The sequence below is a fragment of the Trinickia soli genome (assembly GCF_002879855.1).
Taxonomy (GTDB): domain Bacteria; phylum Pseudomonadota; class Gammaproteobacteria; order Burkholderiales; family Burkholderiaceae; genus Trinickia; species Trinickia soli.
On record NZ_PNYB01000015.1, the window covers coordinates 57,672 to 115,342 of the forward strand.

48 protein-coding genes (2 of these 48 cut by a window edge) are annotated in these 57,671 nt (G+C 65.0%); 15 read left to right on the plus strand and 33 right to left on the minus strand.

The genetic code is table 11. The annotated features are described in order from the left end of the window. Nucleotides 1-3,408, plus strand: partial view of a hypothetical protein gene (locus C0Z19_RS17880; RefSeq protein ID WP_102611168.1) — the 3' portion only. Its footprint begins 162 nt before the window's first position; the window shows 3,408 of its 3,570 coding nt (coding positions 163-3,570); the start codon falls outside the window, past its left edge; its stop codon occupies nt 3,406-3,408. Between the two features lie 92 nt (nt 3,409-3,500). Here the strand turns inward: C0Z19_RS17880 and C0Z19_RS17885 are convergent, their stop codons facing one another. The 8 genes from C0Z19_RS17885 to C0Z19_RS17920 form a co-directional block, all read right to left on the minus strand. After that, nucleotides 3,501-4,130 carry a DUF5671 domain-containing protein gene (locus C0Z19_RS17885; RefSeq protein ID WP_102611169.1) on the minus strand — a complete coding sequence of 210 codons (630 nt, stop codon included), beginning with the start codon at nt 4,128-4,130 and terminating at the stop codon, nt 3,501-3,503. A gap of 261 nt (nt 4,131-4,391) precedes the next feature. Next, nucleotides 4,392-5,114, minus strand: coding sequence for an ABC transporter ATP-binding protein (locus C0Z19_RS17890; RefSeq protein WP_102611170.1), 723 nt, complete (start codon nt 5,112-5,114; stop codon nt 4,392-4,394). Continuing rightward, a complete protein-coding gene (locus C0Z19_RS17895; protein ID WP_102611171.1) occupies nt 5,111-5,926 on the minus strand; it encodes an ABC transporter ATP-binding protein in 816 nt (271 codons plus the stop codon). Before C0Z19_RS17895 ends, C0Z19_RS17890 begins: the two co-directional genes overlap by 4 nt. After that, a complete protein-coding gene (locus C0Z19_RS17900; RefSeq protein WP_332882217.1) occupies nt 5,923-7,200 on the minus strand; it encodes a branched-chain amino acid ABC transporter permease in 1,278 nt (425 codons plus the stop codon). The genes C0Z19_RS17895 and C0Z19_RS17900 overlap by 4 nt, the downstream gene beginning before the upstream one ends. Next, nucleotides 7,193-8,131: a branched-chain amino acid ABC transporter permease gene (locus C0Z19_RS17905; protein WP_102611172.1), complete on the minus strand. Its 939-nt coding sequence runs from the start codon at nt 8,129-8,131 to the stop codon at nt 7,193-7,195. The genes C0Z19_RS17900 and C0Z19_RS17905 overlap by 8 nt, the downstream gene beginning before the upstream one ends. Nucleotide 8,132: 1 nt before the next feature. Further along, the gene (locus tag C0Z19_RS17910) at nt 8,133-8,588 is read right to left on the minus strand and encodes an acyl-CoA thioesterase (RefSeq protein WP_102611173.1); all 456 of its coding nucleotides are present in this window, start codon (nt 8,586-8,588) and stop codon (nt 8,133-8,135) included. A gap of 103 nt (nt 8,589-8,691) precedes the next feature. Next, nucleotides 8,692-9,222: an NUDIX domain-containing protein gene (locus tag C0Z19_RS17915; RefSeq protein WP_102611174.1), complete on the minus strand. Its 531-nt coding sequence runs from the start codon at nt 9,220-9,222 to the stop codon at nt 8,692-8,694. 83 nt (nt 9,223-9,305) lie between these two features. Beyond that, the gene (locus C0Z19_RS17920; RefSeq protein WP_102611175.1) at nt 9,306-10,571 is read right to left on the minus strand and encodes a YbfB/YjiJ family MFS transporter; all 1,266 of its coding nucleotides are present in this window, start codon (nt 10,569-10,571) and stop codon (nt 9,306-9,308) included. Between the two features lie 255 nt (nt 10,572-10,826). Between C0Z19_RS17920 and C0Z19_RS17925 the strand changes: the two genes are divergently transcribed. Continuing rightward, nucleotides 10,827-11,777 carry a LysR family transcriptional regulator gene (locus C0Z19_RS17925; protein ID WP_102611176.1) on the plus strand — a complete coding sequence of 317 codons (951 nt, stop codon included), beginning with the start codon at nt 10,827-10,829 and terminating at the stop codon, nt 11,775-11,777. Nucleotides 11,778-11,790: 13 nt separating this feature from the next. Here C0Z19_RS17925 and C0Z19_RS17930 read toward each other — a convergent pair whose 3' ends face one another. From C0Z19_RS17930 to C0Z19_RS17955, 6 genes are all read right to left on the minus strand, one after another. Next, on the minus strand, nt 11,791-12,156 hold the full coding sequence (locus C0Z19_RS17930) for a response regulator (protein ID WP_102611177.1): 366 nt from the start codon (nt 12,154-12,156) through the stop codon (nt 11,791-11,793). A gap of 117 nt (nt 12,157-12,273) precedes the next feature. Beyond that, a complete protein-coding gene (locus C0Z19_RS17935; protein ID WP_102611178.1) occupies nt 12,274-12,864 on the minus strand; it encodes a hypothetical protein in 591 nt (196 codons plus the stop codon). Continuing rightward, nucleotides 12,861-13,583, minus strand: a complete 723-nt coding sequence (locus C0Z19_RS17940; RefSeq protein ID WP_102611179.1) for a methyl-accepting chemotaxis protein — start codon at nt 13,581-13,583, stop codon at nt 12,861-12,863. Before C0Z19_RS17940 ends, C0Z19_RS17935 begins: the two co-directional genes overlap by 4 nt. Before the next feature lie 113 nt (nt 13,584-13,696). Further along, entirely contained in the window at nt 13,697-16,102 is a 2,406-nt protein-coding gene (locus C0Z19_RS17945) for an ATP-binding protein (protein WP_102611180.1), read from the minus strand. A 204-nt stretch (nt 16,103-16,306) separates the two neighbouring features. Further along, nucleotides 16,307-18,931 (minus strand): alanine--tRNA ligase, encoded by a 2,625-nt coding sequence (gene alaS / locus C0Z19_RS17950; protein ID WP_102611181.1) that lies wholly within the window; start codon nt 18,929-18,931, stop codon nt 16,307-16,309. Nucleotides 18,932-19,115: 184 nt separating this feature from the next. Continuing rightward, nucleotides 19,116-19,370, minus strand: a complete 255-nt coding sequence (locus tag C0Z19_RS17955) for a GlsB/YeaQ/YmgE family stress response membrane protein (RefSeq protein WP_102611182.1) — start codon at nt 19,368-19,370, stop codon at nt 19,116-19,118. A gap of 396 nt (nt 19,371-19,766) precedes the next feature. On the opposite strand from C0Z19_RS17955, the gene C0Z19_RS17960 reads away from it, so the two are divergent. Next, nucleotides 19,767-20,987, plus strand: a complete 1,221-nt coding sequence (locus C0Z19_RS17960; RefSeq protein ID WP_102611183.1) for a CaiB/BaiF CoA transferase family protein — start codon at nt 19,767-19,769, stop codon at nt 20,985-20,987. A gap of 140 nt (nt 20,988-21,127) precedes the next feature. On the opposite strand, the gene C0Z19_RS17970 is transcribed toward C0Z19_RS17960, so the two are convergent. Both C0Z19_RS17970 and C0Z19_RS17975 read right to left on the minus strand, forming a co-directional pair. Then, a complete protein-coding gene (locus C0Z19_RS17970; protein ID WP_102611184.1) occupies nt 21,128-21,691 on the minus strand; it encodes an RBBP9/YdeN family alpha/beta hydrolase in 564 nt (187 codons plus the stop codon). A gap of 194 nt (nt 21,692-21,885) precedes the next feature. Continuing rightward, the gene (locus C0Z19_RS17975; protein ID WP_102611185.1) at nt 21,886-22,089 is read right to left on the minus strand and encodes a YMGG-like glycine zipper-containing protein; all 204 of its coding nucleotides are present in this window, start codon (nt 22,087-22,089) and stop codon (nt 21,886-21,888) included. A gap of 242 nt (nt 22,090-22,331) precedes the next feature. On the opposite strand from C0Z19_RS17975, the gene C0Z19_RS17980 reads away from it, so the two are divergent. After that, the gene (locus C0Z19_RS17980; RefSeq protein WP_102611239.1) at nt 22,332-24,041 is read left to right on the plus strand and encodes a glutamine--tRNA ligase/YqeY domain fusion protein; all 1,710 of its coding nucleotides are present in this window, start codon (nt 22,332-22,334) and stop codon (nt 24,039-24,041) included. Nucleotides 24,042-24,052: 11 nt separating this feature from the next. Here C0Z19_RS17980 and C0Z19_RS17985 read toward each other — a convergent pair whose 3' ends face one another. The 8 genes from C0Z19_RS17985 to C0Z19_RS18025 all read right to left on the minus strand — a co-directional run bounded on the left by C0Z19_RS17985 (nt 24,053) and on the right by C0Z19_RS18025 (nt 32,039). After that, nucleotides 24,053-24,502 carry an NUDIX hydrolase gene (locus tag C0Z19_RS17985; protein ID WP_102611186.1) on the minus strand — a complete coding sequence of 150 codons (450 nt, stop codon included), beginning with the start codon at nt 24,500-24,502 and terminating at the stop codon, nt 24,053-24,055. A 148-nt stretch (nt 24,503-24,650) separates the two neighbouring features. Continuing rightward, nucleotides 24,651-27,914, minus strand: coding sequence for an ATP-binding protein (locus tag C0Z19_RS17990; RefSeq protein WP_102611187.1), 3,264 nt, complete (start codon nt 27,912-27,914; stop codon nt 24,651-24,653). Further along, complete coding sequence (locus C0Z19_RS17995; protein ID WP_158243005.1) at nt 27,911-28,567, minus strand: response regulator; 657 nt, start codon at nt 28,565-28,567, stop codon at nt 27,911-27,913. The genes C0Z19_RS17990 and C0Z19_RS17995 overlap by 4 nt, the downstream gene beginning before the upstream one ends. Before the next feature lie 282 nt (nt 28,568-28,849). Continuing rightward, the gene (locus C0Z19_RS28270) at nt 28,850-29,497 is read right to left on the minus strand and encodes a FliH/SctL family protein (RefSeq protein WP_158243006.1); all 648 of its coding nucleotides are present in this window, start codon (nt 29,495-29,497) and stop codon (nt 28,850-28,852) included. A 684-nt stretch (nt 29,498-30,181) separates the two neighbouring features. Beyond that, nucleotides 30,182-31,018, minus strand: coding sequence for an EscJ/YscJ/HrcJ family type III secretion inner membrane ring protein (locus C0Z19_RS18010; protein WP_102611191.1), 837 nt, complete (start codon nt 31,016-31,018; stop codon nt 30,182-30,184). 10 nt (nt 31,019-31,028) lie between these two features. Next, nucleotides 31,029-31,430: a hypothetical protein gene (locus C0Z19_RS18015; protein ID WP_102611192.1), complete on the minus strand. Its 402-nt coding sequence runs from the start codon at nt 31,428-31,430 to the stop codon at nt 31,029-31,031. A gap of 20 nt (nt 31,431-31,450) precedes the next feature. Beyond that, nucleotides 31,451-31,651: a hypothetical protein gene (locus C0Z19_RS18020; RefSeq protein ID WP_146012094.1), complete on the minus strand. Its 201-nt coding sequence runs from the start codon at nt 31,649-31,651 to the stop codon at nt 31,451-31,453. A gap of 61 nt (nt 31,652-31,712) precedes the next feature. Then, nucleotides 31,713-32,039: a type III secretion system major pilin HrpA gene (locus tag C0Z19_RS18025; protein ID WP_146012095.1), complete on the minus strand. Its 327-nt coding sequence runs from the start codon at nt 32,037-32,039 to the stop codon at nt 31,713-31,715. Nucleotides 32,040-32,265: 226 nt separating this feature from the next. On the opposite strand from C0Z19_RS18025, the gene C0Z19_RS18030 reads away from it, so the two are divergent. The 11 genes from C0Z19_RS18030 to C0Z19_RS18080 all read left to right on the plus strand — a co-directional run bounded on the left by C0Z19_RS18030 (nt 32,266) and on the right by C0Z19_RS18080 (nt 41,733). Beyond that, a complete protein-coding gene (locus C0Z19_RS18030) occupies nt 32,266-32,856 on the plus strand; it encodes an RNA polymerase sigma factor (RefSeq protein ID WP_158243007.1) in 591 nt (196 codons plus the stop codon). 52 nt (nt 32,857-32,908) lie between these two features. After that, on the plus strand, nt 32,909-33,115 hold the full coding sequence (locus C0Z19_RS18035) for a hypothetical protein (protein WP_102611196.1): 207 nt from the start codon (nt 32,909-32,911) through the stop codon (nt 33,113-33,115). Continuing rightward, on the plus strand, nt 33,112-34,632 hold the full coding sequence (locus C0Z19_RS18040) for a secretin N-terminal domain-containing protein (RefSeq protein ID WP_102611197.1): 1,521 nt from the start codon (nt 33,112-33,114) through the stop codon (nt 34,630-34,632). The genes C0Z19_RS18035 and C0Z19_RS18040 overlap by 4 nt, the downstream gene beginning before the upstream one ends. A 24-nt stretch (nt 34,633-34,656) precedes the next feature. Continuing rightward, a complete protein-coding gene (locus C0Z19_RS18045; protein ID WP_102611198.1) occupies nt 34,657-35,421 on the plus strand; it encodes an FHA domain-containing protein in 765 nt (254 codons plus the stop codon). Continuing rightward, complete coding sequence (locus C0Z19_RS18050; RefSeq protein WP_233196180.1) at nt 35,415-36,815, plus strand: FliI/YscN family ATPase; 1,401 nt, start codon at nt 35,415-35,417, stop codon at nt 36,813-36,815. The genes C0Z19_RS18045 and C0Z19_RS18050 overlap by 7 nt, the downstream gene beginning before the upstream one ends. Before the next feature lie 474 nt (nt 36,816-37,289). Further along, nucleotides 37,290-37,685, plus strand: a complete 396-nt coding sequence (locus tag C0Z19_RS28025) for a hypothetical protein (protein WP_146012096.1) — start codon at nt 37,290-37,292, stop codon at nt 37,683-37,685. Between the two features lie 203 nt (nt 37,686-37,888). Further along, the gene (gene sctQ / locus C0Z19_RS18060; protein ID WP_158243008.1) at nt 37,889-38,803 is read left to right on the plus strand and encodes a type III secretion system cytoplasmic ring protein SctQ; all 915 of its coding nucleotides are present in this window, start codon (nt 37,889-37,891) and stop codon (nt 38,801-38,803) included. Then, nucleotides 38,800-39,453: a type III secretion system export apparatus subunit SctR gene (gene sctR, locus C0Z19_RS18065; RefSeq protein WP_102611201.1), complete on the plus strand. Its 654-nt coding sequence runs from the start codon at nt 38,800-38,802 to the stop codon at nt 39,451-39,453. The genes sctQ and sctR overlap by 4 nt, the downstream gene beginning before the upstream one ends. A 4-nt stretch (nt 39,454-39,457) precedes the next feature. Beyond that, nucleotides 39,458-39,721 carry an EscS/YscS/HrcS family type III secretion system export apparatus protein gene (locus C0Z19_RS18070; RefSeq protein WP_102611202.1) on the plus strand — a complete coding sequence of 88 codons (264 nt, stop codon included), beginning with the start codon at nt 39,458-39,460 and terminating at the stop codon, nt 39,719-39,721. A 13-nt stretch (nt 39,722-39,734) separates the two neighbouring features. Further along, complete coding sequence (gene sctT / locus C0Z19_RS18075) at nt 39,735-40,586, plus strand: type III secretion system export apparatus subunit SctT (protein WP_158243009.1); 852 nt, start codon at nt 39,735-39,737, stop codon at nt 40,584-40,586. A 25-nt stretch (nt 40,587-40,611) separates the two neighbouring features. Continuing rightward, nucleotides 40,612-41,733, plus strand: coding sequence for an EscU/YscU/HrcU family type III secretion system export apparatus switch protein (locus C0Z19_RS18080; RefSeq protein ID WP_158243010.1), 1,122 nt, complete (start codon nt 40,612-40,614; stop codon nt 41,731-41,733). Between the two features lie 44 nt (nt 41,734-41,777). Here C0Z19_RS18080 and C0Z19_RS18085 read toward each other — a convergent pair whose 3' ends face one another. The 9 genes from C0Z19_RS18085 to tssF all read right to left on the minus strand — a co-directional run. Then, on the minus strand, nt 41,778-43,934 hold the full coding sequence (locus tag C0Z19_RS18085; protein WP_102611205.1) for a flagellar biosynthesis protein FlhA: 2,157 nt from the start codon (nt 43,932-43,934) through the stop codon (nt 41,778-41,780). Nucleotides 43,935-44,030: 96 nt separating this feature from the next. After that, nucleotides 44,031-47,315 carry a type VI secretion system membrane subunit TssM gene (gene tssM, locus C0Z19_RS18090; RefSeq protein WP_102611206.1) on the minus strand — a complete coding sequence of 1,095 codons (3,285 nt, stop codon included), beginning with the start codon at nt 47,313-47,315 and terminating at the stop codon, nt 44,031-44,033. 46 nt (nt 47,316-47,361) lie between these two features. Continuing rightward, the gene (gene icmH, locus C0Z19_RS18095) at nt 47,362-48,585 is read right to left on the minus strand and encodes a type IVB secretion system protein IcmH/DotU (RefSeq protein ID WP_102611207.1); all 1,224 of its coding nucleotides are present in this window, start codon (nt 48,583-48,585) and stop codon (nt 47,362-47,364) included. Next, on the minus strand, nt 48,567-49,955 hold the full coding sequence (gene tssK, locus C0Z19_RS18100; RefSeq protein ID WP_102611208.1) for a type VI secretion system baseplate subunit TssK: 1,389 nt from the start codon (nt 49,953-49,955) through the stop codon (nt 48,567-48,569). The genes icmH and tssK overlap by 19 nt, the downstream gene beginning before the upstream one ends. A 93-nt stretch (nt 49,956-50,048) precedes the next feature. Further along, nucleotides 50,049-52,043 carry a type VI secretion system Vgr family protein gene (locus C0Z19_RS18105; protein WP_102611241.1) on the minus strand — a complete coding sequence of 665 codons (1,995 nt, stop codon included), beginning with the start codon at nt 52,041-52,043 and terminating at the stop codon, nt 50,049-50,051. Between the two features lie 23 nt (nt 52,044-52,066). After that, nucleotides 52,067-52,456, minus strand: a complete 390-nt coding sequence (locus C0Z19_RS18110; RefSeq protein WP_102611242.1) for a DUF4280 domain-containing protein — start codon at nt 52,454-52,456, stop codon at nt 52,067-52,069. A gap of 14 nt (nt 52,457-52,470) precedes the next feature. Next, complete coding sequence (tssH, locus tag C0Z19_RS18115) at nt 52,471-55,149, minus strand: type VI secretion system ATPase TssH (RefSeq protein WP_102611209.1); 2,679 nt, start codon at nt 55,147-55,149, stop codon at nt 52,471-52,473. After that, nucleotides 55,094-56,179, minus strand: a complete 1,086-nt coding sequence (gene tssG, locus C0Z19_RS18120; protein WP_102611210.1) for a type VI secretion system baseplate subunit TssG — start codon at nt 56,177-56,179, stop codon at nt 55,094-55,096. Before tssG ends, tssH begins: the two co-directional genes overlap by 56 nt. After that, nucleotides 56,164-57,671 carry the 3' portion of a type VI secretion system baseplate subunit TssF gene (gene tssF, locus C0Z19_RS18125; protein WP_102611211.1) on the minus strand. It continues 394 nt past the right edge of the window, so only the last 1,508 of its 1,902 coding nucleotides appear in the window; its start codon lies beyond the right edge, outside the window; it ends in the stop codon at nt 56,164-56,166. The genes tssG and tssF overlap by 16 nt, the downstream gene beginning before the upstream one ends.

Here is a 57,671-nt window from a genome sequence, read left to right on the forward strand (position 1 = left end):
AACCAGCCTGCGCCGACGCAAGGAACTGCGCCTGCGCCATTCACGCCAAAGGGCATCCAGCAATTCGCCCTTCAGCAAGGCAACTCGTTCTGGGCCCTGCTCGCCAAGCAGAGCCAGTCAGTCGTCGACAAGAACGCGTTGTCGGACGATGCTCAGCTGAAACAGAACCTGGCCGCAACCCCATGGCTCGATCAGCAGGCATTCGGCAACCGTCCAGCCAACAAGCCATGCACGTTGGACCATATGCCGATCGGCGGCACGGTGACGCTGCTCGATTCGCACCGTCTCACCGACCTGGAACAGCAACGATCGGCCCTGGCCGACGCCGAACACACGTTAAGCACGCCCGCCGGTCGAAAGCTCACACTCGATGACCGCGATGACATTCGCCAGGGCGTGGTAAATCCGATCGTCGACGAGATCGTGTACGCCTCCGGCAACGGCGTGACCAGCAGCAGTCAACTCGATCAGATCGTCGCGCCGATCGCCGCCCGCGCGCCAGACGATCCCCTCTTTCAATCGGCAGTAGCGCGCGCAAAAGCGCTCGTGCTCGATAACGTGCCGCACGCCGCAGCTAACGCCGTGGAGGCCGCCACCGCCAACTCGCCCGTCGTCACTGCGGCGGACGTCGACAAGGTCCTCGCGCCGCTCGCTGCCGGCTCGCCGAACGACAAGACGTTTCAGGCCGCTCTCGCCACCGCGAAGCAACAAGTCCTCGCAGACATGAAAGCGCAAGGCCGCACCCCCGAGCAGTTGGGCCAATTGGTGCAGGACGCCGCCTCGGGCAACACTGATCAGCTGCAAGGGGACTTGCAAGCGCAGCTGTATTGCGTGGGCGAGCAAGCGTACAAAGACACGCAGGGCAATCTGACGGAAGCCATGGCGGCCATCGCCAATCGCTCCGGCGTTTACGCGAGCTACCTCGATCCGAAATTCAAGGATCAGTTGCAAAAAGCGGTGGCCACCGCCACTCAGCAAGTCACGGTGGAGCAGCCGGCGCAAAGCGTCGTCAACGCGTACAACGAGGGGCTGAAAAAGGGAAGCCCGGTGCAAGCCGCCGCGGCAGCCGCGCATCAACTGCAGCAGCTGATGGATCTGTCGCAGGGAGGCGACAATTCCGTCAAAATCACGCCCGCTCAAGCGCAAGCGATCATGGACAAGCTCAATCAAATGTCCGTCGACCCGTCAAGCTCCAAAACGGTGATCAAATCCATCACCGACGGCCTCGCACAAGGGGTGGGCAATGCCTGGGCTCATGGCCATAAAGATTCCGCCGCGGCGCAGAAAGGTCTGACCGATCTGGCGGCGGCCTTGCAGACCGTGCATGACAGCGACGGCCCGCCTTCAGACACGGCTAACGGTCAGAGACACGGCAAGGAAATCGTCGACCAGGTCTCGAAGGATCTGTACCAATCGATCGAGTCCAACTCCGACGCCAACAGCGAGATGACGGGCGAACCCGATGGATGGGTGCTGGACAGCGTAAAAAAGGGCGACGTCGCGATGTGGGCTTCGATCACCGCGCAGTTCGCCGCCCCCAAACAAAACGCGAGCGATTCGATCTTCCTGGCGCTCTCGACCGGGCTGCAGGACTATCACGACAAAACGCTGGTTCCGCTCGGCAAAGCCTTCGCGGCCGACTATGGCGTGCTCGACATGGGCAACAAGGGCTACGGCAATCTCAAGACGGCGTCAGAACTCGATTCGATAAAGGGCAAGATTCGCAGCCTGCCGGGCGACAAAACGGTTGCGGACGACAACAAGCTCGTGGACGCCCGGCATTACGTGGGCGAGGTGCAGTGGACGCTGCAGGATTACGCCACGCAGGTGGCCGGGCCCGGCAAGGGCTCGGGGCAGGACAATCCCGCGCTGCTCGAATTCAATCAGTTGATGGGAAAGGTCGGTGATCTGCAAAAGGGCACGGATTTGCACGCGGCGCACGACGCTGCCGCGAATGTCCAGGACACGCAGAGTTATTGGCAAACGCGCGTCGGCCTGAGCGTGGCGAATCAAGCGCTCAAGTTCGTCGGCAACAAAGTACCGTCGATGACCTCGAACGATACGGTGCAGGCGATATCCGCGGCGATTCTGGGCAGCAAGGCGAGCGGCAAGGATGGTTTGCTGCCCACAGCCATCAGCCCGAGCATCCTCGGGCCCATGTTCCTGCTCAACGCGAGCAACACATACAGCGCATTGGGGGGCATCAAGGGATTCGAGCAAATGGACTTCGCGGGGTTCGCTGCCGTCTATGCGGGAGTCGGGGTCAACATGACGCTCGACGCGGCCCTCCCGAATTGGAAAGAGACGGTGTTTAAGACCAACGCCGATGGCAAGGCGCTCACGCCGATGCAAAAGATGCTCGACAGGCTGTTGCCGAAAATCGAAGCGATGGATATACCCGCCGCGAGAAAGCTGGCGTATAAATCGGCGCTCTCGGCGACTTTTCAGAACTTCAGCGACGTTCTCGGTCCGATCGTCGCGGCCGCCGGCGCCGTCAATTACCTCACCAAGCCGGACGACCTGGGGCACGCCACGGCGTTCACGTTGGCGACGTTCGGCGATTTGATTCCAGCGTTGGCCAAGCAGGGGCTCAGCAGCGCCGCGAAAGACGCGGAAGCACTGACCAGGCAAAACCTGGAGAAGAGCCTGTCGCAACTCCTCGCGGATCGCGGTATCAGCGAAAAGGATTTTCAGGCGACGGCGCAGAAAATCCTGACGGACCGCATGGCGCAACACGGTACCAGCGAAGCGGACTTTCATGCATGGGAGCAGGAACTCAAGGAAGCCGGTCTCAGCGATCAGGAAGCTCAGGAGACGGTGCAGCAATTCATGAAGGAAGACATCGGTATCAACGCGAAGGACGCGACGAGCCTCGCCGAGGAGAACCTGGCAAAGGTGACGGGCAAAGACGTGTTGACCCAGATGGCGGCCGACGCAGCGGAGGGAAGCATCAAGCAGATTGGCCTGCAATTGCTGGCCGAGTCCTCCGCCGACGGGTGGACCGGCGTCGGCCTTGGATTGAACGTGCTTGCCGCGGGCACCCAGTTAGCGTTCAACATGCACGACACGGCGCATGCCACTGACGCCGAACTCACGAATTACCTCATCGCCGATGGCGTCAGGCCGGACCTGGCCAAGCCGCTTGCCGAGCATAAGACGCTGTTCTTCAGCGGCAGGGATGCCGGGGCGTACCTCACGGCGTACGCCCGATCGCAAGGGATGAGCGATGAGGACTTCGTCAAATGGCTGAATAAGATCCCGAACGCGGATGCAGCCGACGACATCGCAACGTTTGCGAAGGATGCCGAACAGCCGAGCATGGACAAGGACGGTCAATACACGCTCGATAAGAACGAAGTCGATTATTTTCAGGGGTGGCTCAAGGACAACCATTACGCGGGGCGCTAAAGCGAGGCGAAGCCACGCCAACGACGGCTGTCTGCGGCAAAGCAGTCGTCTCCCCCTGCGACCCGCGACCCGCGGCGCATGCGCGCGATCCTTCACGGTTCGCCCGACACCTGCTCCCCACGTAGATCGCGCACGTGGTAGATGAAAATGGCCCCCGCGATGACGGCGATCGTCGCGACCTTCAAGAGAAAGCGCACGGTTGCCTCGCCGCCGAGAAAATTGGCGACGAGAGACGTGCAATCGCCGATCAAGGCCATTGAAGCGATGAATAGCGTCAGATACGTCAACCACTTGCGCACCTTCGAGGCGCGCCTGGCTGGGTCGCGTGCGATCGCGCGGCGCAGCCGCCACGCAATGAGCAGGTAAACCGGCAGCATGATGATGAGCGAGGCCACGGACCATCGAACGCCAGAAAGGAACGCTGCTTCACCATGCATCACCGTAGCGGGCGGCACAGTCGAAAACGCATGATCGATGAACTTGAAGATCAGGTCGCCGAGATTGAATGCGCTGACGTAGAGCGTCGTAAAGAGCAGCAGATACATGAACGCATCGCGCGCCGACAGATACGGCGCGGGCATCGGCACGGGCACCGGATAGTCGAGGTCGGCATAGGCGGCCAACGCGCCATTGATCCGATCGGCGCTCCACCCTGCCTTGATCAGGACCGCGCGAATCTGATCACGCGACCCGCCGCGCAGCAGCGCCTCGCGGACGAACATCGCTAATTCTTCGCTCGCAGCCAAGCAGCCCCCGTCGATTGGATGAGCTCGCGCTCAGGCACCCTGCCATGTATAGGCCGCACTATAGGCGACGCCGCCGGCCGTTGCCTACCATGCGTGCGCCGGTTCGGCCTCGCGCTTGCCGGGCGCGTTCGTTTGCCGGCGGACAGCCCACATTGTGAGATGCATTGCCGTCATCGCAAGCATCGAAGCGCGCGTACCTACCTGTCCACGCCAGCGGCGATTCGCCTGCGCACGGGCTTACCGTCCGCTCCCAATGGCGATCCATTCGTCGATGGTCGTTGCATCGAGCGCCTCGACCGCACCGTCGAAAACGATACGCCCGTGCCCCATCACCGCGATACGGTCGGCCAGGCGCTGCGCCATCGTCAGCCGTTGTTCGATCAGGAGCACCGCGCCACCCTGCTCGCACAGCGACTGCAAGCATGCCTCGACAGCCGCGACAGCCTGCGGCGCAAGCCCTTCGGTCGGCTCGTCGACCACCACGAGGCGCGGCTCGCCCAAGAGCGCACGCGCCAGCACGAGCATTTGCTGCTCACCGCCCGAGAGGACGCCGGCGCTCGTTGCACGCCGCTGCGCAAGCAGCGGAAACCAATCGAATGTCTCGTCGATCCGGCGCTTCATCGCACGGCCAGTTGCGCGCTGTCCCGGCTTGATGCCGAGCCGCAGGTTTTCTTCGACGGAAAGCGTTGGAAACACTTCGCGTTGCTCGGCGACATAGCCGATTCCGCGGCGCGCAATCTCGAACGTGGGCAGCCCGACGATTTCTTCGCCGGCGAAAACGATCGAACCCGCTCGGCGAACGAGGCCGACGAGCGCCTTCGCAAACGTCGAACGCCCCGAACCATTGCGCCCGCACAACAGGACCAGCTCGCCCGCCTCGATGCGCAGATCCACGCCGTGCAGCACCTGCGCCTCGCCGTACCACGCGCAGACGGAGCCCACTTCGAGCAATACCGTCATGGCGCCGTCCTGCCAGGATCGCGGGGCGGGCCCGGAGGCACGCCCAGGTACGCCTCGCGCACGCGTTCGTCGGCGGCGACCTCCGCGGCGGCGCCGGTCGCGACGATGCGGCCTTGAACCAATACCGAGACGCGATCGGCGAGCGCAAATACGGCGTCCATGTCGTGTTCGATGACGAGCAGCGTCTTGTCTGCCATCACGGCACGCATCCACTCGATCGTACGCGCAGCCTCGTCGCGGTTCATTCCGGCTGTCGGCTCGTCGAGCAGCAGCACGCGCGCGCCGCCCGCCAGCGCAACGCCGAGGTCGAGCCTGCGCTGGGCGCCGTATTCGAGGGTCCCGGCCGGCTGATGCGCCGCAGGTTCGAGCGCGAGATCGACGAGCACGCGCTCGGCTTGGTCTTCGATCGCGCGCGAGCGCCGCCACCACAGCGCCCACTTCGAAAGCAGCCCCGGGACGCCGTGCGCGCTCTGCGTCGCAACGACGCCACACCACGCTGCACACCGCAGATTCTCGAGCACAGTCAAGCGCGCAAAGACGCGCGTCGTCTGAAAGCTGCGCCCCAGTCCCGCGCGGGCGAGGCGATGGGGGCTGCGCCTCGTCACGTCGACGCCATCGAGCCAGACCGTACCCCGATCGGGCCGCAACGCGCCGCCGATGACGTTGAACAAGGTCGACTTCCCCGCACCGTTGGGACCGATCAGCGCATGACGCTCGCCCGCCCTGACCGACAGATCGACACCGTCCAGCACACGCGCAGCGCCGAAGCGCCGGGCGACGCCTTCGAGTTTGAGCGCAACGGGGGCCGTCATCGTGGCGCTCCCTGGCGGGCTCTGATGGACGTGGCCACCCACCTCGCCATCGCAAACCGAGCCGCACCGCCAACGGCGACGAGCGCGCCGAGCATCCACCATGTCATCGCCGCGCTCAAATCGAAGACGAAGGAGCCCACGCGCCAAACGCCGCCGGCATCGGCGGCGAACCGGCGCGCATAGAGCGACTCGACCGCCACAACGAGCGCGGCAAGCCAACTCGCAGTCGCGACGCCGCCCAGCGCATACGCCACGCCGGCCACCCGTACGCCGTTGTGTGCGAAACGCGAACGAAGGGCTCGCCACCACCCTGCGATGCCATCGGGCGATCGCAAGACGACGGCGATGAACAGCAACCCGAGATAAATGGGCCATGCACGCGTCACACCGGCCATGGCGACACTAAGCCCGGTCAACACGAGCGCCCCGACCGCTGGCCCGAAAAACGCCGACGAGCCGCCAATCACGGTCGCGATCAATACAGCGCCCGAGCGCGCCATCGCCACGCTTTCGGAAGAAGCCAATTCGACGTCGATGAGCGTCAGCGTACCGGCGATACCCGCGAAGAAAGCGGCGAAGACGAACATCGCCAGACGAACGCGACGTGGATCGATGCCGAGCGCGTCGACGCGCATCGCGTTGTCCCGCACCGCATTGGCGAGCCGCGCGAGCGGTGTGCGCGTAAGCGCGAACATTGCCACAACCGACAATGCCGTCCACGTCGCAATCACCACGTACGCTTCGCGCGACGAACCAAAGGTCCAGCTACCCCACGCCGGCCCGCTGCCGCGATCGATCGCGACACCGGCCGCACCGCCGAAACCTTCGGGCAACGTCCAAACGGCAGCTGCGACCAGTTCCCCGATGCCGAGCGTGATCATCGCGAACGCGGTGCCGGCGCGGCGCGTCGCGATCGCGCCGAACAGCGCGCCGAACCCTGCACCGGCCACCCCGCCCACGAACGGCAACCACGGCAACGCCACGACGCCGCGATCGAAGCAGTGTGCCGCCGCGAATGCGCCGAGCCCCGCATACGCCGCGTGGCCGAATGACAGCAGCCCCGTCTCGCCGAGCAGCAGGTTATAAGAAAGCGCGAATACGATCATGGCCGCAGCTTGCGCGAGATAAGCGAACATCCAGCTGTCATTCACCATGGCGATAGGCGCCGCGAGCAGCAACGCGCCGATGATCCACGGCGCGCTTGCGCCAAGCCGGCGGCCAGGGGCATCGCGGTGGCGCATCGGCGCTTCTTTCGTTTCCTTCGCGTCAAGCATCGTCTTCGCGCCGTCCGAAGAGTCCACGCGGACGGCAAGCCAGCATGGCGACAAGCAGCGCGTACGGAAGCAGCGGCGCGATTTGCGCCACCGCAAGCGTCGCCCAGGCGGGCGGCAGTTGCAGGCCCACCATCTTAAACAGCGCCCCGAGAGAAGCGGCGCTGCCCACGGCCCACGTTTGAACGCAGCCGATCAGCAGCGACGCCGCAAACGCACCGCCGAGCGAGCCCAGGCCGCCCACGATGACGACGACGAAGACGATCGAACCCACCGCCTCGGCCATGCCCGGCTCGACAACGGCGAGCGGCGCGCCGATCACGCCGGCCAGCGCGGCCAGCGCGGTGCCGACCGCAAAGACGAGCGTGCCGATGCGTGCAACGTCGTGACCGAGCGCCTCGACGGCGCGCGCATGCGTCAGCGCCGCACGTAGCACGAGGCCCGTGCGCGACGTGCGCAGCAGCGCATACAACGCGGCGAGGGTGCCGAGCGATACGCACATCATGAACGCACGATAGCGCGAGAACGACGTCTCGCCCCATCTGACGAGCGGCCCGTCGAGCAGCGCCGGCAGCGCGACCGAGACGCTGCCGAGGCCCCACACGAGCTTGACGACTTCGGCGAGCAGATAGGCGAGTCCGAACGTGAGCAGCAACTCGTGCAAAGGACCATTGACGCGGGCGCGGCGCAACAACGTGCGTTCGAGCGCAGCGCCGATGACCCCGACGACGACCGGCGCACAGACGAGCGCCACCGCGAAGCCGGCATGCGTGGCGACGCTGTAGCCGAGATAGGCGCCGAGCATGTAGAAGCTCGCATGCGCGAAGTTGAGCACGCCGAGCATGCTGAAGATGAGCGTGAGCCCTGCCGACAACATGAACAGCAGCAAGCCGTAGCTGAGGCCATTCAGCGTGGCGACGGCGAATGCCTGCACGTTAATCGCGCCCTTCTTGCGCCGCGGCAACGAGCGGCGCGAGTGCCAGGCGCAACGGCTGAGGCAGTCCGGCGGGACGGCGCGTCGCCCGATCGACGTAGACATGCACGAAGTGACCTTGTGCCGCGGCTTGCTCGCTGCCTTCCCTGAACAGCCCGACTTCGTATCGCACGCTCGATGCACCCAACCGGGCCACGCGCAACCCCGCTTCCACGCGCTCGGGAAACACGAGCGGCGAAAAGTAATTGCACTGCGTCTCGACCACGAGCCCGATCGTCGCACCTTGCTCGAAGTCGAGCACGCCTGCACGAATCAGATACTCGTTGACTACCGTGTCGAAGTAACTGTAGTAGACGACGTTGTTGACGTGCCCATACACGTCGTTGTCCATCCAGCGTGTCGTGATCGGCAGAAAGTGACGATAGGCGTCGCGCGAAGCCGGCGTGGGTTTGCTCATGGTGCGCAATCCGAAGACGAAGGTGAGAACGATGTGGCAGAACGAAGCGCGCCGTTTCGATCCGAAGAACCGGGCCGGCTGGCTGTCCCGCTCATTGGCCCGCTCATTGTCCCGGCTTCTCGACGAACTCGAACGGCAGCGCCCGGCGGCGCATCCAATCGGCGAGCGCCAGCCCCGTAGCCGCGCGCCAGGGCCGCAGCCTGGCCGGTTCGACGAGACGATACTCGAGCAGCTCGGGCGAGAGCGAAATCTCGCCTTCTGCCTTGACGTGATAGGCGATGATGAGCTCGTTCTTGCGGATGAAATCGTACACGCCGACCAGTTCGGTTTCGCGCACGTACAGCGACGTCTCCTCGAGCACTTCGCGCGCGATGCCGGCCTCGGGCGTTTCGCCCTGCTCCAGGAAACCCGTGATCAACGCGAAGACGCCTTCGGCCCATGCGGCGTTGCGCGCGAGCAGAATCTTGCCCTCGTATTCGACGATGGCAGCGACGACGGGCAACGGATTGTTCCAATGGACGTAGCCGCAGGCGTCGTCGGGACAGACGCGGCGCAGCCGGCCGCCTTCCGCGGCCGCATCGGCCCGCTCGACGAGCGCGCTCGCGCAGCGCGGACAAAATCGGTAGTCGCTCATGGGTCAGAAAGAATGCGGGCAAGCGGCGCCCGATGGCCGAAACGCGCTAATTCTAGCGGCTTTGCGTCGGCCCGTGCCCCGGCTCAATCATCGACCGCGCGCGACTTGACCGCCAGCACGACGAGCCCCACCGCCCCCACGAGGAGCACGAACGCTGCGAGCCACAACGCCGGCGCGAACGAACCGACGCGTGCGGCGATCGGCGCGGCCACGAGCGGTCCGGCAATCTGACCGACCCCGTATGCAGCCGTCGCATAGCCCATCAGGCCGGCGGCGTGATCGCCATGCAGCCGCCGCGCCTCGCGCATCGCAAACAGCGTGATGGCCGTGAACGGCAAGCCGATCAAAACGCTGCCGACGGCAAAGCCCGCGGCCGTCGGGAAGACGATGCCAAGCGAGATGCCGACAGCTTGCACGATGTAGCAGCCGGCGAGCAGCAGGCGGTTGTCCCACTGCGCGGGCAGGCGTGCGGCAAGCAGCGAACCGGGGATCAGCGCAGCGCCGAACATCGGCCAAAAGAGATCGGGCCAGCTCGACCCGGGCAACGCATGACGGGCGATGACGGGCAGAAACGTGGCCGTGATGATGTAGCCGAAGCCCGGCATACCGTACAGCACGACCAGCCAGATGCCTTGCAGACGGCGCTCGGCCGCGCTCATCGGGGCCGCTGCGCCCGGTACCTGCGGGGAGCGGGAGGCTGGGTGGGCGCCGGCTGCCTTGGGCGCCGCAGCCGCGGCGCTTGCGGCGCCGCTCGCGCGCGCGAAGGTACGCCAGACGAAGGCCGTCGAGACAGCGCAAAGCGCCCCGAACAAGAGCCAGCCGAACGCGGGGCCCTGCCGCGCCGCCGCGCTGACCATGAGCCCGGTGACAACAATGCCGATACCGGGCCCGGTATAGATCACGCCACCCCACGCCGGGGCGCCGAGCCGCGTCAGCCGCGCAAGCCCCCATTGCGACGCGAACACGAATGTCCACGCACTGACGACGCCCGCGACGAAGCGAACGACCACCCACACAGGAAAACGGGTCGTCAGTCCCATCGCCAGCGTCAGGACGACGGTGACGACGAGCCCGGCACGCACCATCCGCGAGTGCTCGATCGGCACAAACGCGCAGGTCAGCGCACCGATGAAGTACCCGGCGTAATTGGCCGAAGCGAGCAGGCCCCCTTCCCGCAAATCGAGCACCCCGACGCGCAGCATCAGCGGCAACAGCGGCGTAAAGGCGAAGCGGCCGACGCCGAGCGCGACGGCCAACGCGATCATGCAGGCGATCGCAACGCGTGCGGCGCTGGCGGCCTCCGCACTCGGGCGAAAAGCGGCGCCATGCATGGAATCGGAGCGGGCCATCGAGAAATCCTCACTGCTTTCGGTTGAAGTTCGAGTCGAAGTCGAAGTCGAGGCTGAAGCGCAAGCCAGGCCTTAAGGGCTGACGATTGCCGGTGAGCCGACAAGCGACGGAGCACGCGCAATGCCGCGCCGGCAGACCATGCCATCAACCCTACCTGAAACAGCATCCGCTCTTCGACCACACCCGATAGTAGCTTGCTGCAAGAATCAAGGAAAATGAATAATATGGATTCAATCTATCTCCCGGAGAGAATCATGGATCTGGCCGCGCTGACGATTTTCCGCGCTGTCGTGCGCGAAAACGGCGTGACGCGCGCCGCCCAAAAGCTCAATCGCGTGCAGTCGAATGTGACGATGCGGATCAAGCAGTTGGAACAGCAGCTTGGCGTGGAATTGTTCGCGCGCGACGGCCGGCGCCTCGTGCTGACGCCGGCCGGTCGCGCGTTGCTGCCCTACGCGGAACGTTTGCTGGCGCTTGCCGACGAAGCCCGCCATGCCGTGCGCGAGGATCGTCCGCGCGGCCGCCTCGCACTGGGTGCGATGGAAAGCGCGGCGGCGAGCCGCCTGCCGCGCGTGCTGGCCGCCTATCACCAGCGATGGCCCGAGGTCGAACTCGAACTGAGCACGGGTACGACGGGCTGTCTGATCGATCGCGTCCGCGAATTCGAAATCGACGCGGCGCTTGTCGCCAAGCCGCCAGACGCATCGGCGCTGACCGATGCGTTCGATTGCGTACCGATTTTCAGCGAGGAGCTGGTGATGGTGACCCCGCGCGGCCACCGCGCGATCCGTGCCGCCAACGATGTCGCGCTCTCGACGCTCGTTGCGTTCGAACGCGGTTGCGCCTACCGAAGTTACATCGAGCGCTGGTATGCCGAGCACGACATCAGGCCCGCGCGCGTGCTCGAACTAGGCTCGTACCATGCCATCGTGGCTTGCGTGGCGGCGGGCGCGGGCGTCGCGGTCGCGCCGCGGTCGGTGTTGGAGTTGCTGCCGGGCGGGGCGCAAGAGGTTGCCGTTCATCCGCTCGGCGCACTGGGGATCGTGCCCACGCTGTTGATTTGGCGACACGGACACTACTGCGCGGCGCTCGATGCGTTGCGCGAGGCGCTGCTCGAATCTGCGGCTGCGCAGGACCCGCCAGCCGAGCCGCTCGCCCCTTTTCTTCGGGAGGAGCGCCCCGGCACGCCATTGACGACACGCTAAGCGCCTCGCCCGCTCAACCCGCGAGCTTCCTGAACGTTTCGAGCACCGCTTCGCCTTTGAACGGCTTGACGATCCAGCCCTTGACGCCGGCCGCTTTGCCGCGTTCTTTCATAGCCGGGCTGCTTTCGGTCGTCAGCATGATGACGTTGACCGCAGGATTCGCCAATTCGCCGCGGATCTTTTCGACCATCGTCAGCCCGTCCATATTGGGCATATTGACGTCGCTGATGACGAGTCGCACCCCCGGGTTCGTCTTCATCTTGGCCAGCCCGTCTTTGCCGTCGACGGCCGTGTCGACGTCCAGACCATTCTTGCGCAGGAAGCCTGCCACTTCATCACGGACGGTGCTTGAATCGTCCACCACCAGAATCTTTGCCATCTCTGACTCTCGCATTGATGTTGAAAGTTGGCCGCACACTCGGTCGCCGGCTTCGATCCCCGCGTCGACGTTTGCGGCCGCGCTGCAATCGAAGCAGGGTTGCGCAAGCGGCTGCCGCTAAAACAGCTCCAACTCGCCGGCGCTCTCATGGACCTGCGCCACCTGCGCAGCGAAGTCGAGCGGCTCGCGCGCACAGACGCATAACGTCGCGCGGAGCCGCGCGGCATACTCGACCGTGATGTCGTACGCGGCGACATGGTTGGGTTTGAGTTCGCTCAAATAGCTCATGCACTCGCTCGACAGCGTGTACGGCGTCGACATCCCGAGATGAGGGAAGTGCTCGACGAGTTGCTGATTGACGGCCCCGCAGCAGAGGTTGCCGATCTCCATCGCCGCCTCGCGCAACGTTCTATCCGTGGCCTGACCCTGGCTCGCGTAGTACGCGTGCGTCGCCTCATCGTCGGCGAACTGCAGTAGAAGCACCACGCGAAAGCCGATCGACGCGATCGTCAACACATGGACTTCGGCGCTCGGCCCATGCTCGTACCCGTGCCCGTGCTCGGGATTGCCGCCCACCTCGTCATCGTTGTGTCTGCGTACGACGATGGGCACGATGTCGCAGGCATGCGTCGGCTCCGTGGTCAACCGTGTGCGCGCCGCCTGAAAAAAGATGCGCTCGAAGCTGTCCTTCGCTGCCTGGCTGATCACGTCGGATTCCGTTGAAGCTTCGATTGAAACTGACCCGCAAGCGCTTCGACGCTACCAAGCGCCGCCGTGATCATCTTGCCGCCGGCCTGAATGTCCTGGAACGTCGCCGTCGTAACGAGGTCGTTGCGATCGAGACTGTCGCGGTAGCTCTTCGACAATTCCTGCGAACGCGTGGCAAGCGCACGCACTTCGCCGGCGACGATCGAGAAGCCGCGCCCCGCTGCACCCGCGCGCGCCGCTTCGATCGATGCATTGAGCGAGACCATCAGCACGTGGTTGACGATGCGCGCGAGTTCGTGATTCTTGCGATGCATGTCCTGGTTTTGCGCCATCAGCGAAATCATCTGCTCGTGCCAGCGCTCGAACGTCGCCGCGAACTGCTTGAGACGCGCCGCTTCGTCCTCGATGCGCTTCGCGTGCGCGAGGAGATCGTCATGACGCGCGAGCGCTTCGCCGAGCGCCGAGCGCGCCATCGACGCGTCGTTCGATGCATTCGCCAGTTTGTCGGCAAGGCGCCCGGTTTCGACTTCGAGTTCGCCTACGCGGGCCTGATGCGCGGCAACTGCCGCCTCGGCCCGCGCCCGCTCTTCGTCATGCGCAGCATTGAGCTGCGCAAGCGCCTCGCCGTGGGCACGCTTCGCGCGCGCGAGCACGCGCCCATGTGCAATGAGCGCCACCAACACGGCGAGCGCACATACCGCCACCGCTATCGCCAACATCCAATTCGTTAGAACCACAGCTTTCCCCGACGCTTCCTGCCAGACCTTCCTGATCGATCGCTCAGACCCACGCGCCCGCTCGCGCGGACACTCCGCTTCTGCCCGCTCGCCGCTTACGCGAGTGCGTCGCCGCGCGCCGCCTTTACGCTCGCCGCAACGGGCGCGTCCCGGCCGACGGGCGCACCCAGACTGTCGACCACCCACGCCTCCGGCAGGTAGACGATCGTCTGGAACCGCCGGAATTCCGCACCGCGGCGCTCGTCAGTGAAACGCAGCTCGATCCGTCCATGCTCGCGTTCGAGCATCTCCTTGACGGCGTCCATGCCCACCCCGCGCCCGGAGACTTCGGTCACGGCCTTGGCCGTCGAGAAACCGGCACGGAAAATGAAGCGGGCTACCGCTTCATCGCCAATTTCCTGATTCGGCTCGATCCAGCCGCGCTCGACTGCGATCGAGCGAATGCGCGCCAGCGCCAGTCCGCGACCGTCGTCGCTCAGTGTGATTTGCAGCGCGCCGGCGTCGACACCGACTTCGACCTCGATCGCGCCCGCTGCGGGCTTGCCGACGGCCGTGCGCTCGTCGGCCGATTCGATGCCGTGATCGACGCTATTGCGCAGCAGATGCGTGAAAACATCGCGCAGCGCACCGCTCGCATGGCGACGCAAGCGATAACCGTTGTCGTCGATCGTGACCGTCGGCGCGCTTTTGCCGAGTTCGCTCGCGAGCGACGGCAGCGAGTCGATCGGTCCCGACAGCGCCTGCGCGAAGCTCTCCGTATCGAGCAGTCGCAACGTACGCCTGACGGTGTCGCGCATGCCGACGAGCCCGAGCAGATCGTCCTCGCCCACCGAGTCGACAAGCCGCAGGCTTTCGTCGATATGCGACCGATCGACGACCATGTAGCGCCCGCTCTGCGGCTGATGCACGCTGCCGACGGGGCCCGTGCGGCCGAGATTGACTTCGTTGATCGTCGCATAATGCTCGACAGCCGCCTTGACGCGAGCCAGTTCTGCGATCGAGGCTTCACGGTCCCACGCCTCACCCGCGCCGAGGCGTCGCATCTCGTCGTACCGTTGCTCGGCCTCGTGAACGATGCTCGTCAGATGACGCAAACCATAGGTGCGCGCGTTGCCCTTGATCGTATGCATGTTGCGGAACAGCTCGGCCAGCGCCGACTCGTCCGCGTGCTCGTGCTGGCCGATGATCCGTTCGTTGTCGTGGATGAAGCCCTTCGCGCTCTCGACGAATTGATGAAACTTGTCCTGACTGACGGCCAGGATCTCGCCGATCATTTCGAGTTGTCGTTTTTGTTCGGTCGATTCGGCCGCGAGGCGCCGCAGTTCGGTCACGTCGCGCACGCAAAGCATGAGGCGCATGACGGTGTCGGTCTCGTCGGTGATGGCGGACCAGCTCAGATCAAGCGTCTTGATGCGCCCGTCCGCCATCGCCCTGGCGACTTCGTTGACGAGCAGATGCTCGTTGAACGCGAAGTTGATCGCGTCTTCACCGATACAGGCATGAATGGCCGCTTCGACTTGCGAGCGCGTATCGGCATCGAGGCTCGTGTCGCCGAAGACGAGCGACATGACATCGCGGCCCGCAATGTCTTCGCTTTCGAAAATCGCCTCGAGATACGCCGAGTATTCGCCATGCACGATACCGCCGTCGACGACCGTCAGGATGCCTTGCTGCATATTCTGCAACATCGCCTGAATGTCGGCCGTCTTCTGCTTCAACTGCAGCGAGCTCTGCTCGATCTTTTCGATCATGTCGTTGAACGCGGCGATCGAGCGGCCGATTTCGTCCATACGCGCGACGGGCACGCGCCGCGTGAAATCCTGCTTCGATGCGATCTCGCTCATCTCGGACTGCATGCGCATCAACGGCCGCGTGATCTGGCGATAGAGCAACACGCCGATCCCGATCAGCATGGCGATGGCGACGGCCGTCGCACCGCCGATCGCGCTCGTCGTCGTGGCGAGCATGCCGTTGAGCGCGCCGATCGCATCGTCCTTCTGGCGGTTCTTCTCGATCCGCATCGTCTCGACGATCCCTTCGAGTTCGTTCCGGTATTCGCCGACGTCCGCGAACAGGAATGCCTGCGCGAGTTCGTTCTTGCCCGCGGCTTTCATCTTTTCGGTTTCGTCGATGGCGGCGAAGTAGTTGGCGAGGCTCTCGTCCGCCTGCGTCACGAGCCCTTTCTGCGCGTGGCTCGCCGCGGCCCGTGCCTGCACCTCGAGCGACCGACGCAGTTGCTCTTGCTTCGTCGTCAATTGCGCTTGCGCCTGCGAGACCATGTTGGCATCGGGCGCATAGACAAGCGTCATCGTGGCAAGTTGAACGTCCTTCACTTCGGCCACGAGATCGCTCGACGCAAGCGCACTCGGCACGACACCTTGTGTGACCTCGCGAACCTGGTCGGCGCTGCGACGCGCTTGATACGTGGCATAGCCGCCGATCGACGCGAGTGCGACGAACATGAGCAGCACCAATAACGTGATGCGATGACGAATCGTCATGCTGATCCCCGATGCGTGGTCTATCGCGCGCGATCTTTGCCGCACGCGGATTTTGCTTTGTAGTGAATCTTTACTTCGTTGAGCGTGATTATCGAGGCGCGCTCATGACGAAGTGATGACCGAAGCAAACGGGGATGCCCAGATACAAAAAGGCCGCATGCAGCAAATCTGCAAGCGGCCTTCGATCAAGCGATGAAACCGGGTTTACAACTGCCCTTGCACCCACTCCTTGACGCCGGCAAGCGCCGCAGGCAGCTTCGCAGGCTCGGTCCCGCCCGCCTGCGCCATGTCGGGCCGCCCACCGCCCTTGCCGCCCACCTGCTGCGCGACGAAGTTGACGAGTTCGCCCGCCTTCACCTTCTTGCTCGCGTCGGCCGTCACGCCCGCGATGAGGCTGACCTTGCCGCCGTCCACGGCCGCAAGCACGATCGCCGCGTGCTTGAGCTTGTCCTTGAGCTTATCGACGGTCTCGCGCAGCGTCTTGACGTCCGCACCTTCGAGCGTCGCCGCGAGCACCTGCACGCCGGCCACCTCTACAGCCTGCGCGGCGAGTTCGTCGCCCTGGCTCGATGCGAGCTTCGACTTGAGCGCCGCCAGCTCCTTCTCGAGCGACTTGACCTGCTCTTGCACCTGCGCCACCCGTTGCGTCAATTCCGAGGGCTGCGCCTTCAGCGCGGACGCTACTGCGTTGACGCGGCTCTCGAGCCCTTGCACGTAACGCACGGCGTTATCGCCCGTGATCGCTTCGACGCGACGAATCCCGGCTGCCACGCCCGTCTCGCCCACAATCTTGAACAAACCGATGTCACCCGTGCGGTGCACGTGCGTGCCGCCGCAGAGCTCGCGCGAGAAACCCAGATCGAGCACGCGCACTTCGTCGCCATACTTCTCGCCGAACAGCGCCATCGCGCCGCCCTTCACCGCCTCGTCGTAAGGCATCACACGCACGATGCCGGGCGCATTGGCGAGCACCTCCGCATTGACGATATCTTCGACGCGACGAATTTCTTCATCGGACAGCGGGGCGTTATGCGCGAAGTCGAAGCGCGTCTTCTCGTCGTCGACGAGCGAGCCCTTCTGCTGCACGTGGCCGCCGAGCACTTCGCGCAGCGCCTTGTGCATCAAGTGCGTCGCGGAGTGATTGCGCGCCGTGCGCGCGCGGCGAATCGCGTCGATCTCGGCCTTGACGACATCGCCGACTTTCAGCCTGCCTTGTTCGAGCGAACCGTGATGGCCGATCACGTCGGCCTGCACCTTCAGCGTATCGGCCACGGTGAAGCGCACGCTCGCGTTCGCGAGCACGCCCGTATCGCCAACCTGCCCGCCCGACTCCGCATAGAACGGCGTGTGGTCGAGCACGACGACGGCCTGCTGGCCATGCTGCACTTCATCGACGGCCGTTCCGTCGACATAGAGCGCCACGATCTTCGCATCGTCGAAGATCGCCTCTTCGTAGCCGTGGAACGTCGTCTTCGCGCCGGAATACTCGAGGCCTTGCGCCGCCTTGAACTTGCCGGCCGCGCGTGCCTGTTCGCGCTGGCGCGACATCGCTTCGTCGAAGGCCGGCTCGTCCACCGTCATGCCGCGCTCGCGGCACACGTCGGCCGTCAGGTCGAGCGGAAAGCCGTACGTGTCGTGCAGCTTGAACGCGAGATCGCCGGAGAGAATCTTGCCGCCTTTGCTTTCGAGCGCGGCCAGCGCCTCGTCGAGAATCGACATGCCATGTTCGATCGTCTCGAAGAAACGCTCTTCTTCCTGGCGCAGCACGTCGGTGACGCGCGCTTGCGCATCGGCGAGCTCGGGATAAGCGCCGCCCATCTGGGCGACGAGATCGGCCACGAGCTTATGGAAGAACGCATGCTTGCAGCCGAGCTTGTAGCCGTGACGAATCGCGCGCCGCACGATCCGGCGCAGCACATAGCCGCGCCCTTCGTTGCCGGGAATGACGCCGTCGACGATCAGGAACGAGCACGCGCGAATGTGATCGGCGATCACCTTCAGCGAATTGTTCGAGAGATCGGCCACCCCCGTTTCACGCGCTGCCGCCTGGATCAGCGCCTGGAACAGATCGATCTCGTAGTTGCTATGCACGTGCTGCAGGACGGCCGCGATCCGCTCCAAACCCATGCCCGTGTCGACGCACGGCTTGGGCAGCGGCGTCATGTTGCCCTGGGCATCACGGTTGAACTGCATGAACACGAGATTCCAGATCTCGATGTAACGATCGCCGTCTTCCTCCGGCGAGCCCGGGGGGCCACCCCATACGTCGGGCCCGTGATCGTAGAAGATTTCCGAGCACGGACCGCACGGCCCCGTATCGGCCATCTGCCAGAAGTTGTCCGATGCGTAGCGCGCGCCTTTGTTGTCGCCGATGCGAATGATGCGCTCGGTCGGCACGCCGACTTCCTTGGCCCACATATCGTAGGCTTCGTCGTCTTCCTGATAGACCGTCACCCAGAGCTTTTCCTTCGGCAGCCGGTAGACGGTCGTCAGCAATTCCCACGCGTAGTGGATGGCGTCGCGCTTGAAATAATCGCCGAACGAGAAGTTGCCGAGCATCTCGAAGAACGTGTGGTGCCGCGCGGTGTAGCCGACGTTTTCGAGGTCGTTGTGCTTGCCGCCCGCGCGCACGCTGCGCTGCGCCGTCGTGGCGCGCGAATACGGCCGCGACTCCGCGCCGAGGAACACGTCTTTGAACTGCACCATCCCCGAATTGGTGAAGAGCAGTGTCGGATCGTTACCGGGCACGAGGCTCGACGAGCGGACGATCGTATGGCCCTTCGATTCGAAGAACCTGAGGAATTTCTCGCGGATTTCGGCGGCTTTCATAGAAAACTGAGGGGGGACGGTCTCGACTGGAAACCGGCCGCGCCCCAATGCACATGGCGCTGGGCCGTTTTCCCCTAAACGGCCCATTATACGGAATTGTCGGACGCACGCGCCGCAAGCGCGGCCCTGCGCTGCGCAACGACGCACGGACCCGCCTGCCAGGCCGGGCCCGGATCTGACGCGATCACACGGCGCGCCTGACGAGTCGAATGACGAAGAGGAGCACCACGGCGCCGATGACGGCCACAATCAGCGAGCTGAAAAATCCGCCACCGATATGAAGGTGCAGCACCGAGGCCAGCCATCCGCCGACAAACGCGCCGACAATGCCGACGATGATGTCGACGATCAGGCCGAAACCGCCCCCTTTCATGATGATTCCGGCCAGCCAGCCCGCAAGGGCGCCAATGATCAGCCAGACGATCAGACCATGTTGCATTGCGCTTTCTCCGATGTGTTTTGGGTATTCTTCCCGGCACCGACGGCGCTTGGCGGGCGCGAAGTGCCGAGCCGCTGGGAAACGCAGAATTGCTCGCTAGTCTATCCGCTGCCGGCCCGTCTGGGACGCCTCCTAACGCACGATGACGATTGTTTAATCGCATCGCCCATAGCGAGCGATTCGCCCAGGATGCAGCGATTCATGCGAGCCAAAACCGGGCGAACGGCGTGCGGGCGGACAGACGTGCGGCAGTGCATCTGGCGCGACGGCCAGTCTGGCCCAACGGCCTGGTACAGCGGTGCGGCTCGCTCGGGTAACATCCTCCCGACGCCCGCAGCCCGGCGCGGCCCCGCGCCGCCGGCCGCCCGACCGACTACACCAGGAGACACTGTTCACATGGGAGCGCTCAGCCATATCCGCGTGCTCGACCTGACCCGCGTGCTCGCGGGTCCGTGGTGCGCGCAAACGCTCGCCGATCTCGGCGCCGACGTGATCAAGATCGAGCGCCCCGGCGTCGGCGACGACACGCGCCACTGGGGGCCGCCGTACCTGAAAACGCCCGACGGCGCGGACACGCGCGAGGCGGCCTACTATCTGTGCGCCAATCGCAACAAGCGCTCGGTTACGGTCGATATCGCCACGCCCGAAGGGCAGCAGATCGTGCGCGAGCTGGCCGCCACGAGCGACGTCGTTCTCGAAAACTACAAGGTCGGCCAGTTGAAGAAATACGGCCTCGATTACGAATCGCTCAAAGCGGTCAAGCCCGATCTCGTCTACTGCTCCGTGACGGGCTTCGGGCAGACGGGCCCGCTCGCCGAGCGCGCCGGCTACGACTTCATCGTGCAAGGCATGGGCGGCTTCATGAGCATCACGGGCGAGCGCGACGCCTTGCCCGGCGGCGGGCCGCAAAAAGCCGGCGTGGCGATCGCCGATCTGATGACGGGCATGTATTCGACGGTAGCGGTCCTGGCCGCCCTGGCCCACCGCGACCGCACGGGCGAAGGCCAAGCCATCGACATGGCGTTGCTCGACGTGCAGGTGGCGATGCTGGCGAACGTCGGCTCGAACTTCCTCGCCAGCGGCAAGGCGCCGCAGCGTTGGGGCAACGCGCATCAGAACATCGTCCCGTACCAGGCGTTCCGGACGAGCGACAGCTGGATCATCGTCGCCGTCGGCAACGACGGGCAGTTTCGCAAGTTCGTCGAAGTGGGCGGGCGCCCCGAACTCGCGGACGATGCGCGCTTCGCCACGAATCCCGAACGTGTGCGCCATCGCGACGTGCTCGTGCCGATCGTGGCCGAGATGGTCAGGACGCGCGGCAAGCGCGAGTGGATCGAGGCGTTGGAAGCGGCTGGCGTGCCGTGCGGACCGATCAACGATGTCGCCGAGGTATTCGACGACGAGCAGGTGCGCGCACGCGGCATGCGGGTCGAGGCGCCGCATCCGAGCGGCGCGGTGGCCCCGCTCGTGCGCAACCCGATCCGTATGAGTGCGACGCCGCCCGAAGTCCGTAGCGCCCCGCCCACGCTCGGCGAGCACACGCAGGCGGTGCTGCGCGACGTGCTCGGCTACGACGAAGCGACCATCGCCGGGCTGCGCGGCAAGGCGGTGATTTGATCCGCCGACAGATCGGCAACTCCTCGGGCAATGAAGCGGGTAACGAAGCGGGCAATGACGCGGGCGAGGAATCGAGCAATGAACCGCCCGCATCAGCCCGCTTGTCAGCCCACCCGTCAGCCCACTAATCAGCCCACTAATCAGCCGGCAATGCAGCCGACAAGCGACGCGAGCCAGCGCCGGGCCTCTTCCCAATCGCCGAGGCCGCTCTCGGCGTTGATATGGCCGCGCGGCCCGATGTCGATGAAGCGGCTGCCCCAGCCCATGGCGCAGCGTTCGGCGAAGGCGAGCGTGCCATATGGGTCGTCGCTGCTGGCCACGACGATCGACGGGAACGGCAGCGGTTCGAGCGCGATCTCGTCATAGCCGTGGGCATCGCGCGGAAACGCCGGGCCGGCCGGATCGGGCGGCGCGACCAGCAACGCCCCGGCGATCTTGCCCAGTTGCGCAGATGACGCGAGGCGCAGCGCCCACTGCGCCACCGTCAAACAACCGAGGCTATGCGCCGCCAGGCAAATCGGCCCGCGCGGCTCGTCCGCGACTGCGCGATCGAGCGTTGCACACCACGTTGCGCGCACCGGGTGATCCCAGTCGGGCATCGCCACGCGCGCGAACGACGCCTCCAGGGCCTCCCATCGCGTTTGCCAATGGCCGGGGCCCGAGTTTGCGTAGCCGGGAAGGACGAGTGTTTTAGCCTGATTCATCGAGTGGAGCGCTGCACGAAGAGCCGCATGCGCACTGACGCATGCCGTTTGAAGGTTCGCGCGTAGTATAAGCGCCCGACCGTTCGCTCAAAGCAGAGCCTTCCGATGAACCTCGCGCAACGGCCGTGCAGCCCGGAGCCGCAGTCGCGCCGGGCCGTTTCGGGGGAGGGCCGCCCCATGCCGCTTGCGCGCCTTTAGCGCCCCGCGCCGATGACGCCGCCGACGGCGGCGCCGGCGATCGTGCCGATCGGCCCGCCGGTCAGCACGTAGCCGATCGCGCCGCCTGCAGTGGCGCCGATGGCAGCATGTTTCTGCGAGCGGGTCATCGACGAGCAGGCTGCGAGGCTCGACAACAGCAGGGCGACGACGGAAAGTTTGGCGAGCGACGAAATCTTCATGACCGATAGGCGTATGAGAACGGAAACGACGGGGCCGAAAGGGTTCCGGCAGTATGCGGGTCGCATCGTAAAAGGGCGCCGCCGCGGCCGGCAAACCGTTTTACCTCCTGTTACAGCGCGCAACAGAGGGCGCAAACCGCCGACTGACGAGCGCCTCGGACAGCGGCGCGCCTGCTTTAGGTAGAATGGTCGAATTGCCGCGGGCACACCCCGTGTACTTTCCGCCGATTTCCGACTTCCGCATGAACAACGAACGCAACGACGCTGCGGCGGCTTCGCCGTCCAATTTCATTCGCAACATCATCGACGAGGACAATCGCACGGGCAAATGGGCCGGGCGCGTCGAAACGCGCTTTCCGCCCGAGCCGAACGGTTATCTGCACATCGGCCATGCGAAGAGCATTTGCTTGAATTTCGGTGTCGCACGCGATTACGACGGCGTCTGCCACTTGCGCTTCGACGATACGAACCCCGAAAAGGAAAGCATCGAATACGCCGATTCGATCGTCGACGCCGTACGCTGGCTGGGCTTTACGTGGGAGAAGAACGGCACCTCGCATCAATACTTCGCGAGCGACTACTACGACAAGCTCTACGCGTACGCCGAATTGCTGATCGAGCGGGGCAAAGCTTACGTCGACAGCCAATCGGCCGACGACATCCGTGCGAACCGCGGCTCGCTGACCGAGCCCGGCAAGAACTCGCCGTATCGCGACCGCACGCCCGAGGAGAACCTCGACTTGTTCCGCCGCATGAAGGCCGGCGAGTTCAAGGAGGGCGAACATGTCTTGCGGGCTAGGATCGATATGGGTTCGCCGAACATGACGATGCGCGACCCGGTGCTCTACCGCATCCGCTTTGCGCACCACTACCGCACGGGCGACACCTGGTGCGTCTACCCGATGTATGACTACGCGCATTGCATTTCGGATGCGATCGAAAACATCACGCATTCGCTCTGCACGCTCGAATTCGAAGATCACCGCCCCTTGTACGATTGGGTGCTGGCCGAACTGGCCGATGCCGGCGTCTTCACGCGCCCGCTGCCGCAGCAAATCGAATTTTCGCGGTTGAACCTCACCTATGCGATCACGAGCAAGCGCAAGCTCCTGCAGCTCGTGACCGAAGGCCACGTGGACGGTTGGGACGACCCACGCATGCCGACCATCGTCGGCGTGCGTCGGCGCGGCTTCACGCCCGAAGCGATCAGGCTGTTTTGCGACCGCATCGGCGTGACGAAGGTCGATTCATGGATCGACATGAGTGTGTTCGAAGGCGCGCTGCGCGACGATCTCGACGAAAAAGCGCCGCGCACGGCGGCCGTGCTCGATCCGCTCAAACTGATCATCGACAACTTCCCGGCCGATCTGTCCGAGCCCTGCACCGCACCGGTCCATCCGCATCACGCCGAGCGAGGCCAACGTACGTTCCCGATCACGCGCGAACTGTGGATCGAGCGCGACGACTTCACCGAAACGCCGCCGAAAGGTTATTTCCGCTTGTTCCCCGGCAACAAGGTGCGGCTGCGCTACGGTTATGTCATCGAATGCACGGGCGCAGAGAAGGACGACCAAGGCAATATCGTCGCGGTCCACTGCAACTACTTTCCCGACAGCAAATCGGGTACGGAAGGCGCAAACAACTACAAGGTGAAGGGCAACATTCACTGGGTCAGCGCGGCAAGCGCCGTCCCGGCCGAAGTCCGCCTTTATGATCGCTTGTTCAAGGAAGCGCAACCCGATGCGGGCGGACGCAATTTCCTGGAAGCGTTGAACCCCGATTCCAAGCGCGTCGTGCAGGCGTACCTGGAGCCGGGCGCCGAAGCGTTGCAGCCCGAAGATCGCTGCCAGTTCGAGCGCCACGGCTACTTCGTGGCCGATCGCTACGACTCGAAGCCGGGCCGGCCCGTGTTCAACCGCATCGTCGGCCTGCGCGACAGCTGGGCCAAGTGAGCGCGACAGCCCTATAACGTCTGGTGCAGTTCGGCCAGCGAAAGGGCTGTGGCGAAAAGCCGCGTGAGGCTGCCGCTCGCATACTGGCTGACCGCGTGCGGCGCGACCCAGCGGAAGGCGTCCATTTCGGGAATCGGCGCGCCGTTTCTGCGGCTCGGAAACATCGAGGTGCAGACGCAGCGCGCGAGATCGACTTCGCCGTCTTCGACACGCGCCGCGAACAGATGTAGATCCTTGTCGCGTCGATAGGCGAAACGGCCCAGATCGACGAGGCGCGCGGACGCGAGTTCGATGCCAGTTTCTTCGCGCAGCTCGCGCAAGGCGGCGCACAGCGGCGTCTCGCCCGGGTCGGGCTGCCCCTTCGGGATGTCCCAATGGGATGTTTCCGTGGCATGGGCGAGCAATACCTGTCCGCGTAGATCGAGGACGACGACACCGCATGAAACCGTCCGCTCGGTCATCGACGCCACCCTGACCCGATTCGCACCGCGCCGCTGCGCCGCGTAGCGTCCCCTTGCACGTCGTCCTCCGGTAGTGGATTGGTTACCGGATGATAACGGCCCCCGGCTGGCCTGAAAACAACGACCGGGCCACGGGCACAGCGCGCAATCACGGCTGGGCTGAGGCGTTCCCATGGGCGATCGCACGCTCGATCGCCTGCTTGAGCGCCAGGAGCGGAGCCTGTGCCCCGCGAGGCTCGTCTAACGCCTGTTGAAAACGAGCGGCGGCATCGGCCACCTCTCGCAATTGAAACCACGCCGCCGTACCGGCGATCGCATGCGCGACCTCACGCACGCGCTGGCTGTTGCCTGCAGTCGACGCCGCCCAAAGCGTCTCGAGATCGGCGGCCAGCGTCTGGCTCAGTTGTCGCCAAAGGTCGTCGCGCAGGTCGTCGTCATCGAAACCGGCGCCGCCCGTATCCAGCAATCGATACCGAACGAGCAGTGCCCGCAATTGATCGAGCGACAACGGCTTCACGTACACCTCGTCCGCGCCCGCATCGAGACACGCTTCGCGCTGGCGCGAAGTGGCATCGGCCGTCAATGCGATGAGCACGGTACGCCGGCCCGTTTCGCGTTCGCGACGCCGAATGCTCCCGATCAGCGCCACGCCGTCCAGGACAGGCATCGCGCAATCGGTGATCACCATCGCGTAATCGCCCTGCCCGTATGCGCTCAGCGCCTGTGCGCCGTCCTCGGCCAGATCGCAATCGACCACGTTCAGGTTCGCGAGTTGTCGCCGCAGCACCTCGCGATTGATGGGCTGGTCTTCGACAAGCAAGATGCGCCGCGCGGCGCCGGCCGAGGTGGCCGCTCTCTGCGCACCGCATTTTTGCTCAATGCCGTCTTCCGGCGCGACGGGCGGCGCACTGGTATCGAGTGGCAGCTTCAGAGTCAGCGTGATTGTCGTCCCGCGACCGAGCTCGCTCTCGAGCTCGATCGCGCCGCCCATCCGCTCGATCAGCCGTCGGCAAATGGCGAGCCCCAGACCCGTTCCGCCGTAACCGCTCGCCACGGTGCCGCGCGCCTGGGAAAACGGCGAAAACAATCGCGCCTGATCGTCGGGCGAAATGCCGATCCCCGTATCGACAATCCGTATCGATAACGTCTGATGCGTAGCCGTTTCGTCGATCGCATCGATCGCCAGCGACACCGTGCCTCGCTCCGTGAATTTGACGGCATTGCCCAGCAGGTTGAGCAGCACTTGCCCTAAACGCTGTCGATCGCCGATATGGCGTGACGCGACGGCCGGCGAAACATCGCGCAGCAAACGCAGCCCCTTGCGCATGATTTCGGGCGCCACGAAACCCGCGGCCCGCTCCGCGATTTCAACGATGCTCATCGGCGCCGATTCGAGCGAAAACTCGCCGTTGTCGCTCTTGGCGAAATCGAGAATGTCGTTAAGGATCCTCAGCGAGAGATCGGCGGCATTGCCGGCCATTTCCACCAGATGACGATCGTCCTTCGCGAGCCCGTCGTGATCGAGCAGTTGCAAGATGCCGATGATGCCGCTCATCGGCGTGCGAAGCTCATGGCTGACCGTCGCAATGAACGAATCGCGTGCCCGCGCCGCTTCTTCGGCCTCGTGCTTCGCATCGATCAGGGCAGCGTGAGACTCCTTGGCCTCGGTGACATCGTGCAGATAACCGCTCCATTCGACGCCGCCGCCTTCGCGCATGCGCGGTTCGGCCTCGACGTGGAACCATGCTTGATGACGGTCGGGCATCTCGAGCATGAACTCGGCTCGCACGCGTTCCAACGAGCGTGCCGACCTGAGGAACATCTTGGTCAGGCGCCTGCGTTGCTTCCGGTCAAGCGCGCGCATGAACTGGGCGAAGGCATCGCCCGCGTGCGTCTCGTGCGACCGCACCAGCGCATCGGCGCGACGGTTCACAAAGACGAGTTCGAAACGCGGACGTGCCGCGCGCGCAAGCCGCACCTGGAATACGACGGAGGGCAACGCCTGCGTCAATTCGACGAGACGGCGTTTATGCTCGAGCTCTCTGCGCTCCATGCGGCGCAGGTCGGAAACATCGACGAACGCGCATAGCACCGCGGCACGGTCGTCGTCTTCGCCACTGCAAAGCCGCACCCAATAAACGGCCTCGTGGGTCGTATCATCGGGGCCGCGATAGCGCAGCTCGCCTTGAGCGGGACGGCCCGTCTCGATCACGGCGCGCGCCGCCTGCGCGAATACATCGACGTCCATGTCCCGCCCCGGCCCCTGCGGCGGCAGCATCTTTCCGACGACATTTTCGGAACGGACGCCCACAGCCTGCTCGTAGGCGGGATTGACCGCGACGTAGCGGCCTTGCGCGTCTTTGACGCAGACAGGAATCGGCACGGTATCCATCAACAGCGCTTTGAATCGCGTCTCGAAGACCAGCTCGCGTTCGGTTCGGCGGCGATGACGCACTTCCTTGCGAAGACGCAGCATGTTGAGCGTCAACAGCGCGAGAAACACCACGGTGATAACGGCGATCGGCGCAAGCACGAATCCGAGCCTGCGCGGCGCGATGCCGAAGGTGAAGCGCGTCGATAACCAACTGTTTTGGATGCGCTCGCGCTCCGCCTCGGGGATGCCGGACAACACGCGATTGATCAGCGGCAGCAGCGGCGCAAAGCGAGGCGCGACCCCGAACGATAAATCCTGGATGCGATCGGCCGGTGCGGCCACGCGCAGCGTGCCCGCGTAGCGCTCGCGCACGATGCGGTCGACCACGCCGAGATTGCCGATATACGCAAAAGCGCGTCCCTGCGCCACGGCCTTCAGCCCGTCCTCGGCCGAGCCGACCGACACGCCGTGGACGCTGGGCAGACCGGGAAAGCGGACGCTCGCCGTTTGCAAATCGCCGACGATCGCCACCTGGGCGCCTTCCAGATCTTCGAGGCTGCCGATGAAGGGCGCCGTCTCTCCCGTCACGATCACGAGCGGATAGCGCACGTACGGCACCGACAAGGCAAAGCCCGGCGCCAGTCCGTCGAACTGCGACACCGCAACGACGATATCGATGCGGCCTTCGTTGGCGAGCCGGATCGTTTCGCCCCACGAGCGCGTGGGGACGAGGCGAAAGCGAATTCCGAGCGTGTTCTGCAAAAAATCGAGGTAATCGGCCGAAATGCCGTCAATGCGACCTTGTTGATCGACGAATGCCATCGGCGCCCAATGCGGGTCGACACCGAGCCGCAACGGCGGCAGCGACGCGAGATAGTTGCGGTCGGCCTGCGTCAGCGGCAGGTGCAGGTCGTGAGAAGGGTGCGGCGAATCACTGTGATCGGGGTGAGGACACGCGACGAGTACGACAGTCGTGAAGAGACAGACTGCCGCGCGACACCCGGCTCGCAGGAGGCCGGAAAGAAAAGCGGCATTCACTGTGGGCAATGCTCGTGCGCTCGCCAATACTCGAGCAGCTCCTGGTTCGTCGTTACCCCGAGCTTGTGCTGCGCGCGCACTTTATGTGCGCTGATCGTCTTGACGCTGCGATTGAGCCTTTCCGCGATCTGCGCAGCCGTCAAACCATCTGCGGCGAACAGGCGAATGACTTCCATTTCGGCGGTCGTCAACGCGGCTTCTTTGCCGACGCGTGCGCCGACGAGGTTCATGCGCGCCAGCAACGCCTCCACGCCGGGACTGACATAAGTTCGCCCCTGCCCGGCCGCGACGAGCGCACTGTGCAATTCACTGACGCCGCCCGCCTTTTCGACGATGGCCTTCACGCCTTTCGCGATCAGCTTGTTCAAAATCGCCGCGTTGCGAAGCGCAGTGACGACAATGATGGGCACACCCGGGCGGATTCGTTGCAATCGGTCAACCAATGCAATGCCGTCACGCGTCCGCGTGCCTGGCATCGATAGATCGGTAACGATCACATCGCATGGTTGGGTTTGTACGGCGGCGATTAATTCGTCGGAGTTGGCGGCCTCCGCTATGACTTGCCCGACATGGCTGGCCTCGATGGCGAGCCGGATGCCATAGCGGACAATGCCATGATCCTCCGCCAATATGATCTGCAATGGTTTGTTCACGACGTTGTATGCCTCTATCATCGGCCGGCGGCCCGATTGAGCCACCGATACGGCCGGCTGCTGCGTCGCGCTTTGCCACATCGGGCGCTTTGCGGTTTCGCCTCGCGACCAGCCCGGTGAGGTGGCACGTCGGCGCTTATCGAGAAATAATAGTCACGGCCGGCCAATGTTGAACTTTAGGGACGTCGTGCAGATCGGCGAATAAGAAAATTCTCGAATAGTGGAACAAAGTGGAGGTTTGCAATCGATTTCGGCGCCCGATCCTTGGCCGATGTTCAGATTTCAAAGCGCCTTATCCGTCGAAGCGTTTGCATCTGATGTTCCGATAGGCGCGGGGGAACAAAGCGACGCCATCAATGCGTCGAAGTCGAGGCTCCATTCGCCATGGTCGCTCGCGAGACGACAGCACCCCGGCGCCAACGCATCATCGATCATCACGGGCCAAGGAGACGTCAGCCGCGCGGAGCAGTACGTGGATGCGTCGGCGGCGCATAAATGCAGGCTGGCGCCCGGCTGTGGGCCTGCCGCTTTCGCAAGCTCATCGCGAACGATGCGTAGCCGCACTTCGGGCTCGATAGCTGCACCGAGGCGGGTCAGCGCAACGGTCAGCACAGCATCGAGCGTCGCCTCGATATGCCGCGTGAGGGAAGCATGCGCGAACCGATATGATTCCTCGAGCGCCCGGGCCCGCGTGATCAACACCAGCTCCGCGTCTTTCTCGCGAGCGCGCCGGGCCGCTGCCGCGCCGGCATCAATGGATGATGCCGTTTGTCGCGCATGCGCCACCATCGCGGCGGCAGCCCGACGAGCGCGCTCGACGGCGGCTGCGACGTCACGCAGCTGCCGGACCTCGTCGTATCGGTAGACAAGCCGGGTGGGTTTTACGTCGTCGTCGGACGACAACGCAATGCGTCTCGCGGTGAAGCTCATTTCGTGCAGCCGGCGGCCGACTCGGTGCAACAGTGTCTTATCACGGCGCTGCAGATCGACAGGCATCGGCGTGTGTGGATCGATTCGATCAAGAGCGGATGTGCAGTGGCGTGGGCGTTCGACGGGATCGAACACCTCGCGTCGCCGGCCTCGGTCGCCCCGTTCAACCCGTTCGATGTGCCTGCTGCGCCCCAAGGACCCGACGCGCCGGGCACCTCGGGCGGCGCCAGCATTGCGAATCGAGCCGCGGCAGGAGGCCAATCGTTGCGGGCCATGGTACTCAGTACTGCCACCCCGCACGCATGCGAGAGCGATGGATCGCGCGAAGGCGCAACCACACTGGCATGCAAGCAATTGGCGTCGCGGTACCGGAGCGCTTGCCTCAACCATCGATCGGCCGGGTCGGCGCATGCGAGTGTTACCGCCGCACCGCTCCGCAGCAACGCGAGATGCCCCAGCACTCGCACCACGCCGTGGACGATGTCAGGAGGCGCATGGACAAGGGTGATCCATCGCTCGTCGGAAGGTGCCGACCACCGTTTCGGTAGGCTGAAGCAATCAGCCCACCCGCTGTAAAACAGCCGCGCAGCGTAGCGATCGAGGTCGCTCCTCGGGGCGCCATATCGATCATGCCACCCGGGCGCGGCCCAACGCCATGACTCCGACCAAAACAGGGGAACTGCCTCAACCAGCGCTTGCATGCCTGCCTCCGCCATCTCCCTTTGGATCGTCTTCGCTTTGCCTTGCGCTTTGGCCGTTGCCTGGCGCCGCGGTTTTCCCTCCGGTTGTCCGTAGGCGGGACACACGACGCCGCAGTCGCTCACCGAAGTAGCCGAGCGCCACGGCTGCGCACACGAGAGCGACCCACCACGCCGTGGGCCTCGCGGCGCCCTTTCGCACCACGGCGCCTGCGGGCGCGACCGGCTGCTCGGGCACAAGTAAGACCGTTATGCGACGATCGTCCTCGCCAGCGAGCCCGGGCGCACCGTTCTTGACGAGCCGGGCAATGCCCGGCATGAGCGGCGCCAGATCTACGCCGGCGCGATGTTTGAGCAGGACCGAAGCCGAGGCCGGCGCAAGAGGCGCGCCAGGCGATGGGCGCTCCGAGGGGACGACCCGCACGCGCGCCGCTGTGACGCCATCGATGTCCATCAGCGTTGCTTCCAGTTCGCGTTCGATCGAATGGATACGACGCGCGCGCTCTTCAAGCGGAGTCGGCGCAATGCCGCGCTTTCCCAACGCCTCGTCGACGCTTGGACGATCCGGTCGCAACAACCCGACCTCGTGCAGCGCCCGCATGGCGCGCGGGATTTCGAAATCGGCCACGTAGAGCATGACGCCGGTCTTCTCCGCCTTGCGTTCGACGTCGATACCGTGACTGCCGAGCACCGCTTCGATTTCGCTGGCTTTGCGTACGTCGGAAGCCAGATGCAACTGCACTTTCCGTTCGCAACCCGATAACGCAACGATTGCGACAACCATCAACAGGCCGTTCAGCGCGGCGCCCGCTCTGCGTCTCATATCGAAGGATTCAGGCCGCAGTGGCCAACTGCCGCAGCGCGCCAGCCGTCACGCCGACGAGCTTCGCGCTCCACATGACGCTCATGTTGTACGACGCCATCGCGCGCGCCTGGCGATGCATATTCGCCGCGAGGGTTGGCAGATCAGGCCGCGCGGCCCAAGCGGCGCCGATGTCCTCCGACCGCGCCTGCGCCTCCACCCGGTGACGCGCCACGGCGTCGAGTTGTCGTGCGAGCGCACTGAGCGTCGAGCCGCTCGAGCCCATCGCCCAAGCCTCGCTGCCGCCGAACGAAGGCGGCAGGCCGTGCTCCCGCGCACTGGCCAGTGCAACGGCAAACGTCGCGCCCGGGTAATCCGATTCCGATGTCGCGCCATAGAGCGCCCCACTCGTTCGCCCGATGGTTGGCAACATCGCTTCAGTACTCCCTTCGATCATGGCCGCAGTTGCTGTCCGATGTTTCGCAGCGCGTTGACGAGTTCGTTCTTCGCATGCCCCTGAATGAACGCCAACGCGTACGCGGCATCCACGTGCCGCTTCTCCTGTGCAAATGTCATTCCGGCGTGCGCCGCCCACTGCGCCGCAACCCCCTGCTGCGCCACGCGCGTGGCGAAACCATCTGGCCTTTCGATCATGTTCATTGCCTTTCGCGAACGGGCGCAATCGTGTCGCGCCCGTTGACCTGCGGGTGACACGTTAGAAGTGAATGCCTTGCGCAGCTTTGATGCTGGCGTTCTGAGCTTTGGCTCCCGAATCGAGATGGCCGCTTGCAATGCTGTTCGCCGTATCGGTCATCATCTTTTGGATGTTGGCCTCGGTCTGCATCTCCATTGCCCTCAACTGCATCGCCTCCTGCCGTTTCAGGACGCGCTCCATCTGATTGACTCCCGAGCCGCCGGGCGAGCCTGCCGCGTCCGGCGCCGCCGCGTCCGACGAACCGGACAGCGCCGACACGACCGACGAAGCAAGCGTTGCAAGCGAACTCACCGCGTACATCGCGGGAACTACGGCTGCCATGGTCATGAGAGGACTCCCTTTTTTTGCCGCTGTTTGAACTGGCACTCTTCCGCGGCCTCAACGTCGCACGCCGGAATTGCCGACTTAGTAACGGCGACCTCGCCGCGGTTCCGTTTCTTCGGCCGAAAACGATGCGACCTTCGCAGCAACCTGGCCCGCGGACCCTCCACACGTTACGTCGTCTGATTTTTTTCCCATGACGATTCAGTGAGCCCGAATGTCCCGATCATGCGTGAATCGCCATCCCAAGAGTTTCGATCCGAACATGATTTCGACGCGCTCGAATGCGGTCCCATCGGTCGCCGCTGCGGATCGGTCCATAGAATTCGATGACTGGTACCGCGCGCACGGCCGCGCGATCTACCGTTTCATTGCCCGTCGCGTGCGCAGCGCCGAAGATGCCGAGGACATTCTGCAATCCACCTATCTGGGTGCCTGGGAAAATCGCATGTCGTATCGGGGCACTGCTCAGCCCAAGACATGGTTGACCGCCATCGCGCTCAACGTCGTTCGCAATCACGTGGGCCGTGCGTCCGATTACCGCTTCGTAATCGAGCGATTCGACGATCACGAAAACGAACTGGTCGATACCCGCGCGCCCGATCGCTGCATGTCGGTCAAGCAAACGTTCCTGCGGTTCCTCGAATTCGCACAGTCGCTATCGGTCGAGCAGCAGCGAATGCTCGAGCTGTTGTTCATCGATAACGTCAGCTATGTCGAGGTGGCGGCGATACTGGGAATTCCGGTCGGCACCGTCCGCTCGCGCCTGTCTCGCCTGCGCTCGAAGCTGGATAGGCACTTCGAGCGGACAGGCGGCCCGTGATGCGCCTGGGTCCCCATTCCCGTCCTTGTCAGAACCAGTCCACTCCAGCCCGATGACACCACCACTCGCCGAAACGCAGTTGCTCAACGCGCTACGCCATGCCGAACACATCCGTCGCACGATGTCGCCCGCCGATCCTTCGCGGTGGCAAGCGTATGTCGAGTCTTTGCGCGGCGTCTCGCTGGCAAACTGGAGCGCAACGACCGACCTGCAGATGCGATTCGCATTGGTGCGTACGATCATCAACGAAATCCGATGATGGTCGTGTCGCTACGGATGCTCCTGTTCCGTCTATTGCTGGCCGGTCTTTGCGCGTTCGCTCCGCTCGGCACGGCGAGCGCGATGGCGCAGAGCAGCGACCCGCTGGCCGCGCCCTACGCGCTCGACGCGTCGAATCAGCGCATTCGCGACGTTCTGCATCGCTTCGCGGCCGATCACGGTCTGGCGCTGCGCATCGAGCCAGGCGCACAACGCGATTGGAGGCCCGCAAGGCTCGACGGGTGGGTGCGCGGCGAAACCGGTCGCGCCTTCCTCGAGCAACTCGCGCGCGCTCATCGCTTTTCATGGTTTGCTGCGGATCGAAGGTTGTACATCGGTTCGGCACACGATTCGTCCGTCGAGCGCATCCCTCTCGGTGGCACGCGCGCCGATAGCGCACGCGCCGCGCTGAAAGCGGTCGGCATCTACGAAGACCGGTTCGGTTGGGGCGAGCTCGACGGGCAAGACGCCGTTCTGGTGGGGGGGCCCGGTGCTTATCGGGCGCTTGTACGCCGTTTCATCGCGGGGCATGCGAAGGCTCAGCGCGCGGCAACGGAACCCGAAGCGATGATTTTCCCGCTGCGGTACGCGAAAGCCGGCGACGACCCGCCCACGGGTTCCGGCTCGACGCGTCGGCCAGGCGTCGCCGCCCTGCTTCGGGAGTTGCTCGCACCGGGCACCGCCGTTAGTCAGCCAGCCTTCATCCTGCCGGCCGAATCGGAGGTTGTCCCGCCGCTGCCCTCTGTGATGCCTTCGCTCACCCAGTGGGCCGGGTACGCACCGCCCCGCTCCCAGTCCGTGCCCGCAACAGCCCGGCCGCGCGAGGCGAATCAAGCGGCCGCATCGGCGATCTCGCCGGTGGGAATTGTCGCCGACGACGCCACCAACTCTGTCATCGTCTGGGCCGAGCGCAGTTGGCGAGCCGATATTGAGCGGCTCATCGATGCGCTTGATCGTCCCGCGGCGCTTGTCTCGATCGACATCCTCGTCATCGAATCGGATTCAAACACCGTCATGGCACTCACCGCCGCGAGCGAAGACAACGAGGCAGGATCCGTCGCGAATCCTTCGCCGTTTGCGAACCGGATCGCCCAGGCCGTTGCCGGGCAGCGCGTGCGCGTGCTCAATCGTCAAACGCTCGTCGGCCGCATGAACACGCACACGGTCCTCGCGATCGGCGCCGAGGCTTCGCATACCGGCGCGCCCGCGGACAAGGCCGACAGCGAGCAGGCCAACGGGCGCAGTGGCCATCGCGGTGACCGCCTCGACCTGACCGCCCGCATCGTGCCCGCGGCAGGCGAGGGCCAGCGCACGACCGCCATCGCCGTGGACGTCGACCTCCTGATGGCTCAGCCGACGGGGCTGCCCGGGCAAATATGGGCTAACACGAGCAGCGTCAAATTCGAGACCTCCGTGACGCTCGAAGACGGCGCTCAACCACGATTGATCGCAAGCTATCCCGTTGCGACTGCACGTGCCGAGCAACGCGCCATTTTCATCAGCGCCAAGGCGCTCTAAGACAACGCTAGCGCGCAAGCACCCATGCTCGAACTCCGGATTCTTACTGGTCTACACCGCGGCGCCGCGCTTCCGCTCGACGGCGACGAACTGCGTATCGGCAGCGGCGGCCAAAACGATTTGATATTGCTCGATCCGGGTATGCCGGAACATGCGGGGATTCTCGAACAATCCGGCGATTCGACATGGCAGTTTCGCTCCCTCACAGTCGCCAACAGGCGCGGCGCATCGGCCGAGGCCGCCCACACCACGGTCGCCGCCGGTGCGCGATGGTTCGCCGGCCCGGTGTTGATCGGCTGCGATGAGGAAAACGCGCCCTGGCCTTCCGCTGCCACTCACGCGAGCACGCGACCATCGGCCAAGCGCCCGTTCTCGTTGCGGACGAAGACCGATGCCGCCCTTTTGGCGACAGCGCTGGCAGCGTTGGCAGCCGTGCTCGCCATGCAAGCACTGGGCGGGCAGTCCACGGCCGATCCCGAGCACCACACGGCGAGCGCACCGGCCGGGCAACCGGTCGGCGACGCGCGACATGTGACAGAGCCGTCCGTTGGCCAGGCCTCCGACCCGCAGCGCGAGCGCGTGGTCACAGGACTCGTCTATCCCGATCAATCCATCAAACGCCCCCCGTTCGCTATCCGCAGTGCAAGCAGCGGGCCTTACGGCTTTATCGTGACTGACGACGATCGCATTCTGATGCCGGGCAGCCGCTGGCAATCCTTCACGCTCGTGCGCATCGAACCGGGACGCGCCGTCTTTACGGGCCCCTACGCCGCGGAGTTGACATGGTGACGCGCGCTCCCATCGGCCCCATGAACACCGCGTGGTCCGCAGGCGCCGCTCCTGGCGACACAGACGAGCGTCTTACGGCATGGGCCTGCCGCGCTCAGGCGCGGCTTGCTCGCGCGCAGGCAGTCGCGTGCCACGGCCGCGTCGAGAGCGTCAGCGCGACGCTCATCGTCGCGATACTGCCCAGGTGCGCGATCGGACATCTTTGCGAACTGCAGGCTTCCGATTCGCCCGCGCCCCCGATTCTGGCGGAAGTCATCGGCTTCGACGGCCAACGCGTGCTCCTTGCGCCGCTCGGTTCGATAGAAGGCATCGCGCCGCGCATGCCGATCCGCGCACTGGGCGTGCCGCACAGCGTGCGCGTCGGGCCGCACTTGCTCGGTCAGCTGCTCGATGGCTTCGGTCGTCCAATGCGGCCGGGGCCGACCGCATCCGCTGCCGGTTCGACATTCCGCCGCGTGCTTGCGGCGCCCCCGCCCGCCGCCGATCGTCCTTCCACTCACAAGCGGCTCGTAACGGGCGTGCGCGCCGTCGACGCATTGCTGACGCTTGCACGGGGCCAGCGCGTGGGCCTGTTCGCCGGCCCCGGCTGCGGCAAGACCACGCTCCTTGCGGCGCTCGCTCGCGGCATCGACGCTGACGCCATCGTCTTTGCACTCGTCGGCGAGCGCGGTCGAGAACTGAATGCGCTACTCGAACGCGAGCTCCCTGCTGAGCTTGCCGGCCGCACCGTAACGGTCTGCGCTACGTCCGACACGACGCCCATGGAGCGCGTGCGCGCGGCGTTTACGGCCACCGCCATCGCGGAGGGTCTCTCCGAGGACGGCAAGCACGTGCTGCTGCTCGTCGATTCGTTGACGCGGCTGGCGCGAGCCCAGCGGGAAATCGGCCTGGCCTCGAACGAACCGCCCGGCCGATCGGGCTATCCCTCTTCGGTCTATGCCATGCTGCCGCGCCTGGTCGAGCGGGCGGGCGATCGAAACGACGGCTCGATCACGGGCATCTACACCGTTTTGACCGAGACTGAACACAGCGATGCGATCGGCGACGAAGCGAAATCGCTGCTCGATGCGCACATCGTGCTTTCGCGCAAGTTCGCCGAGCGCGGACAGTTTCCCGCGGTGGACATTATCGCGAGTCAAAGCCGGCTGATGCCGAACGTCGTCACCGATCCTCATCTGCGTGCCGCCGAACGCGCTCGCAGGTTGTGGTCGTGTCACGCCAATCTCGAATGGCTGCTTGCGCTCGGGCAGTACGAGCCCGGACAGGATGCGGCAGCCGATGAGGCCATCGCGCGGCACCCGCGCCTCGTCGATCTGCTTCGACAAGACACCCGCATACCCGCTCTTTGGGAGAACACGCTTGAACGTCTGCATGCCGCCGTCGATGAGCCCTAACGCGGTTCGCGCGGTGCGTATCAACCACGCGATCGAGGACGAATCGTCCGCTTCGAGGCTGATTCCGCCGCACATCTCGCAAGCGCTGCTTGGCTTGTCCGACACGCGTCGACAGCGCGCAGCCCGGCTTTTGTCGTTAGCGGACCGGGAACGGCGTCGCTCATTCGACGAATTGCAGGGCGCGGAAATCGAACTTGCCTCACTGGCGGCTCGCACGGAAGCAGTCGAACGTGAATCCATCAGCGCCATGCGAAATCGTCAAGCGCTGGTCCGCGACATTCTCGCTTTGCATGCGGGGCAAGCGCGACACGCGGCCCGACTCGCAGCCAACGCGGAGCATGTTCGCGCGTGCGCAACACGATGGGAACACGCTCGGCAAATCTACGCCCGTCGCATCCTGCAATGCCGCGAGATGAATCGCAAGCACGAGTGCCTCCGAATGTGGCTCGAGCGCTTGGAAGAGGTGAGTCAGCGATGATCGGCGTCGACACTGAGTTCGGCCCGCATCCACTGCCAACGGCCTCGCAAGCCGGGACGCATCCGCAGTGGACGCTCGAATACCGTTCAAACGCGCGTGGCATGCGAGGCGCGCAAGATCTCAACGGACCCGCGTTCCCGGCCGAAGCCGCCGTTCGCCTGGCTTTGCCCGGTGGCGAGGAAACGTTTCGGACAACGCTTTTTCTGCCGGATCGCGGTCGCTTTCACATGGCTGTCCGCTACCAGCTATCGCATCTCGATATCCGCGTCGATTGCGACACGCGGCTTGGTTACGACTGGCTCTCGCGCCAACGACATCAGCTTGAATGCGGACTCATGCATACCTTCGGCCGTCCTACGCGCATGGACGTGACGCTGCGCGGGTGCGCATGAATCGTGCATCCGCCCCGTCCGCTTCACGCCTGCCGCTGAGGCGCATCGATTCCCTCGCCAACGCCAGACATCGCCTCGCGCAGCCGTATCGCATCGTCCGTCGCTTACCGAGCGGTGACGATGCGCAGTGGCTCCTTCGCCGAGACGAAGGCCCCGCAGTTCCGCTGAACGAAGGGCTGGCGCTGTCGACCCGCTTCGGGCCGGTGCTGGCGTTCGATTACGGCCCACTGCTGCTGGCCTGCGGCGGAATCGATATCGGCGACCGGGTGCGGTCGGACGCAGGCTTGGCGCAGGCGCGCTACGCCTTTGCAGCGCTGCCGTCGACACTGCAACGCGCACTAGGCGAGCCCACCGTCGCCGATGCCCGTGCTGGCACCGCGCTGCACGAAGGCCCGACGGTGGCGGTCAACCTGCTGCTCCGCCTGCCGTCGATTCGTTTGACCATGCGGCTACTGCTCACGGTCGACGGATTGCACGCACTGCTCGATAGCGGCGAATGGGAGCGCGCCCCTCTCCCACTTTCCATCCCGGCTTGGTTGGCCCGCATCGATGCGGCGATCCCGTTCTTCGCCGGTCATACCACCCTGCCGCTTCACGAATGCGACGCGCTGATGCGCGGTGATGTAGTGCGGCTGGCAGAAAGTTCATTTGACGTGGCGGGCTGCACAGTCGTGTGCGTTGGCGCATGTCGCTTACATCTTCGCTGGTTCGATGGTCAACGATGCTTCGAGGTTCAAGGTATGTCGCACGACGCCGATCATTCGCGGGACGAGGTAGAACTCCACGCTGCAGACGCAGATGCAGATGCAGCCGCATTCTCCGACCATCAAGAGGACGAAAACGAAAGTTCACCGCGAGGCGCGAGCGCCACCATCGATCTGGCCGCGATCCCCATCCGTCTTTCCTTCTCGCTTGGTACGTTGGCCCTGACCGTCGGCGAACTCGCCGCGCTCGGGCCGGGCTCGTTGCTGAAATTGGCGCATAGTCTGCCGCCGCACGTGACGATCGCAGCGAACGGCGTGCCGGTTGGCACAGGGGAACTCGTCGATCTGGACGGGCAACTCGCCGTCGAAATCACCGACTGGGCCCGCGGCAACGCCCGATCGCTCGAACCATGATCCTCGATCAGCATCCGTTCGCTGTCATTGCGCTACTGGGCCTGCTTTCGCTGTTGCCGCTCATTGCGATCGCCACGACTTCCTATCTCAAGCTTTCGGTCGTCCTGGTGCTCGTGCGCAATGCGCTCGGCGTGCAGCAGGCGCCCACTACGCTCGCCCTGAACTCGATCGCACTCGTCGCTACCCTGTTCGTCATGTCGCCGACGCTCTCGGCCTGCATGGCGAACGCGCGCGCCCTCACATCGGCGCCCGGTTCGGGCGCGCAGCAAATCGAAGCAGCGCTCCAGGTCGCAGCCCCGCTCAAGCAGTTCGTGCTGCGTAACGGAAGCGAGCGCGAACGTGAGCGCTTCCTCGATCTGGCAAAGAAGACCTGGCCCGACACGGCGCAGGCATCGGCCCGCGCCGACGATTGGAGCATCGCCGTTCCGGCGTTCGTCGTGTCGGAACTGCAGGCTGCATTCGAGATCGGCCTGCTGTTGTTCATTCCATTCGTCATCATCGATATTCTCGTGTCGAACGTGTTGCTTGCCATGGGCATGCAGATGGTGCCGCCCATGATCGTCGCGTTGCCGATCAAACTGTTGTTGTTCGTGCTCGCGGACGGGTGGGGCAAGCTGCTGCATGCGCTCGTCCTTTCCTACCACGGCTGAGCCCATGCCCGATTCCCTCGCCCTGTTTCAGCACGGACTGCTGTTTGCCTTCAAGGTCTCCGTTACACTCGCGCTAGCCGCCTCGTGCGCAGGCATCGCCATTTCGCTCGTTCTGTCGGTGTTTCAGATCCAAGACCAAGCGTTGCCGTTTGCGGTCAAGCTGGTCGTCGTCGGCCTCGCCGTCGCGCTCACTGGCCACACGGTCGGCGCGGAACTGATGCGAATCGTCGACCGCGTGTTCGAGCTGGCAAGCGTCGCCCGAACGTGACGTCTCGACCATCGTGAGCAGCCCGATCGAGTCGGCACTGCCGTTCATCGCCGCGCTGGGGCTCTGCACATTGCGATGGGTGCCCGTGGTCATGCTCGTGCCCATCTTCGCCGGGCACGCGCTCAACAGTATTGCCCGTACCGTCGTCGCACTCGCACTGGCTTTGCCGGTCGTGCCCGGCGTTGCGGCCTCGCTCGGCCGTCTTGCGCTGCCTCTCGCCGATTGGATCGCGTTGGCGGCGAAGGAAGCGGCGCTCGGCGCCACCCTCGCAACCCTGATAGCGGCCCCATTCTGGGCAATCGAAGCGGCAGGCACCTATGTCGACTATCAACGTGGCGGCAATCCGCAAGCGCTCGACCCTTCGGCATCCGCCGACGCTTCCATGTTCGGCGCCATGTTGCAGCAAGCGCTCGTCGTCTTTCTGATCTACACGGGAGGCTTCTCCGTTTTGCTCGACGTCGTCTGGACGAGCTATACCCTCTGGCCGGTGTTGGCGCCGTTGCCGGCGCTCGCCCATATGGGATGGCAACCATTGGGCTCTTTACTCGTGGCGGCCATGCAGTTCGCGCTCACGCTCGCCTTTCCGTATCTGCTCGCGCTGGGCGCGATCGAGGTCTGCTTCGCCTTGCTGTCTCGCGTGCACGCCAGGTTCCCCGCCTATGTGGCGGCGCTGCCGTTCAAAAGCGTCGTATTGGTTTTGCTCATTGCGCTGACGATGCCTCGCTTGCTCGATGCGGCTGCGGAAATCACCGGACAACGCGCCGACGAAGTTCGGCAGTGGATGCGCACTACGCCGCACACAGGCACCGCGACCGGCGCGTTGCCGCGCGAGCCGGGCGCAACCGGCGATCGATCCGGCTCCTGACCGCCTTGACCGCCTACAGCAAGCCATGAGCGAAAAGCCGCTGCCGCCCACCCCCAAGCGCCTCCATGACGCCCGAGCGGAAGGCAACGTCGCACGAAGCGACGCCCTGACAGGGTTCGCCGTCGCGCTTGTCGCGGTGGAAGTGGGCTTTCTTTGCGCGGACGCCGGTTTCGATCGCTGGCTCCGACTGCAAGATGCCGTGTTCGCCCAATTGCAGTCCGGCGACCCGGTCGACATGCGGGCTTGGCTGCCGTTGCTCCGTCACGTCGCGTACTTCGCCGCCATCACGCTCGTCCCCATCACCGCGTGCTGCCTCATCGCCTCGGTCGCAGCTTCCTGGGCCCTCGGGACGCTAACGTTCGCGCCCAAATCGATCAAGCCATCACTCAAACGTCTGAATCCCGCCCGGCACGTCAAAGGACTGTTCAGCGCGACGAACCTCATGGCCGTCGTGCTCGCATTGGCTGCAGCAGGGATCGTCGGCGCGGCCGCCTATTGGCGCCTGCGCGAACAGCTTCCCATTGCCCTGGCGATGATCGCGTGGCAATCGCCCACCTTCGATCGACACGCCGGCGTCGCCGGCCTGCATGTGTTCGCGCGAACGCTCTTTGCCGCCTTGATCGGCCCGGTCGTACTGTCGGCAATCATCGCGATCAGACAGCATCGCAAGGGGTTGCGCATGTCGCACCGCGAACTGCGGGACGAACTGAAGCAGACGAGTGGCGACCCACTGATCCGCGCCCAGCAGCGGGCGTGGCAAACCGAAGCGGCCACGGCTGCCGTCGATCCCGGCCGCAAACGCACGGGAAACCGCACGGGCAAGCGCGCACTCGTCACCAACCCTGAGCACATCGCCGTACTGCTCGATTACAGCGGCGACGACACCGAGCCCCCCGTTGTCGTCGACAAGGCGCTAGATGACGATGCGTTGCAGATGGCCAATAGCGCGCTGCTGGAGCGGGTACCGGTCTTTCGCTTTCGGCGCCTTGCTCGCCATCTTTATTGCCACGGCGAACTGCAGGCGACGATTCCGCCCGACTGTTATCGGGCCGTCGCGATCGTCTATCGCATCGTCGAGGAGATCGAACAACTCGACGAACGTCCCAGCGCTCCGATCGACATCGACGATATCGTCTTCGACGAATAGCCACGTCGCACCCGCGACGCCGCGCGGTGATGCGCAGCGGGACGTCATTGCGTTGCCGCAGACGGTTCCTCGAGCGAGATTGTGCCGAGCACCTGCACCCGCTGCGTCGCCGAGAGCTCGGCGTAGGACAGCACATGGGTATCGAAGGCTTCGTCGGCCAACAATTGCCGCAGCGGCCGGCGCAATGGCTGCGTCGTCAATACGATCGGAACCACGCGTGCATCTGCGCACTGTGCAGCGAGCATGCGAATACGCTCGGCCAACGATCGCGTGACGTCATGATCGACCGTGAGTACCCCACCAAGCGGCGTCTGCTGCAGCGCTGCGCCGAGCCGCTCCTCCAGCGCCCGCTCGAGCAACCATGCGTATAGCACGCGCTCGCTCGCGAATTCCTGGCAGATTTGCGCGCCAAGCGCCACACGCACCTGCTCGGCCAATGCAACCGCGTCCTTCTCGCGAGGCGCCCACGCAACGAGCGCTTCGGCGATCTCGCGGACATTGCGCAGCGACACGCGTTCCGCGGCCAGCAGTTTCATCACCTCGGCAAACCGTGGCAACGTCAGCGCCTGAGAAAGCTCCTTCGCAGTAGCCGGCATCTCGCGCTGCAACCAGTTGAACACAAGCTGCGCCTCGTGAATGCCGACGAAGCGGCCCGCATGCCGAAGCAGCAAATGACGCAGCAACGCCCCAAAATAGGCAGTGGCATCGAGCACGATCGTCGCTTCGGGAAGCGGCAACGGCAACCGGTGCGTCTCGATCCACACCGCGCCATCGATCAGCGCAAACGGCTGCGGCAGGCCGTGGTCGCGTGCGAGTTGTTCGATCGCGCCCGTAACCGGCAGGCAAAGGCGATCCCAATGAAGTCGTCCCGACGCCACGACCACCTCATGGATCGAGATTTCGTAGTGATCGGCCTCGAGCCGCGCGACCCGATCGATTTCCACGACAGGCACGGTGACGCCGTAGCGCAATACGATCTCGTTCCGAACGCGGCGCACCGTCCGGATCAACGCGGCTATCTCTTCGGCTTGGGCGCCTGCCTCGGCCGCGGCCAAGGACACGACGAGCGGGCGCATCGGTACGATCTGCCGCACGTCGGTGTCGTCCGGCGCAGCCTCGGGCACGCTGGCCGTGGCCGATGCCTGAGACCGGACCTGCTCGCGGGCATCGCGCCGCAGGTGCGATATCGCGACGCCTGCCATGACACTGCCCAACAGCAGAAAGACGGGCCAGGGCATGCCGGGCGCCATCGCGAACATCGCCATGACCGTGGCGGCAATGAGCCAGGCAGCCGGCGCGCCGCTCAGCTGCTCGACGATTTGCGCGCCCACCGTCGATCGTCGCCCCGCGCCGTCGCCGCCACGCGTGATCAACACGGCCGCCGCAATAGCGATCAGCAGCGCGGGAATTTGTGCGACCAGCGCATTGCCGATCGTCAGGATCGAATAACGTTGCACGGCCTCATCGAACGAGAGGTCGTGTTGAGCGACGCCGATAGCGACGCCGGCCGTCAGGTTGATGACGACGATGACGAGTCCCGCAATCGCATCGCCTTTGACGAACCGCATCGCGCCGTCCATCGCGCCATGCATGCGACTCTCCCGCGCCAGTTCCGAACGCAGATGCTGTGCCGTTTCGGGGCGTGTGAAGCCGGCGCGCAAATCGGCATCGATCGCCATCTGCCGGCCGGGAATCGCATCGAGCGTGAATCGCGCGGCCACCTCGGCCACGCGCTCCGCGCCCTTTGTCACGACGACGAACTGAACGATGGCGATGATCGAAAACACGATCATCCCCACCGCCAGGTTGTCGCCGGCAACGTAGCGGCCAAACGTATCGACGATGCCGCCGGCGTCGGCGTGCAGCAGGATCGAGCGGCTCGAACTGACCTCGATTCCGAGTCGAAACAGCGTAGTCAGCAGCAAGAGGACCGGAAAGCTCGAAAACGACGCCGCACTCGGCAGATACAGCGCCATCGCAATCAGCAGTACCGCCACGCCGATATTGACGCCGATCAACGCGTCGATCACGACGGTCGGCAGCGGCAGGCTCATCATCGCTACCACGAGCGCGATCAGCACGGCCGCCGCGGCATCGCCTCCCGCGCCACACTGCGTCAACCCGCGTGCGAGGCGGCCGTCAGGTCCCGCGCACGAGCGCAAGGTTTCAACCAGGTGTCGAAGCGGTGAAGCGGCTATCATCGTCGGCCGTCAAGAACGAAGGAATCGTTTCAGTAACGCCCGACGCTGCAACGGTTCCGCTAACGGCACAGCGTGTGCGCAGGACCGGGGCGACGGTTACATCGTCGAGGGACACCGAAACGAGCGCAGCGCCGGCAAGACGAACGGGTTGACCACGCTGGACGCAGCAAGATCGAGCTCGATGTCATGATCGTCGAGCGAAAACGTCAACGCGAAGCGATCGGGCGTGAGCGCATCGAGTTTGCCTCGGTCAAGCAGGCGGAAAAGCGACCACGCACCATGGGTCTCGATGCTCCCCGGTCCAGTGCTCCCCGCCGACAGGTAGTCGATTCGCGCGAACGCCTCGGCAGCGTGGTCCGGCCATTCGAATTTCATCGCTTGCGCAGCAGGTTCGGTGAAATTCAGCATTCGATCGCCCAACGCGATCGAGACGAAACTGAACGCCTGATCCATGCGTCGCGGCGTCAGCGTAAACCGCAGCGTCAATGCTTTGTTCCGATTCGGGAAGAACGCATCGCGAATGTGCGCCGCGCGTTCAAACGCGCGTAGCGAGCCAGTGGACATACCGGCAGATTCCGCCTGCGCGCGCCATTTCCAGGGCGTTGCAGTCGTGTCCACATACGGCCTCAGGTTCGCCTCGAAAAATTCATCGAGCAGTCCGCCGGGCGCAAAAAGCCGCGTGAAATCGTCCAACGTTACATCGCGGTCCGCATCGGCCACGAACGGGTAGCGTCCGTCGATGGCCGCATGGCAGAAGGGAGCGACGTCGGCGCGCCAATGCGCCTCGATCCGCACACGTTCGGCCGCTTGCACCGCGGCCGTCCCCGCCTCGCCGAGGCCCTCCAGCATGCCGCCCAGCGGCGCGGGAAAGGACGCCGCATTTTGAATGAGCCGCTGCAGCACATCGTCGGCGGGCGGCGGCATCCCATTCGCACGCGCGACGCCCACCGCCTGCTGGTAGACGACTACCTCTTTCAGTTGCGCTTGCACGCGGTCCAGCGCGCTTGCGCCCGCTTCGCCGTCAGCCGCTATGAGGCGATGGAGCGCGTCGAAATGACGATCGATGGCCTGGGCTGCTGCATTGTCGAACCGCATCGATGAGCCGGTCGCGGTCGATGTCGGCTGCTTCGAGGCATCCACCCATCGGCGAATGGCGCGTCGGGCGGCATTGGCCCAGCCTTGTGCCCGCTGCGCGGCCGGAACGGCGGTAGCCGCGCCGATCGACGTCTCCCTTGCCGCGCGTAACAGCAACGCGCGCAGGGGCGATTCGGGTCCCGCCATCAGCCTGACGACAGCGGCTCCGTCATCGGACAGCGGTAAAGGCCGCAAACGGACATCGCCGATGATTGCGTCCCACGCCTCGGTGTATCGCGCGAAGTAGAGCCGGTCCACCTCAGCAGCCGAGCCCGCCGCCATTCGAGCGCCGGCGGCCCCGAGCACCCAATCGTCGCGCCGTGCCTGTTCGATAGCGGTATTGCGCAACGCTTGATATCGAGCCATACCCTCGAGCGTGTAGGGGCCGGGCACGCCATCGCTCAGTGCCCCCCCGCTTCTGCGATCGAAGACGAGCGCAGCGCCCGGCCCGGCCAACTCGGCGACCGACAATGGAGCGGGCATCGCAGCGGCCAACGCCGGTGTGATCGCTTCGAAAATGCGTTGCGCTTCCGGCTGCATCAGAAGCTGCTCACGCGCGCGCGCAACGAGCGAAGCGTCCGTCGACACGTTCGGCTCGGTGCGCGCGGCATCTGCCCACGCGGCGGCGTGGGCGTGCCACGTCGAACGCTCGTGGGCCGAGAGCCCGGCGCGCGCGGCGTCCGCGTCGAGCCACGCCAACACGGCGGTGGGATCGTACCGCGCCTTGTCACCGAGCATCAGATAGACGCGCAGCGCTTCATAGCGAGCGGCCTGCGCAGCGCCGGAGTCCCGCAACACCTGTGACAAGCGCGCAAGCAAATACGGTCGAACCGTCTCGCGCAGCACGCCGCGATAGGCCTCCCGACAGGCCGATTGAAGGCGCGTCTCGCGGTCCAATATCAGCACGCTCAACCACGATCTGTTCGCATCGCGCCACGCCGGCCCGCAGGCCAACCCGCTTGCCGCATCGAGCGCGGGCAGCATCGTGCGCGGCGCATCGATGCGGACCGCTTGGTGTGTCACACGCATGAGCGCGGTGGCCGAGGATGCGGTCGTCGCAATGTCGGCGACGCCGCGTCGATACGACGAAGCCGCGGCCAGACCCATGCACGCCGCCAACGCGACGCACAGCATGGTAGCCGCACGTAGCCGGACCCTGCGCGCGTGCGAGATCGTCTCGCGCGAGCGCGCCAGATCGCGCTCGTTGGGCACGACATCGTTCAACCAACCTCGAACGAAGCACGCCTGTGCATGCGTCTCTGGCTTCGACACCGCTCGATGTCGCGGTTTCTCGACCCCGGTGCTTTCATTCAGGACTGCTGAGAGATTCACGCCGCGCAACAACACCGGTTCGTAAAGACCCGGCGATGCGCCGAACGCATCATGGCAGAAGCGCCCAAGCGGAAGCGACAGCGCCTTCAAAGATCGAGGGAATTGATACACCTGTGCGGCGTGCCCCGGATCACCGTCGGCCGGCAATCGCACGATCAATTGAGCCTGCGCGTCCCGAACCAACGATTCGAACGATTGCGAAAAGCGATCGAGCCACGCTTCGCCGAGCGGCACGTGGGTCACAGGGAAGAGGATGCCAAGCGGCCGATCGAGCGCGGACGCTTCCAATTCGCGCACGAAAGGTTCGAAGCCCGCTATGCCGTCGCACTGCGTCACCGTTACGTAGACGGGCACGCGCCGCCTGCAGATCCGATACACAAAATCGATCTGTGCGCGCATTGCCTCGACGCGGCGCGCGCGCGCTGCATAGTCCTCGTTCAGCAACTGTCGAGCCGACACGGCGACCAGTACGCCGTCGATAGGACGACGACGCCGCGCACGCTTGAGCGACAGCATCAGCGCGCGTAAGCCTTCCTCATCGGCCGAATCGTTCAGCGTCGCCTCGAACACCACCGAGCCTTCATCGAACCACCAGCGACCGGGCATGTGCTTCGATGCGCTCGCGTGCGCATCGGCGCGTTGGACCGGCCGGCGGCCCGACGCACGAAGCATGGCCGACTTCCCGGCCCCTTGCTCGCCGAGCATCAGATACCAAGGCACCCGATAGACGCTGTGTCTGCCGAAACGCCATGCGGGGCCGCCCGTGCGCACCCAACGCTGCGCGGCGACGACCGCATCGCGTACCGCGCGGGCATGTTCGGCTTCCTGCGCCTCGGGCTCGCGAACATCGGTGCCAGCCGTTTTTGCACGCGCAAGCTTGCGCGCGCGTCTGCGATCGATCAGTGTTCTCAGCATTGCCCGCGCCTTCGGCTACGCGGATCGACGGCCACCTCGGCTACTCTCAAAGCCCTGCTCCGTTTGCAACGATGGTGATGACGACTCGCCGGTTGCGCGCGCGGTCCGCCGGCGTATCGTTCGGTGCGACCGGCACCTCGGCGCCGCGCCCTTGCGCGAGAAAACGCTCGGCGCCCCCCGCCTCTGCCGAGAGCAATCCCACAACGTATGTGGCGCGTGCGAGCGACAGTTGCCAGTTCGAAGGCCTGCCCGGGGAGGGGGGCTCATCGTCGGTGTGACCGGTCACGACAATGCGCACGTCGAGATCGCGCAACGCCGCCCCAATCTGCTTCAACAGTGCAACGCGCGTCGACAGGACGGTCGCGCTGCCCGATGCGAACAAGCCATCACTGCCGAGCGTCAGGACGGCCTTGCCATGATCGTCTACGAGCGTCAAACGCCGCGCCGCAAGTTCGGCCGACAACCGTCGTTCGAACCTGGCTGCGAGCGAACCGGTGGACACCGACGGCGTTGGTTCAGGCGCGTATTCCGAAGCGACGCCCACGCGCGCGAGCATGTCGATCACCGGTTGCGCCTGCGCGTGAAGGCGAGCTTGTGCGACGCAGACAAACGCCGTCAGCGATGCCGCGACAGCGCCGATCAGCATCGCCGTCGAGCCCCGCCATCCCCGGTGCCCGATGTTTCGCTCACCAAGCGCAGTGCCGGGCCACGCAGGCGCTGCGCCGCGCGCGGCGATCACGCGCCGACGCAGTTGGTCGCGCACAGCCTGAAGCTGCGCGCTGCCGCCCACCAGCGGGCGATAGCGCCCCTCCATACCGAGCGCCAGCATGACGTAGAGCAACTCGAGTGCATCGATATTCTGGTTCGCATCTTGCGAGAACTCCTGCAGAATGCCGAAGAAGCGTTCCCCACCCGAGGCCTGCGCATGAAACAAGACCAGCAGGCTTTGCCTGGCCCATGCACCGCCGCGCCCCGACGGCGTCGCCGCTACGACCTCGTCGACGAAGGTGCAGATGCAGTAGCGTGCAGCGAGGCGCGTTTCTTCGTCGACCCTTTCGCGCTGCACAGCCTCGTCAAAAGCGTTGACCATCTCGCCAAGCCGGCTGCGCAGCGACTCCAGTTCCTCGTCGAATGGATTCAGCTTCACACGACACGCGAGCGCCAGCAAAGGATGGCCGGCCTCGATCAATGGATTGCGACGGAGCCTCGACGTCAGCGCGGCCGCCGCTGCCGGCTCGCCTCGCGGCATCGTCATTGCCTGATCGCCCATAGCCGAAGCTCCAATCCCGGGAAGGTGCCTGCCACATGCAGTGCGATCGCGCCCGACGAGGCCAATTGCGGCCACAACGCATCGTTCGCGTCGAGCGCGAGATAGCACCGCTGCGCATGGAACGGCAATTGCCGCGGCGCCGCAGGCAGCAAGCGCAGACCGATTCCCGGCAGTTGCAGATTGACGAGATCGTCGATTTTCTCGAGCGGGCCGACCTTCAACTGCAGCGTCAATGCCTCGGCGAGTTCGTCCCCCGGCATCTCCGCCTTCGCCGTCAATACGAAGCCCGCACTCGAAAACAACGTCGAATCGCCGACGCGCGCCACGTGAAGACCGAACGGCCGCACATCCAGATCGATTGCCACGGCCTGCGGCGTCATCGCATAGCTGAGCGCCTCGCGAATGCGCTCGATCAGCGGGGCGAACGATCGTGCCAGTGCATCGTGTCGGTACGGCGCCTGGACGTGCGGGCGCACAGCGCCGCGCAGCAACCCCGTGAGTTCGGCGACCCATTGCAATAGCGAACAATAGAGCGTCTCGGGATGCACGCCCTCGATCATCGACCAATGCGTGAGCAACGGCACGCAGCGATTGATCAGTTGAAGCAGAAGGAAATCGCTCAGTTCGTCGGCGGCGCCGATACTCCGATCGGCAAGCCGCGCTGACAGCATTTGCGCGCGTTGATTGAGCAAGCCGATGAGCTCGTCGACGAACGCCGACAGCGGCGGCGCGGCGCGATAGTCGATGCACGGCGGCATAAAACCCGCGTCGAGCATTAGCCGTTGATCCGCGCGCCGCTCGACGACACGCGCCACGCCCAACGTGGAAAACTCACTACCGACGTCGTGGGCGAACGCAAGCCGCATCTGCAGCCGGGCAACCTCCACGATCACGCTGTCGCCCCCGCGCGCATGACTATCGTCGACCAGATATTCGGCACGGCGATATCGCGCGTGCGATACGCGATCGAGTGGCGAGTCGCCCCAGCCCCGGCCTTCGTGCCACTCCGTGCGCTCGCTCTGTTGCACCGCCTCGACCTCGGGCTCGCCCGGTCTCGCGAGCGCGAGCGCAAGCACGATCTCAGCGTCGCGTCGGCTTTCGGGTACATCGAGCGGCAGCGGCAGGTGGCCGTCCTCCGGCAAAGAGAACGGCGTGCCGTCAGGCATCACGCCCTCGCAGACGCGAAGCGCGAGCTTGCCGAGCGAGAGCAACGGCTCGTCGATCACCAGCTTCGAAAAGCCCCATCCGAAGCGGCCCCGCACTTTACAGCGCGCATCGATCAGGCGATGCAGGTATCGGTCGTGCTGCTGCAAGTGCTGCTGTTGCAGCAACATGCCCTCCGACCAAACGACTCTATTGTTCGACGGCATTCATTCCTCGGGAAGCGACCGGCACGATCGATTTCTTTGTGAAAGTAGTGCGACGCATCTTGCTTTGTGTTCCTGACGAACGCTCTCCATGGTTCACGTCGCGCCTGATCCGTCGTCGGCCTTCTTTGGGGCGTCCGGCATTTCCGCCGATGCGCCCGGCGCCGAACCGGCCGCCCCCCCGCTGTTCAGACCCACGAGCGGCCCGCTGATTTGCACGCCCGCTGGCGTGAGCGTGACGAAGCTGCCGCCGCACTTGAGCGTCAGCATCGCGCCCGCTTCGAGCACGACGCTCGCGCCGCCTTTGACATGGACGATCTCTCCCTTGACCGCATAGTTGACGCGCGCCTCGTGCAACACGTCGACGCCCGCCGACAGCGATGCACTCGCGCCAACCTTCACGCGTTGTCCGCCGTCGATCGTGAAGTCGTGCGAGCCGACCTTGACGAGTTGCCTGCCTTCGACGATGGCATGCGCGTCCTCCCCCACCCAGGCCAGCGCGCTGCGCTTGACGTAGCTGTCGGCGCGCCCGCCTGCATAAAGCAGAAGCTGAGGCTTCTGGTCGTCGAAACGCAGTTCGTTGCGCTCGCCGTCGCCCGATAGCGATGCCGTGCGGATCGCCGAGATCGCCTCGTGCGCGGGCAACGCGTACGGCGGCGGGTTCGCGCTGTTGTAGAGGGAGCCGATCACGAGCGGGCGGTCGGGATCGCCATCGATAAAAGCAATGACGACCTCTTGCCCTGCACGCGGCATGAACACCATGCCCCAATTGCGACCGGCCCAACCCTGCGCAACGCGAACCCAACAGCGCCGCATACGCTCGCTTTCCGCAGGGGGGTCGAATTGCTCCCAATGAAACTGCACTTTCACGCAACCATGTCGTTCGGTACTCATCTCGTCGCCGGACGCTGCCACCACGAGCGCCGTCTGCAACCCGGCATGCGGCCGTGGCGTGATGCGCGGCGGTCGAAACGGACGGCGTTTCGGTAACGCGCGGAAGCTGCAATCGAATACCGGCTCGCACCGCGTGGTTTGCTCCCGCTGCAGCGTGGAGGCCGGCTCGACATGGCGCTGCGGTGAGTAGTCACCGACGCGGACGCGATAGCGCGCCTGCACGACGAGGTAGTCGCCGTTTTGCCCGGCCCGCGGATGCCCCGTCAGCGCAAACAGGCCGCCCGGTCGAATCGACCGCGCGGTCGCGGCGCCGGAGGCGAATACAGCGGACGCCTGCAGCGCGTCAATGCGCGCCTGCGCCAGGCGACGCCCCTCTTCCTGCGTTGCGTAGTGCGGCGCGTATTCGGCCATTCGAAGTCGATGCGCTGCCGTGCCGTCCGCAGCGCGCACGACAAGCGACTGCTGTTGTGCGCTGCCCTTCGCGTTCCTGAAATCGAACGCCGTCAGTTCGACCGTATCGGACGCCAGCTCCTCCGTGTAGCGCCAGCGATAGATCGCTTCGTGAAGCGGTCTGCCATCGACGAACGACTGCGTGAAGTCGATCGCGCCGTCATGCGCCAGCGCACTCGGCGCATCGGCCAGGACCAGCCGGTCTTTCCCGTCGACGTGCTCGAAAAAGTAGTAGATGCCTTCTCGCTCGAGCAGACGGCTCACGAAGTCGAAGTCGGTTTCGTCGTACTGCGCGCAGTGTTCGAGCGTCGGGTAGCGCGCGACGCACGCGTTACGCCACTCGACACCGTATTCGCCCAGGACAGCAGCGACGATTTCCAGTGCGGTCCGCGCATGGAAAAATCGGCAGTGCGCGCCGCGCGTGAGCAGCCAAAGCGTGGGGCGAACGATCGCCTCATAACGACACAGCGCGTGCCCCTCATCGCCCCAACTGTCCTCCGCAATCGTAAAGCTCGCCACGACGCCGTTGAACTGACGCACGCGCGATCCGGTGTCGAGCGACACCGACATACGCGTACCGAGCAACGCCTTCGCCTCCAGGTCTCGACGCTTTCCAAGCAATGTCAGGCGCAACGCAAACGGTTTCGAAATTGCCTCGAAACCGTCCATCGCCGCGAGCACGAGCGTGTCGTCCGGCAAAGCCGTTTTAACGCGGGCTGCGCGGTGCGTCTGGAGCGGGTTCGTCATATCGGCCATCGTTCCTCCTGCCGTTACGGCACCCTCGTTTGGAGCGTGCCGGGCATGACGACCGTCACGCTGCCGCCCCAGGTGCAAGCGCACATGCAGAGGTTGCTCACGAGGGGCATGCCGCCTGACAGGACCGTCGGTGCTCCGGGCGCCCACGGGGCAGCCGTGGCGGGTACGCAGGGCGCCGGCGTGGGCGTGCCGAGCGCCGCTGCGGTCGCGGCCGCGACGGCCGGGTTCGCAGGCGCACTGCACAGGCCGAACGTCGGAATGTTGACGAGCGGTGCGTGATCCGTGATGTTCGCGACGGGCCGTCCCTCGACGAACACGCGCTGCTGCGGCAGCACGACGAGCGTGGCGGGCGCCGCGCCGAACGTGCAGGTCAATTGGGCTCCGGCGACGACAAGTTGCGACACGATGTGGGCTCCTTTCACTGCCGGCGTTCGATGAGGCACCGAAACGCACCGTCAGTGAGTCGCAGCACAATTCGCGCGCCGTTGGTTTGATGGTCAGGCTCCGATAAGACGGCACAGGCAATTTCAGGCACCAGCGCCTCGGCGATCACCGCGTCGACGAGACGCGCGCCGCCCTCGCCATGCGCGCACCGCTCGGTAACAGCCGCGATCACGGCATCGTCGTATTCGAGCGTCGAAGCGTGATGCGCCAGCACCTGATCGCGCGTGCGCCCCAGTTGCGTTTCCACAATCGACCGTAGCGATGCATTCGATAACGGAAAATACGGAACCGTCGTCATGCGCGCGAGCAAGGCAGCCGGAAAAACGGTCAGGAGTCTTTCTCGCAATGGAGCTCGCGCCAACTCGTACGCCGCTTCGGCATCACCGCCCGCCTCGTTCCAGGCTTGCGTCACGCACTCGCAGCCGACATTCGTGGTGAGCAGCACCACCGTATTGCGAAAATCGATCATGCGCCCCTGCCCGTCCTCCATCACACCCTTGTCGAAGACCTGATAGAACAGCGCGTGAACGTCGCGATGCGCCTTGTCGATCTCATCGAGCAAAAGCACGCAATAGGGCTTGCGACGTACCGCTTCGGTCAATGCACCGCCCTCGCCGTAGCCCACATAGCCGGGCGGCGCGCCCTTGAGCGTCGACACGGTGTGACCTTCCTGAAACTCGCTCATGTGGAACACAAGCAGATTTCGCTCGCCGCCGTACAGCGAGTCGGCCAGCGCTCGTGCCGTTTCGGTCTTACCGACGCCCGAGGGCCCGGCCAATAAGAAAACGCCGAGCGGCCGCCCGGGCCGTTGCAGCCCCGCGCGTGCCGATTGCATGCGTCGGGCGATGCGGCGAGTCGCCTGTGGCTGGCCGACGATGTCGGCGTCGAGCCGCCCTGCCAACCCAAGCACGCCTTCGAGTTCGTCGCGCAACATGCGGCGCACGGGAACGCCCGTCCATTCCTGCACCACGGCAGCCACCGCCTCGCGGTCCACGTTTGCGGCGACGAACGGGGTTTCGCCTTGCCGATCGTTCAATTCGCGCTCCAGCCGCGCAAGTTCGGCTCGTCGCCCGTCGCCGTCACCCCGCTGCGCCTGCGCCGACGCCGACTCACAATTGAATCGGGCGTCGTCGCAGATTTCATTGCGCAACGTAAGCACAGCGTCGACTCGACACACCTGCTCGCGCCAAAGCGCTTCAAGGGCCGCCGCATGCGCCCGCGCGCCCGCGAGCGTCTCGTCGACGCGCCGGACCTGCGTCGGCTCACAACGCCCGATCGCATGCTCGCGTAGGGCGGCAGTGCGCTGCGCGGCAAGCGTCGCGACCCGTTCCTGCGCCCGATCGAGCTCGGGCGGTGCCGTATGGCGACTGGCCGCGACGCGCGCGCAGACGGTATCGAGCAGGCTGACGGCCTTGTCGGGCAATTGACGGTCGTTGATGTACCGATGGCTGAGCGCAACCGCGGCGTGCAGCGCTTCATCGAGCACCTGCACCCCGTGGTGGGCTTCCATGGTAGGGGCGATTGCGCGCAACATAGCCAACGCCCGTTCCTGATCGGGCTCGTCGACCGCAACCGTCTGAAAGCGCCGTGTGAGCGCCGGGTCTTTCTCGACGTGCCGCTTGTACTCGCTCCACGTCGTCGCGGCAATCGTGCGCAATGTGCCGCGTGCAAGCGCCGGCTTGAGCAGGTTCGCGGCATCGCCGGTGCCGGCCGCGCCGCCTGCACCCATGAGCGTATGCGCTTCGTCGATGAACAAAATCACCGGCCGATGCGCCGCCTGCACTTGCTCGACAAGCTTACGCAACCGCGCCTCGAATTCGCCCTTCGCCGCGGCGCCCGCTTGCAGCAAGCCGATATCGAGCACGCGCACGCAAACGTCGCGCAACGGTGCAGGCACCTTGCCCTCGACAATACGCTGTGCGAGCCCCTCGACGACGGCGGTCTTGCCGACCCCTGCATCACCGGTCAACAGCGGATTGTTTTGGCGCCGCCTGAGCAGAATGTCGATGACCCGACGAATTTCGCCGTGACGGCCGACGATCGGATCGAGCTTGCCCTCGCGGGCCAACGCGGTGAGATCGACTGTGTAGCGTGCGAGTGCGTCGCTGGCGAAGTCGACCGTTTCATCCTCGCCCGGCGCGCGCGCCGGCCGCTGCCGGTCCGCCGATGGGCCGCCCTCCGGGGACTCGACGGCGATGGCATCAAAGGCACGTGCGCACAAGGCTTCATCGACCGTCCGCAACGACGGCACGCAGGCAATCAGCGCGCGTCTGAGCGCTGGCGCCGCGACGATGCCGATCAGCAGATGCCCCGTTCGCACCTGCTGCACGCCATATATCAGCGACGCGTAAGTCCAGCCGCGCTCGGCTGCTTCGAGCACGTCAGCCGACAAATCGATCGGCTGCCCGTCGCAACACGATAGTCGCGCCAATGCGTCGCTCGATTCGCGCACAAGCAGACTGACGTCGGTCCCAAGATGACAGGCGATTCGATGCAGATCGGAATCGTCATGCCGCAAAATTTGATGCAGCCAGTGCGCCAGCTCGACGCGAGCATGGCCGCGCAACCGGCCAAGCGTGACACTGCCTTCGATCGCCCTATAGGCGATGGGGCTCAGCTTGCCGAACAATACGGCACGAGTCAGTTCTGCCATGAAGGTCGATCCTTGCCTGGTTATCCTCGATACACTGCGCCGGCCGGCAAAAGCGAAGCACGGGGCGCTCATGCGATTTATTCGTCGACCCAAGCCACGTGCTGCGTGCGAGGCGCGACTTCACACCCAGCCGCATCGGGGGAGCGGCGGCGGGCTTCAGCCGCAACTCGACCTCGACATCGAGCGTGGTTCCGACGTAAAGCGCCACCCAGGCGACGATGCGGCTAAAGCCCCTCGTGCCTGGCAGCAAGCGCTCGCTTTGCACCGCGTCGAGCGGCCCGAAGACGATGCGAAATTTTTGTTGCCGATCCCAGATTCGCCGCCCCAGGACGTACCCTTCGCCGAGGCTGCCGCGCCCGCGCGCACCTAAACGCACGCCCGCCTCGTCCGGCGCCGGCAGCCATTGCCCAATGAACGGTTCGATCGATACCGGCACCTCGCACGCACGCTCGAGCAGCGCGACGAGACCCGCGGCATGTCGGCGTCGATCGCCGAGCAGCCCGGCCGCACCGAGGCGCATGTCGTCGTCGATCGGACTCCCGGCCGACACACGGCCCTGCGCGAGCCCGCATAGACTGCCGACATAGCCAGCGAAACGATCGTCGTCGCGACGGCCGAGACCGATCACGGGTTGGCATGCTGCCCAGGCCCGGTAACGCACGCCTGACATGCGGTGATGAAACAGATCGAGAAATCGCTCGAACGCGCGATCGCCGTGCTGACGCGACCGCGCGCGGACATATTCCGTCAGGTGCAGCGGCATCGGCCCTTGCGGGCCGAGCAATCCGAAATCGAGTGCGACGCGCTCCGGCATCGAACCGTCCGCCGGCGCATACGACGTCACTTGCGCCGACGAAAACCGCAACTCGGGATCCTGCCCGAGACGAACCGGCTCCTGCGCGGGCCGCGCCGCCACGCCAAGGCGCGCTTTGTCCGGGTTCGCACATTCGATCAGCCGCAGCAATTGAAAGGCCTCGAATTGCCGCGCTTCGCGGCTTAAACGGGCGGCGAGCGTCAAAGCATCTCGCATCGCCCCGCCCTCGCCGCATATCGCATGACCTCGCCTTGCCCGGTCGTGCGCACGACTGTTTCTGCGAACTGATTGATCGGCATGTATTCGGCAAGCGCTACCGCCAGCACGGCGCCGAACACCGACGCGCCTGCGCCCGCCCACGCTGCGTCGTCGAAGGTCAGGCTGATTTCGAGACCGCGGCCGAAGCAAACGGGGCCCGGCAGCGGCAGGCGTCGTGTAATCGCGCGCGCACTCGCCTGTCGCAATTGCGCAATCCGATGCTGTCCGATGTGCTCGCCTGCCGGGCATAGCGCGGACAGCCACTGTCGCAACGGCTGCGCGTCGTATGAGGGCGATCCACCTCGGTCTTGCGCCCCGGCTCGCTCGATCAAGGGCAATCGGCTCGTCGATAGCGTATCGAGCAAGCGCCACAAGAGCGAGCCCTCTGCGAGCGCCGGCCGCGGCGCACTCGGCCCTGCCACGCACCTTATCCGCTCGATCGCCGGCAAGTCGGTGCGCCCCGTGAAATCGGTCGATCCCGTGCCGATCGGCATCGACAACGGCAAGTGCCGGTTCGTGCACAGCGTATCGATGCCAAGCTGTTGCAATTGCGCCGAATAGGGCGCTTCCGACGGATCGACGAGTGCGACGAAGACTTCGGTGCCCAGGTAGCGCGAACGCGCCCCCAGCGCACGCTCAGACGCCGAAAGCAGCCGCGGCGACCGCCGCGCCTGAAAATAGGCGCGGCTGCCGTCGGCTCGGCCTGGATCGCGGGCACGATAGAACGCCGAGAAACGCTGAGGCTGCGTGCGTCCCGTCAAATAGCCGTCGACTCCTTCGATGCCGAATACCTCGAAATCGATCGGTCGCGTTCGCTCGACGACCACATGATGTTCGAACTTCCGATCGTCGACGGCGATGCGGTCGGTGCGTCGCGCAAACAGATTGATCGCAGGCGTGCAGTGCAGCGCGAAGTTCGCCTCGTCGACACATCGCAGTAACGTCTCGTCCCGCTCATCGAGCAGCAACACGATCTCGAATGTGCGGGAGCCGTCCCACGGCACCTGTTGCAGGCCCGACAGTTCGACGAACGAGAAGCGCTCGGGAAACGCGAAATACTCGCGCAGCAGGCGGCAACCGCGAAAAGTGGACCCCGACAAAGGCAGCAATGCCTCGGCGTCGTCAAAGCCCTGCCCCCTCACGCAGCGCGCGGGCAAAGGCACGTAGCGCACGCCCTTGCCTTCTCCCAATCGAACATAGCCGCCGCAGACGCGCCCGGTCAGTTGCAGGTAGAGCCGCTGCGCCAATCCCTCCGCGCCGCGCAAAAAGAGCGATAAACGATCGAGCGCGCGCCGCTCGGCTTGCGCGCCGGCCGACCATTCGAAGCTCAGGCTCACGGTCGCTTTGTGCGCACCCGATAGATTGGCGCCGATGCCGGCCGGCAGGCAATCGAACGCACGATAACGTGCTTGCACGAGACGAAGCGGCAACAGTTGCACAGTCTGGGCCG

Coding starts and splice junctions, on each gene's coding strand:
- C0Z19_RS17945 (WP_102611180.1), bottom strand. CDS start 16,102: ATGACGATTCGTCATCGCATCACGTTATTGGTGCTGCTCATGTTCGTC.
- C0Z19_RS17975 (WP_102611185.1), bottom strand. CDS start 22,089: ATGAAGATTTCGTCGCTCGCCAAACTTTCCGTCGTCGCCCTGCTGTTG.
- C0Z19_RS28270 (WP_158243006.1), bottom strand. CDS start 29,497: ATGAGCTTCACCGCGAGACGCATTGCGTTGTCGTCCGACGACGACGTA.
- C0Z19_RS17915 (WP_102611174.1), bottom strand. CDS start 9,222: ATGAGCGACTACCGATTTTGTCCGCGCTGCGCGAGCGCGCTCGTCGAG.
- C0Z19_RS28025 (WP_146012096.1), top strand. CDS start 37,290: ATGATCGGCGTCGACACTGAGTTCGGCCCGCATCCACTGCCAACGGCC.
- C0Z19_RS18025 (WP_146012095.1), bottom strand. CDS start 32,039: ATGACCATGGCAGCCGTAGTTCCCGCGATGTACGCGGTGAGTTCGCTT.
- C0Z19_RS17890 (WP_102611170.1), bottom strand. CDS start 5,114: ATGACGGTATTGCTCGAAGTGGGCTCCGTCTGCGCGTGGTACGGCGAG.
- C0Z19_RS17970 (WP_102611184.1), bottom strand. CDS start 21,691: ATGAATCAGGCTAAAACACTCGTCCTTCCCGGCTACGCAAACTCGGGC.
- C0Z19_RS18040 (WP_102611197.1), top strand. CDS start 33,112: ATGATGGTCGTGTCGCTACGGATGCTCCTGTTCCGTCTATTGCTGGCC.
- C0Z19_RS18105 (WP_102611241.1), bottom strand. CDS start 52,043: ATGACGAACCCGCTCCAGACGCACCGCGCAGCCCGCGTTAAAACGGCT.
- C0Z19_RS17955 (WP_102611182.1), bottom strand. CDS start 19,370: ATGCAACATGGTCTGATCGTCTGGCTGATCATTGGCGCCCTTGCGGGC.
- C0Z19_RS17985 (WP_102611186.1), bottom strand. CDS start 24,502: ATGACCGAGCGGACGGTTTCATGCGGTGTCGTCGTCCTCGATCTACGC.
- C0Z19_RS17895 (WP_102611171.1), bottom strand. CDS start 5,926: ATGACGGCCCCCGTTGCGCTCAAACTCGAAGGCGTCGCCCGGCGCTTC.
- tssM (WP_102611206.1), bottom strand. CDS start 47,315: ATGCTGAGAACACTGATCGATCGCAGACGCGCGCGCAAGCTTGCGCGT.
- C0Z19_RS18035 (WP_102611196.1), top strand. CDS start 32,909: ATGACACCACCACTCGCCGAAACGCAGTTGCTCAACGCGCTACGCCAT.
- icmH (WP_102611207.1), bottom strand. CDS start 48,585: ATGGGCGATCAGGCAATGACGATGCCGCGAGGCGAGCCGGCAGCGGCG.
- C0Z19_RS18015 (WP_102611192.1), bottom strand. CDS start 31,430: ATGTTGCCAACCATCGGGCGAACGAGTGGGGCGCTCTATGGCGCGACA.
- tssG (WP_102611210.1), bottom strand. CDS start 56,179: ATGCGAGATGCTTTGACGCTCGCCGCCCGTTTAAGCCGCGAAGCGCGG.
- C0Z19_RS17940 (WP_102611179.1), bottom strand. CDS start 13,583: ATGTTGGCGATAGCGGTGGCGGTATGTGCGCTCGCCGTGTTGGTGGCG.
- C0Z19_RS17900 (WP_332882217.1), bottom strand. CDS start 7,200: ATGCTTGACGCGAAGGAAACGAAAGAAGCGCCGATGCGCCACCGCGAT.
- C0Z19_RS17960 (WP_102611183.1), top strand. CDS start 19,767: ATGGGAGCGCTCAGCCATATCCGCGTGCTCGACCTGACCCGCGTGCTC.
- tssK (WP_102611208.1), bottom strand. CDS start 49,955: ATGCCGTCGAACAATAGAGTCGTTTGGTCGGAGGGCATGTTGCTGCAA.
- C0Z19_RS18050 (WP_233196180.1), top strand. CDS start 35,415: ATGGTGACGCGCGCTCCCATCGGCCCCATGAACACCGCGTGGTCCGCA.
- tssH (WP_102611209.1), bottom strand. CDS start 55,149: ATGGCAGAACTGACTCGTGCCGTATTGTTCGGCAAGCTGAGCCCCATC.
- C0Z19_RS18045 (WP_102611198.1), top strand. CDS start 34,657: ATGCTCGAACTCCGGATTCTTACTGGTCTACACCGCGGCGCCGCGCTT.
- C0Z19_RS18020 (WP_146012094.1), bottom strand. CDS start 31,651: ATGATCGAAAGGCCAGATGGTTTCGCCACGCGCGTGGCGCAGCAGGGG.
- C0Z19_RS18070 (WP_102611202.1), top strand. CDS start 39,458: ATGCCCGATTCCCTCGCCCTGTTTCAGCACGGACTGCTGTTTGCCTTC.
- C0Z19_RS17885 (WP_102611169.1), bottom strand. CDS start 4,130: ATGTTCGTCCGCGAGGCGCTGCTGCGCGGCGGGTCGCGTGATCAGATT.
- alaS (WP_102611181.1), bottom strand. CDS start 18,931: ATGAAAGCCGCCGAAATCCGCGAGAAATTCCTCAGGTTCTTCGAATCG.
- C0Z19_RS17980 (WP_102611239.1), top strand. CDS start 22,332: ATGAACAACGAACGCAACGACGCTGCGGCGGCTTCGCCGTCCAATTTC.
- C0Z19_RS17925 (WP_102611176.1), top strand. CDS start 10,827: ATGGATCTGGCCGCGCTGACGATTTTCCGCGCTGTCGTGCGCGAAAAC.
- C0Z19_RS17930 (WP_102611177.1), bottom strand. CDS start 12,156: ATGGCAAAGATTCTGGTGGTGGACGATTCAAGCACCGTCCGTGATGAA.
- C0Z19_RS18080 (WP_158243010.1), top strand. CDS start 40,612: ATGAGCGAAAAGCCGCTGCCGCCCACCCCCAAGCGCCTCCATGACGCC.
- sctR (WP_102611201.1), top strand. CDS start 38,800: ATGATCCTCGATCAGCATCCGTTCGCTGTCATTGCGCTACTGGGCCTG.
- C0Z19_RS17920 (WP_102611175.1), bottom strand. CDS start 10,571: ATGGCCCGCTCCGATTCCATGCATGGCGCCGCTTTTCGCCCGAGTGCG.
- C0Z19_RS17910 (WP_102611173.1), bottom strand. CDS start 8,588: ATGAGCAAACCCACGCCGGCTTCGCGCGACGCCTATCGTCACTTTCTG.
- C0Z19_RS18010 (WP_102611191.1), bottom strand. CDS start 31,018: ATGAGACGCAGAGCGGGCGCCGCGCTGAACGGCCTGTTGATGGTTGTC.
- C0Z19_RS18085 (WP_102611205.1), bottom strand. CDS start 43,934: ATGATAGCCGCTTCACCGCTTCGACACCTGGTTGAAACCTTGCGCTCG.